Annotated in this window: 57 protein-coding genes (1 of these 57 cut by a window edge); 16 read left to right on the forward strand and 41 right to left on the reverse strand. The window is 61.5% G+C overall.

The features are described from left to right. Both ribD and nrdR read right to left on the reverse strand, forming a co-directional pair. Positions 1 to 738 carry the 5' portion of a bifunctional diaminohydroxyphosphoribosylaminopyrimidine deaminase/5-amino-6-(5-phosphoribosylamino)uracil reductase RibD gene (ribD, locus tag PVZ80_RS10905; protein ID WP_016702665.1) on the reverse strand. Its footprint begins 396 nt before the window's first position, so the window shows 738 of its 1134 coding nt (coding positions 1-738); it begins with the start codon at positions 736 to 738; the stop codon falls past the left edge of the window. After that, positions 735 to 1199 (reverse strand): transcriptional regulator NrdR, encoded by a 465-nt coding sequence (gene nrdR / locus PVZ80_RS10910; RefSeq protein ID WP_007924133.1) that lies wholly within the window; start codon positions 1197 to 1199, stop codon positions 735 to 737. The genes ribD and nrdR overlap by 4 nt, the downstream gene beginning before the upstream one ends. 129 nt (positions 1200 to 1328) lie before the next feature. Between nrdR and PVZ80_RS10915 the strand changes: the two genes are divergently transcribed. The 3 genes from PVZ80_RS10915 to trxA all read left to right on the forward strand — a co-directional run bounded on the left by PVZ80_RS10915 (position 1329) and on the right by trxA (position 3490). After that, positions 1329 to 1787 (forward strand): lipoprotein, encoded by a 459-nt coding sequence (locus PVZ80_RS10915; RefSeq protein ID WP_038635556.1) that lies wholly within the window; start codon positions 1329 to 1331, stop codon positions 1785 to 1787. Next, positions 1784 to 2440, forward strand: a complete 657-nt coding sequence (locus PVZ80_RS10920) for a class I SAM-dependent methyltransferase (RefSeq protein WP_038635559.1) — start codon at positions 1784 to 1786, stop codon at positions 2438 to 2440. Before PVZ80_RS10915 ends, PVZ80_RS10920 begins: the two co-directional genes overlap by 4 nt. Positions 2441 to 2617: 177 nt before the next feature. Continuing rightward, complete coding sequence (gene trxA, locus PVZ80_RS10925; RefSeq protein ID WP_016702662.1) at positions 2618 to 3490, forward strand: thioredoxin; 873 nt, start codon at positions 2618 to 2620, stop codon at positions 3488 to 3490. Positions 3491 to 3540: 50 nt separating this feature from the next. Here the strand turns inward: trxA and PVZ80_RS10930 are convergent, their stop codons facing one another. Continuing rightward, a complete protein-coding gene (locus PVZ80_RS10930) occupies positions 3541 to 3894 on the reverse strand; it encodes a hypothetical protein (RefSeq protein ID WP_016702661.1) in 354 nt (117 codons plus the stop codon). A 134-nt stretch (positions 3895 to 4028) separates the two neighbouring features. On the opposite strand from PVZ80_RS10930, the gene PVZ80_RS10935 reads away from it, so the two are divergent. From PVZ80_RS10935 to PVZ80_RS10955, 5 genes are all read left to right on the forward strand, one after another. Then, the gene (locus PVZ80_RS10935; protein WP_273863889.1) at positions 4029 to 4625 is read left to right on the forward strand and encodes a DUF2796 domain-containing protein; all 597 of its coding nucleotides are present in this window, start codon (positions 4029 to 4031) and stop codon (positions 4623 to 4625) included. 138 nt (positions 4626 to 4763) lie between these two features. Next, positions 4764 to 5474, forward strand: a complete 711-nt coding sequence (locus PVZ80_RS10940; RefSeq protein WP_273863890.1) for an ABC transporter ATP-binding protein — start codon at positions 4764 to 4766, stop codon at positions 5472 to 5474. Position 5475: 1 nt separating this feature from the next. Beyond that, entirely contained in the window at positions 5476 to 6741 is a 1266-nt protein-coding gene (locus PVZ80_RS10945; RefSeq protein ID WP_038635565.1) for an ABC transporter permease, read from the forward strand. Between the two features lie 26 nt (positions 6742 to 6767). Further along, complete coding sequence (locus PVZ80_RS10950; protein ID WP_273863891.1) at positions 6768 to 7286, forward strand: DUF3299 domain-containing protein; 519 nt, start codon at positions 6768 to 6770, stop codon at positions 7284 to 7286. Between the two features lie 237 nt (positions 7287 to 7523). Beyond that, complete coding sequence (locus tag PVZ80_RS10955; RefSeq protein WP_009051101.1) at positions 7524 to 8222, forward strand: OmpW/AlkL family protein; 699 nt, start codon at positions 7524 to 7526, stop codon at positions 8220 to 8222. 59 nt (positions 8223 to 8281) lie between these two features. Here PVZ80_RS10955 and PVZ80_RS10960 read toward each other — a convergent pair whose 3' ends face one another. Together PVZ80_RS10960 and PVZ80_RS10965 are read right to left on the reverse strand one after the other, a co-directional pair. Then, entirely contained in the window at positions 8282 to 9211 is a 930-nt protein-coding gene (locus PVZ80_RS10960) for an NAD-dependent epimerase/dehydratase family protein (protein WP_053270044.1), read from the reverse strand. Further along, the gene (locus PVZ80_RS10965; protein ID WP_273863892.1) at positions 9204 to 10088 is read right to left on the reverse strand and encodes a sugar nucleotide-binding protein; all 885 of its coding nucleotides are present in this window, start codon (positions 10086 to 10088) and stop codon (positions 9204 to 9206) included. The genes PVZ80_RS10960 and PVZ80_RS10965 overlap by 8 nt, the downstream gene beginning before the upstream one ends. A 382-nt stretch (positions 10089 to 10470) precedes the next feature. Between PVZ80_RS10965 and PVZ80_RS10970 the strand changes: the two genes are divergently transcribed. The 6 genes from PVZ80_RS10970 to PVZ80_RS10995 all read left to right on the forward strand — a co-directional run bounded on the left by PVZ80_RS10970 (position 10471) and on the right by PVZ80_RS10995 (position 20463). After that, positions 10471 to 14787 carry a DEAD/DEAH box helicase gene (locus PVZ80_RS10970; RefSeq protein WP_273863893.1) on the forward strand — a complete coding sequence of 1439 codons (4317 nt, stop codon included), beginning with the start codon at positions 10471 to 10473 and terminating at the stop codon, positions 14785 to 14787. Between the two features lie 184 nt (positions 14788 to 14971). Beyond that, positions 14972 to 16183, forward strand: coding sequence for an MFS transporter (locus tag PVZ80_RS10975; protein WP_038635571.1), 1212 nt, complete (start codon positions 14972 to 14974; stop codon positions 16181 to 16183). Between the two features lie 279 nt (positions 16184 to 16462). After that, a complete protein-coding gene (locus PVZ80_RS10980) occupies positions 16463 to 17389 on the forward strand; it encodes a DUF72 domain-containing protein (protein WP_124302198.1) in 927 nt (308 codons plus the stop codon). Continuing rightward, positions 17386 to 18183: an endonuclease/exonuclease/phosphatase family protein gene (locus PVZ80_RS10985; protein WP_273863894.1), complete on the forward strand. Its 798-nt coding sequence runs from the start codon at positions 17386 to 17388 to the stop codon at positions 18181 to 18183. The genes PVZ80_RS10980 and PVZ80_RS10985 overlap by 4 nt, the downstream gene beginning before the upstream one ends. Beyond that, positions 18180 to 19481, forward strand: coding sequence for a cardiolipin synthase ClsB (clsB, locus tag PVZ80_RS10990; RefSeq protein ID WP_053270048.1), 1302 nt, complete (start codon positions 18180 to 18182; stop codon positions 19479 to 19481). Before PVZ80_RS10985 ends, clsB begins: the two co-directional genes overlap by 4 nt. Next, positions 19468 to 20463, forward strand: coding sequence for a lysylphosphatidylglycerol synthase domain-containing protein (locus PVZ80_RS10995; protein WP_124302200.1), 996 nt, complete (start codon positions 19468 to 19470; stop codon positions 20461 to 20463). Before clsB ends, PVZ80_RS10995 begins: the two co-directional genes overlap by 14 nt. 72 nt (positions 20464 to 20535) lie before the next feature. Here the strand turns inward: PVZ80_RS10995 and PVZ80_RS11000 are convergent, their stop codons facing one another. The 3 genes from PVZ80_RS11000 to PVZ80_RS11010 form a co-directional block, all read right to left on the reverse strand. Further along, positions 20536 to 21291, reverse strand: a complete 756-nt coding sequence (locus PVZ80_RS11000) for an alpha/beta hydrolase family protein (protein ID WP_038575407.1) — start codon at positions 21289 to 21291, stop codon at positions 20536 to 20538. After that, positions 21281 to 22390, reverse strand: a complete 1110-nt coding sequence (locus PVZ80_RS11005) for a DUF3182 family protein (protein ID WP_273863895.1) — start codon at positions 22388 to 22390, stop codon at positions 21281 to 21283. Before PVZ80_RS11005 ends, PVZ80_RS11000 begins: the two co-directional genes overlap by 11 nt. A 180-nt stretch (positions 22391 to 22570) precedes the next feature. Next, entirely contained in the window at positions 22571 to 23578 is a 1008-nt protein-coding gene (locus PVZ80_RS11010; RefSeq protein ID WP_016702648.1) for a GlxA family transcriptional regulator, read from the reverse strand. A 103-nt stretch (positions 23579 to 23681) separates the two neighbouring features. On the opposite strand from PVZ80_RS11010, the gene PVZ80_RS11015 reads away from it, so the two are divergent. After that, the gene (locus PVZ80_RS11015; protein WP_009051113.1) at positions 23682 to 24236 is read left to right on the forward strand and encodes a cysteine hydrolase family protein; all 555 of its coding nucleotides are present in this window, start codon (positions 23682 to 23684) and stop codon (positions 24234 to 24236) included. A gap of 137 nt (positions 24237 to 24373) precedes the next feature. On the opposite strand, the gene PVZ80_RS11020 is transcribed toward PVZ80_RS11015, so the two are convergent. Then, complete coding sequence (locus tag PVZ80_RS11020; RefSeq protein ID WP_009045846.1) at positions 24374 to 24886, reverse strand: single-stranded DNA-binding protein; 513 nt, start codon at positions 24884 to 24886, stop codon at positions 24374 to 24376. A gap of 9 nt (positions 24887 to 24895) precedes the next feature. Further along, positions 24896 to 26290, reverse strand: a complete 1395-nt coding sequence (locus PVZ80_RS11025; RefSeq protein ID WP_009051114.1) for an MFS transporter — start codon at positions 26288 to 26290, stop codon at positions 24896 to 24898. Positions 26291 to 26470: 180 nt separating this feature from the next. On the opposite strand from PVZ80_RS11025, the gene uvrA reads away from it, so the two are divergent. After that, a complete protein-coding gene (gene uvrA, locus PVZ80_RS11030) occupies positions 26471 to 29305 on the forward strand; it encodes an excinuclease ABC subunit UvrA (RefSeq protein ID WP_009051115.1) in 2835 nt (944 codons plus the stop codon). A gap of 93 nt (positions 29306 to 29398) precedes the next feature. Here the strand turns inward: uvrA and bfr are convergent, their stop codons facing one another. The 31 genes from bfr to tuf all read right to left on the reverse strand — a co-directional run. Beyond that, positions 29399 to 29863, reverse strand: coding sequence for a bacterioferritin (gene bfr, locus PVZ80_RS11035; protein WP_007924173.1), 465 nt, complete (start codon positions 29861 to 29863; stop codon positions 29399 to 29401). A gap of 155 nt (positions 29864 to 30018) precedes the next feature. Beyond that, on the reverse strand, positions 30019 to 31467 hold the full coding sequence (locus PVZ80_RS11040) for a catalase (protein ID WP_016702645.1): 1449 nt from the start codon (positions 31465 to 31467) through the stop codon (positions 30019 to 30021). Positions 31468 to 31638: 171 nt separating this feature from the next. Beyond that, positions 31639 to 32025 (reverse strand): 50S ribosomal protein L17, encoded by a 387-nt coding sequence (gene rplQ / locus PVZ80_RS11045; RefSeq protein WP_007924175.1) that lies wholly within the window; start codon positions 32023 to 32025, stop codon positions 31639 to 31641. 42 nt (positions 32026 to 32067) lie between these two features. Continuing rightward, a complete protein-coding gene (locus PVZ80_RS11050) occupies positions 32068 to 33069 on the reverse strand; it encodes a DNA-directed RNA polymerase subunit alpha (RefSeq protein ID WP_007924176.1) in 1002 nt (333 codons plus the stop codon). Between the two features lie 22 nt (positions 33070 to 33091). Then, entirely contained in the window at positions 33092 to 33712 is a 621-nt protein-coding gene (gene rpsD / locus PVZ80_RS11055) for a 30S ribosomal protein S4 (protein ID WP_003176404.1), read from the reverse strand. Positions 33713 to 33730: 18 nt separating this feature from the next. Next, on the reverse strand, positions 33731 to 34120 hold the full coding sequence (rpsK, locus tag PVZ80_RS11060) for a 30S ribosomal protein S11 (RefSeq protein WP_007924177.1): 390 nt from the start codon (positions 34118 to 34120) through the stop codon (positions 33731 to 33733). 30 nt (positions 34121 to 34150) lie between these two features. Then, positions 34151 to 34507 (reverse strand): 30S ribosomal protein S13, encoded by a 357-nt coding sequence (gene rpsM / locus PVZ80_RS11065; RefSeq protein ID WP_009045849.1) that lies wholly within the window; start codon positions 34505 to 34507, stop codon positions 34151 to 34153. Between the two features lie 130 nt (positions 34508 to 34637). Continuing rightward, on the reverse strand, positions 34638 to 34754 hold the full coding sequence (gene rpmJ, locus PVZ80_RS11070) for a 50S ribosomal protein L36 (RefSeq protein WP_002555468.1): 117 nt from the start codon (positions 34752 to 34754) through the stop codon (positions 34638 to 34640). 24 nt (positions 34755 to 34778) lie between these two features. After that, positions 34779 to 36107: a preprotein translocase subunit SecY gene (gene secY, locus PVZ80_RS11075; protein ID WP_007924182.1), complete on the reverse strand. Its 1329-nt coding sequence runs from the start codon at positions 36105 to 36107 to the stop codon at positions 34779 to 34781. Next, positions 36108 to 36542 (reverse strand): 50S ribosomal protein L15, encoded by a 435-nt coding sequence (gene rplO / locus PVZ80_RS11080; protein WP_007924183.1) that lies wholly within the window; start codon positions 36540 to 36542, stop codon positions 36108 to 36110. Positions 36543 to 36545: 3 nt separating this feature from the next. Then, on the reverse strand, positions 36546 to 36722 hold the full coding sequence (rpmD, locus tag PVZ80_RS11085) for a 50S ribosomal protein L30 (protein ID WP_003176408.1): 177 nt from the start codon (positions 36720 to 36722) through the stop codon (positions 36546 to 36548). A 2-nt stretch (positions 36723 to 36724) separates the two neighbouring features. Further along, a complete protein-coding gene (gene rpsE / locus PVZ80_RS11090; protein WP_007924184.1) occupies positions 36725 to 37225 on the reverse strand; it encodes a 30S ribosomal protein S5 in 501 nt (166 codons plus the stop codon). Between the two features lie 3 nt (positions 37226 to 37228). Further along, on the reverse strand, positions 37229 to 37579 hold the full coding sequence (rplR, locus tag PVZ80_RS11095) for a 50S ribosomal protein L18 (protein ID WP_003186037.1): 351 nt from the start codon (positions 37577 to 37579) through the stop codon (positions 37229 to 37231). Between the two features lie 10 nt (positions 37580 to 37589). After that, positions 37590 to 38123: a 50S ribosomal protein L6 gene (rplF, locus tag PVZ80_RS11100; RefSeq protein ID WP_007924185.1), complete on the reverse strand. Its 534-nt coding sequence runs from the start codon at positions 38121 to 38123 to the stop codon at positions 37590 to 37592. A 12-nt stretch (positions 38124 to 38135) separates the two neighbouring features. After that, positions 38136 to 38528 carry a 30S ribosomal protein S8 gene (rpsH, locus tag PVZ80_RS11105; protein WP_003228724.1) on the reverse strand — a complete coding sequence of 131 codons (393 nt, stop codon included), beginning with the start codon at positions 38526 to 38528 and terminating at the stop codon, positions 38136 to 38138. A gap of 208 nt (positions 38529 to 38736) precedes the next feature. Next, positions 38737 to 39042 (reverse strand): 30S ribosomal protein S14, encoded by a 306-nt coding sequence (gene rpsN, locus PVZ80_RS11110; protein WP_003228726.1) that lies wholly within the window; start codon positions 39040 to 39042, stop codon positions 38737 to 38739. Positions 39043 to 39055: 13 nt separating this feature from the next. Further along, on the reverse strand, positions 39056 to 39595 hold the full coding sequence (gene rplE / locus PVZ80_RS11115; RefSeq protein ID WP_007924186.1) for a 50S ribosomal protein L5: 540 nt from the start codon (positions 39593 to 39595) through the stop codon (positions 39056 to 39058). A 20-nt stretch (positions 39596 to 39615) separates the two neighbouring features. Then, on the reverse strand, positions 39616 to 39930 hold the full coding sequence (gene rplX / locus PVZ80_RS11120; protein WP_003186046.1) for a 50S ribosomal protein L24: 315 nt from the start codon (positions 39928 to 39930) through the stop codon (positions 39616 to 39618). Between the two features lie 11 nt (positions 39931 to 39941). Next, on the reverse strand, positions 39942 to 40310 hold the full coding sequence (gene rplN / locus PVZ80_RS11125) for a 50S ribosomal protein L14 (RefSeq protein ID WP_002555479.1): 369 nt from the start codon (positions 40308 to 40310) through the stop codon (positions 39942 to 39944). 23 nt (positions 40311 to 40333) lie between these two features. Further along, positions 40334 to 40600: a 30S ribosomal protein S17 gene (gene rpsQ, locus PVZ80_RS11130; RefSeq protein ID WP_003194644.1), complete on the reverse strand. Its 267-nt coding sequence runs from the start codon at positions 40598 to 40600 to the stop codon at positions 40334 to 40336. Between the two features lie 2 nt (positions 40601 to 40602). Then, positions 40603 to 40794, reverse strand: a complete 192-nt coding sequence (rpmC, locus tag PVZ80_RS11135) for a 50S ribosomal protein L29 (RefSeq protein WP_002555481.1) — start codon at positions 40792 to 40794, stop codon at positions 40603 to 40605. Beyond that, positions 40794 to 41207 (reverse strand): 50S ribosomal protein L16, encoded by a 414-nt coding sequence (rplP, locus tag PVZ80_RS11140; protein ID WP_003228729.1) that lies wholly within the window; start codon positions 41205 to 41207, stop codon positions 40794 to 40796. Before rplP ends, rpmC begins: the two co-directional genes overlap by 1 nt. A 12-nt stretch (positions 41208 to 41219) precedes the next feature. After that, positions 41220 to 41906, reverse strand: coding sequence for a 30S ribosomal protein S3 (gene rpsC / locus PVZ80_RS11145; RefSeq protein ID WP_007924192.1), 687 nt, complete (start codon positions 41904 to 41906; stop codon positions 41220 to 41222). A 13-nt stretch (positions 41907 to 41919) separates the two neighbouring features. Next, positions 41920 to 42252 (reverse strand): 50S ribosomal protein L22, encoded by a 333-nt coding sequence (gene rplV, locus PVZ80_RS11150; RefSeq protein ID WP_003103908.1) that lies wholly within the window; start codon positions 42250 to 42252, stop codon positions 41920 to 41922. A 13-nt stretch (positions 42253 to 42265) separates the two neighbouring features. Next, positions 42266 to 42541: a 30S ribosomal protein S19 gene (gene rpsS, locus PVZ80_RS11155; protein ID WP_002555486.1), complete on the reverse strand. Its 276-nt coding sequence runs from the start codon at positions 42539 to 42541 to the stop codon at positions 42266 to 42268. Between the two features lie 16 nt (positions 42542 to 42557). Then, positions 42558 to 43382: a 50S ribosomal protein L2 gene (gene rplB / locus PVZ80_RS11160; protein WP_007924198.1), complete on the reverse strand. Its 825-nt coding sequence runs from the start codon at positions 43380 to 43382 to the stop codon at positions 42558 to 42560. Between the two features lie 14 nt (positions 43383 to 43396). Then, on the reverse strand, positions 43397 to 43696 hold the full coding sequence (rplW, locus tag PVZ80_RS11165) for a 50S ribosomal protein L23 (RefSeq protein ID WP_002555488.1): 300 nt from the start codon (positions 43694 to 43696) through the stop codon (positions 43397 to 43399). Next, positions 43693 to 44295 carry a 50S ribosomal protein L4 gene (gene rplD / locus PVZ80_RS11170; RefSeq protein ID WP_007924200.1) on the reverse strand — a complete coding sequence of 201 codons (603 nt, stop codon included), beginning with the start codon at positions 44293 to 44295 and terminating at the stop codon, positions 43693 to 43695. The genes rplW and rplD overlap by 4 nt, the downstream gene beginning before the upstream one ends. A 12-nt stretch (positions 44296 to 44307) precedes the next feature. Then, positions 44308 to 44943 carry a 50S ribosomal protein L3 gene (gene rplC / locus PVZ80_RS11175; protein WP_007924205.1) on the reverse strand — a complete coding sequence of 212 codons (636 nt, stop codon included), beginning with the start codon at positions 44941 to 44943 and terminating at the stop codon, positions 44308 to 44310. 80 nt (positions 44944 to 45023) lie between these two features. After that, positions 45024 to 45335: a 30S ribosomal protein S10 gene (rpsJ, locus tag PVZ80_RS11180; RefSeq protein ID WP_003186070.1), complete on the reverse strand. Its 312-nt coding sequence runs from the start codon at positions 45333 to 45335 to the stop codon at positions 45024 to 45026. Between the two features lie 140 nt (positions 45336 to 45475). Then, the coding region (gene tuf / locus PVZ80_RS11185) for an elongation factor Tu (RefSeq protein ID WP_273863630.1) at positions 45476 to 46564 on the reverse strand (1089 nt) is incomplete at its 5' end.

A 46564-nucleotide genomic window follows, 5' to 3' on the forward strand; every position in this document is an offset into this window, starting at 1 on the left:
CGGCACCCGCAGGCGGCCGTCGATCAATACGCGCAAGGGTGGACGGCTCATGGCCAGGGCGGTCTGCTCCGCATCCAGCCCCAGTTCCTCGGCACGCACGGTCAGTCGGGCGTTGTCCGCCAGCACCGTGTCGGCACCGGTCAACACCACGCTGGCCTCGGCCCGCAGGCGCTGCACCGCGGAACGCGCGGCGGGGCCGGTGATCCACTGGCTTTCGCCGCTGGCCATGGCGGTGCGCCCGTCCAGGCTCATGGCCAGCTTGACCCGCACGAACGGCAAGCCGTGTTCCATGCGCTTGAGGAAACCCCGGTTGAGCGCCCGCGCTTCCTGCTCCATCACCCCACTGTGGGTGGCGATGCCAGCCTGGGCCAGGCGCTGCAGGCCACGGCCGGCGACTTCCGGATTGGGGTCCTGCATCGCCGCCACGACCCGCGCCACGCCGGCGTCCACCAAAGCATCGGCGCACGGCGGCGTACGGCCGTGATGGCTGCAGGGCTCGAGGGTCACGTAAGCGGTGGCGCCACGGGCGTTGGCACCGGCGGCACGCAGGGCATGGACTTCGGCATGGGGCTCGCCGGCCCGTACATGCCAGCCTTCACCGACGACCTGGCCGTCGCGCACGATCACACAACCGACCCGCGGATTGGGGTGAGTGCTGAAGCGGCCCTTTGCGGCCAGCTCCAGGGCTCGCGCCATGTAGTGAGCGTCGAGTACCGCCTGTTCGCCGGAGATGTTCATTCTTTGCCCGGCTCGCGGGCGAGACGGTCGATCTCTTCGCGGAATTCGTTGAGATCCTGGAAGCGCCGGTAGACCGAGGCGAAGCGGATATAGGCCACTTCATCGAGCTTTTGCAGCTCGGCCATCACCAGTTCGCCGACGACCAGGGATTTGACCTCGCGCTCGCCGGTGGCGCGCAGCTTGTGCTTGATATGCACCAGCGCGGCTTCCAGGCGCTCGACGCTGACCGGGCGTTTTTCCAGGGCGCGCTGCATGCCAGCGCGGAGTTTTTCTTCGTCGAAGGGCTGACGGCTGCCGTCAGTCTTGATCAGGCGCGGCAACACCAGTTCGGCGGTTTCGAAAGTGGTGAAACGTTCACCGCAGGCCAGGCATTCACGCCGGCGGCGCACCTGTTCGCCTTCGGCGACCAGACGCGAGTCGATGACCTTGGTGTCGTTGGCACCGCAGAAGGGACAGTGCATGGTGGCAGGCAACAAAAAAAGGGAGGGCCATGGTAGCGCATCCCACTGGCAAGACAAGCCATAGCCTTTACGGTATACAGACCGACTATTATGTTTTGCACATGGAATTTCGCCTTGTTGGAGCTTCGCATGCCACTACGACCGCTCGTTCTGCTCAGCCTTTTCAGCCTGCTGGTGGCTTGCAGCAGCGACGCCCCGAAACCGGCCGCCTCCACCGTGCCGCCCCAACAGAGTGTGAAAAAAGCCCGGGAATCCACCGACCTCGGCCCGCTGCCGGCCTACCAGCGTGAACTGAGCGGCACCCTGCAAGGCGTACCGAGCGGTGCCGAAGTGGAACTGGCGCTGCTGGTGATCGACGAGCGCGGCCGGCCGCAACGTTTGCTGGCCAGCAGCAACCTGATCGGCAACAACAAGATCCTGCCGTTTCGCCTGCGCTTCAACCCCGACGTCTTCCCGGTGGGCGCCCGCGTCGAACTGCGCGGCCGCGCCAGCCAGTCCGGCCAGTTGATCCTGCACCTGCCGGCGCAACTCATCACCCAGCCGACCACCCAGGCCGTGGGCCAGCTGCAATTTGTCAAAGCACCATGACCCCACCGCTCGACCTGCAACGCGCCCTGAGCGAACTGCTGGGCGATGCCCAACTGGTGGCCTGCGAACTGCCGGAAACCGAGCTGAAGCTGTGGTTGATCGATGCCGACAACATGGACCGCGCCTTCACCCCGGAAGAAACCCGGCGAATTCTCCATGAACCGCCGTACTGGAGTTTCTGCTGGGCCAGCGGCCTGGCCCTGGCGCGCTACCTGGCCGAGCGGCCGCAGTGGGTGCAAGGCAAGCGGGTACTGGATTTCGGCGCCGGCTCCGGCGTGGCCGGCATCGCGGCGCTGAAGGCCGGCGCGCTGGAAGTGGTGGCCTGCGATCTCGACCCGCTGGCCATTGCCGCCTGCCGGGCGAATGCCGCGCTCAATGGGGTTGAACTGGGTTACTCCACGGACTTCTTCGCGGAAGCCGACCGCTTCGACCTGATCCTGGTGGCCGACGTGCTCTATGACCGTGCCAACCTGCCGCTGCTGGATGAATTCCTCAGCCGCGGACGCCAGGCGCTGGTGGCGGACTCCCGGGTCAAGGACTTCCAGCATCCGCTGTACCGACGCCTGGAAATGCTCCACGCCCTGACCCTGCCGGATCTGGCCGAGCCCTGGGAGTTCCGCGAGGTGAGCCTGTATCACGCGCAGCGTGATTGATAGAGGACGGGCCACGTTGTGGCCTATCGCGGGCAAGCCTCGCTCCTACAAAAGAAACGCCGCCTGTAGGAACGAGGCTTGCCCGCGAAACAATCTAGCGGTCACCCCATGCCCCGCTTTCAGCCGCCCCCCGCCAAGCCTTATAGTGGTTCCATTCACGTTTTTTCGAGATCCCCCATGAGTCAGGACACGCCGTACATTTTCGACGCCAGCACCGCCGACTTCGACCAGTCGGTGATCGAGAACTCGTTCCACAAGCCGGTATTGGTGGATTTCTGGGCCGAATGGTGCGCGCCCTGCAAGGCGCTGATGCCGATGCTGCAACAGATCGCCGAGAGCTATCAGGGCGAGCTGCTGCTGGCCAAGGTCAACTGCGATATCGAGCAGGACATCGTCGCCCGCTTCGGCATTCGCAGCCTGCCGACCGTGGTGCTGTTCAAGGACGGCCAGCCGGTGGACGGCTTTGCCGGGGCGCAACCGGAATCCGCGGTGCGCACCATGCTCGAACCCCATGTGCAGATGCCGCCGCCCAAGGCCGCCGATCCGCTGGAACTGGCTGAAGCGCTGTTCGCCGAAGGCCGCATCGCCGAGGCCGAGGCCACGCTGAAAGTGCTGCTGGGCGAAGATAACAGCAACGCCAAGGCGCTGATCCTCTACGCCCGCTGCCTGGCCGAACGCGGTGAATTGGGCGAAGCTCAGACCGTGCTCGACGCGGTTACCGGCGATGAGCACAAGGCTGCGCTGGCCGGGGCCAAGGCGCAGATCACCTTCCTCAAGCAGGCCGCCGACCTGCCGGACAGCGCCGACCTGAAAAGCCGCCTGGCGCAGAACCCGCAGGACGACGAGGCCGTGTATCAGCTGGCCATCCAGCAACTGGCGCGCCAGCAGTACGACGCGGCGCTGGATGCGCTGCTCAAGCTGTTCATCCGCAACCGCGGCTACAACGAAGGCCTGCCGCACAAGACCTTGCTGCAAGTGTTCGAGCTGCTGGGCAACGATCACCCGCTGGTGACCACCTACCGCCGCAAGCTGTTCGCCGCGCTGTACTGATTCATAGCTGATAACCGCGCCGGCTTATCGCAAGCCGGCTCAGCCCTTGCCTACTCGATCCAGCTGTAGAGCGGCGTATCGCCGCCGCTCACTACCTTGACCTGTGCGCTATGACGCAGGCGCACCAGCAGGCGCTTGCCCGCCGCGGCGCTGCCGGTCAGGCCTTCCAATTGCTCCAGCAGGTCCGGGCCACTCAATTGCCCGGCCTTGCGCAGCAAGTCCCTGGCGATCTGCCACAGCGCGTCGTCCTGGCTCGCCGGCTTGGCCACGGGCGCACCGCTTTCGGCTTTGGCCGCCTGCAACGGCGCCCCCAGCCGGGCACTCAACTGATCCCAGTCGGCCTCGTCCAGTTCCAGGGTCAAATCCACCGGCCATTCGCCGATGCTTCCACGAATCCGCACCATCGCTCTGCTCCCGATCTTTTCTGACGAGCATGCTCCCATGCGTCTTGCGCAACGCCAAGCAGGCGGTCAAACTCTCGCCACTCTTGTTATAAGATTACATAACATTTTTTTCATGTTCGCTCCGGAGACTTGCCATGCGTCGTCTGCTGCTCGCCCTGCCGTTCGCCCTATTGCCCCTGGCCATCGCTCACGCGGCCGAAAAACACGATCACGACCATGAGCACGGCAGCCTCGGCGCTCACGAGCATGGCGTGGCCCGCCTGAACGCCGCGCTGGACGGCCAGACCCTGGAGCTGGAACTGGAAAGCCCGGCGATGAACCTGGTGGGTTTCGAACACGCCGCCAGCACCGACGCGGACAAGGCCAAGGTCGCCGCCGTACGGGCCCAGCTGGAAAAACCGCTGGCACTGTTCAGCCTGCCGCCCTCCGCCGGTTGCGTGGTGGCGCAACAGGAACTGGAAAGCCCGCTGTTCGGCGACAAGCCCGAGGATCACGACGAAGACCATGACGAAGCGAAGGACGCCAACGGCCACGAGCATCACCACGAACACAGCGAGATCCATGCGCACTACCAGTTCACCTGTGCCACGCCGGGTGCGCTGAAAAGCCTGGACCTGGCCGGGGTGTTCAAGACCTTCCCCGCTACCCAGAAAATTCAGGTACAACTCATCTCGCCAAGTGGCCAGCAAGGCGTGGAAGCGACCTCCAAGGCCGCCAGCCTGAAGTTCTGACCGCGACTCCTGTAGCCGCTGCCACAGGCTGCGATCGAGCCCGAAGGGGTCGTTGCTCTTGAGGCCCCCGGAAGGTTCTGCGGACCTTATCGCAGCCTTCGGCAGCGGCTACAAAACTCACACCATGATCGGCCCAACATGACCCAAGCACTTATCCAATTGTCCGACCTGGGCTTCAGCTGGCCCGGCCATCCGCAGTTGCTGGATATACCGACATTTCGCCTGGAAGCAGGTGAAACGCTGTTCCTCAAGGGCCCCAGCGGCAGCGGCAAGACCACCCTGCTCGGCCTGCTCGGCGGCGTGCAGAAACCCGATTGCGGCAGCATCCGCCTGCTGGGCCAGGAGCTGACCGAACTCTCGGCCGGCGCCCGCGACCGCTTCCGGGTCGATCACACCGGCTACATCTTCCAGCAGTTCAACCTGCTGCCGTTTCTCTCGGTGCGCGAGAACGTCGAGCTGCCCTGCCACTTCTCCAAATTGCGCGCCGGCCGCGCCGTGCAGCGCCACGGCAGTGTCGACCAGGCAGCGGCCACCCTGCTCGCCCACCTGGGGTTGAAAGACCCCGACCTGCTCGAACGCCGCGCCGACTCGCTGTCCATCGGCCAGCAACAACGGGTCGCCGCCGCCCGCGCACTGATCGGCCAGCCGGAACTGGTGATCGCCGACGAGCCGACCTCGGCGCTGGACTACGACGCCCGCGAAGCCTTTATCCGCCTGTTGTTCGCCGAATGCCGCGAGGCCGGGGCCAGCCTGTTGTTCGTCAGCCACGACCAGAGCCTGGCGCCGCTGTTCGATCGTAACCTGTCGCTGGCCGAACTCAATCGCGCCGCCACGCCCGCAGAGGTCTGAGATGTATCTGTTCCGTCTAGCCATGGCCAGCCTGGCTAACCGCCGCTTCACCGCGATCCTCACCGCCTTCGCCATCGCCCTGTCGGTCTGCCTGCTGCTGGCGGTCGAGCGGGTGCGCACCGAAGCCCGCGCCAGTTTCGCCAGCACCATCAGCGGCACCGACCTGATCGTCGGCGCCCGCTCCGGTTCGGTGAACCTGCTGCTGTATTCGGTGTTCCGCATCGGCAACGCCACCAACAACATTCGCTGGGACAGCTTCGAGCATTTCGCCAATAGCCCGAAAGTGAAATGGGCGATCCCGATTTCCCTCGGTGACTCCCATCGTGGCTACCGGGTAATGGGCACCACCGAGGCCTACTTCGAGCATTACCAGTACGGCCACCAGCAGAACCTGCAACTGGCCAGCGGCCGCGAGTTCGCCAGCGATCCGTTCGAAGTGGTGCTCGGCGCCGAAGTCGCCGAGGCCCTGCATTACAAGCTCGGCGACAAGCTGGTGCTGGCCCACGGCGTGGCGGCCATCAGCCTGGTCAAGCACGACGACAAACCCTTCACCGTGGTCGGCATCCTCAAGCGCACCGGCACCCCGGTGGACCGCACGCTGCACATCAGCCTCGGCGGCATGGAGGCGATCCACATCGACTGGCACAACGGTGTGCCGGCCCAGGGTAACGGCCGCATCAGCGCCGACCAGGCACGCAACATGGACCTGACGCCGCAAGCGATCACCGCCTTCATGCTCGGCCTGAACAGCAAGATCGCCACCTTCGCCGTGCAGCGCGAGATCAACGAATACCGCGGCGAACCGATGCTGGCGATCCTGCCCGGGGTCGCCCTGCAAGAACTGTGGAGCCTGATGGGCACCGCGGAAAAAGCCTTGTTCGTGGTGTCGTTGTTCGTGGTGCTGACCGGCCTGATCGGCATGCTCACGGCGATCCTCACCAGCCTCAACGAGCGCCGCCGGGAGATGGCGATCCTGCGTTCGGTCGGCGCCCGCCCCTGGCATATCGCGACCTTGCTGGTGCTGGAAGCCTTCGCCCTGGCGCTGTTCGGCGTGCTCGCCGGGCTCGGCCTGCTGTACCTGGGCATCGCCCTGGCCCAGGGTTATGTGCAGTCGACCTACGGCCTGTACCTGCCGCTGGCCTGGCCGAGCGAGTATGAGTGGACGCTGCTCGGCGGTATCCTGATCGCCGCCCTGCTGATGGGCAGCGTGCCGGCCTGGCGCGCCTACCGACAATCGCTAGCCGATGGCCTGTCCATCCGTTTATGAGGTCTCTAGTCATGAGGAGCTCCGGCATGCCCCCTGCCCTGCTTGCGCTGTTGATGCTGGTCGCCCTGCCACTGTGGGCCGCCGAACCGCGGGACCTGGCCTGGTCGGAAATGATCCCGCCGGACGCCCCGGCGGAAGTGCCGAACATGAAGCCGCTGCACGACCTGTCGCAGATGAGCGACGCCCTGGCCGCCGAGTCCGCCCCGGCGGCCAAGCAGGAGATGCCCAACGCCCCGGTGGTGCAGAGCCTGGACGGCCTGTCGGTGCGCCTGCCTGGCTACATAGTGCCGCTGGAAGTCAGTGAGGAAGGCCGCACCACGGAGTTTCTGCTGGTGCCGTATTTCGGCGCCTGTATCCACGTACCGCCACCGCCCTCGAACCAGATCGTGCACGTGAAAAGCGAGGTCGGCGTGAAGCTCGACGAGCTGTATCAGCCGTACTGGATCGAGGGGCCGATGCAGGTCAAGGCGTCCACCAGCGACATCGCCGACGCGGGTTACCAGATGGAAGCGCAGAAGATCTACGTGTACGAATTGCAGGAGTGAACCGTCGGTTTTGCAGTGCCGTACATGACCTCATCGCGAGCAAGCTCGCTCCTACAGGGAACTGCATTGTTCATGTAGGAGCGAGCTTGCTCGCGATCGATTCCAAAAGCGCCCGGAGCGCCCCCCGAGCGTCTCGCTCCCACGCTGATCCGGTTTTCATTGAGCTGAGTCAAAGCCTGTTCCTTGACGATCCTTACCATTGGACCTAGCCAACTCGAATCGTCCTTTGGAGCTCCCATGCACAAGTCCCTGCTCAGCGCCTCCCTGTTCGCGCTCGCGCTCGCCGCCCCGCTCGCCCACGCCCACGAAGCGGGCGACATCATCGTTCGCGCCGGTGCCATCACCGTCAATCCGAAAGCCGACAGCGGCGACGTCAAGGTCGACCGCGGTCCGTTGGCCGGTGCCAACCTCGGCGGCAAGGCGACCATGAGCAGCGACACCCAGCTGGGCCTGAACTTCGCCTACATGCTGACCAACAACATCGGCATCGAACTGCTCGCGGCCACCCCGTTCGAGCATGACGTGAAGCTCAAGGGCACCGCGCTGGACGCCGCCAACGGCAAGCTCGGTACCCTCAAGCACCTGCCACCGACCCTGAGCGTCGTGTACTACCCGCTGGACCACAAGGCCGCTTTCCAGCCTTACGTGGGTGCCGGTATCAACTACACCTGGATCTATGACGAACACGTCGGCAGCCGCGCCAGCGCCGCCGGTTTCGACAACTTCCGGGCGAAGAACTCCTGGGGCCTGGCCTGGCAGGTCGGTGCCGACTACATGCTGACCGACAACGTGATGATCAACGCCCAGGTGCGTTACGTGGACATCGACACCACCGCCTACGTGAACAACAACGCGGTCGCCGGCGGCACCCGGGCCAAGGTCGACGTGGACGTCGATCCATGGGTCTACATGGTCGGCCTGGGCTACAAGTTCTAAATCGGCCAGATAAAAAAAGGCGCCTGCAAAGGCGCCTTTTTTCATCGCTGGGGGAAAGCTCAGAGGCCCAGCAAACGTGCCAGCCCGACGCTCATCGGGGTCGGCTCGGGGAACTTGAAGCGCTGCAACAGACGCTGGTTGTTCGCCCGCGAATGGCGAATATCCCCTGAACGCGCCGGGCCGTAGCTGATCGGTGGCAACTGCCCCACCACCTCGCCCAGGGCCTCGAGCAATTGCTTGAGGGTGGTGGCCTGGTTCAGGCCGACATTCACCGCGCCGACTTCCAGCTGCGGCATTTCCAGGGACTGCACCAGCACGTCCACCAGGTCTTCGACATACATGAAATCGCGGGTCTGCTCACCATCGCCGAATACGGTGATCGGCAGGCCTTTCTGCGCACGCTCGCAAAAGATGCTGATGACCCCGGAGTACGGCGAGGACGGATCCTGGCGCGGCCCGAAGATGTTGAAGAAGCGGAAGATCGCCGGCTCCAGGCCATGCTGGCGGCGATAGAAATCAAGGTAGTACTCGCTGGCCAGCTTGTCCGAGGCATAGGGCGTCAGTGGCGCCTTGGGCGTGTCTTCGTCGATCGATTCGCCCTCGCCATTGTTGCCATAGACCGCCGCGCTGGAGGCGAACAGCACGCGCTTGACGCCGGCCTGGCGCATGGCCTCGCAGACGTTGAGGGTGCCGATGAAGTTGCTCTGGTGGGTACGCACCGGGTCGTCCACCGAAGCCTGCACCGAGGCGACCGCCGCCAGGTGCGCGACCGCACGGCAGCCGCTCATCGCCCGTGCCACCAGGGCCGAATCGGCGACGTCGCCTTCGATCAGTTCGACCCGCGGGTTGTCCAGCGGCAGGTTGCTGGGTTTACCAGTGGACAGATCGTCGAGGATCCGCACCGAGTAACCCTTGGCGAGCAAAGCGTCGGTCAGGTGCGAACCGATGAAACCGGCACCGCCGGTGATCAGAATTGGGCCATCAGCCATGACGATAAAACCTATCCAGTAGAGTCGGGAGCGCCGCGCGCCAGGCGCGTGGCTTGATCCCGAAGGTGTGCAGGATTTTCTTGCAGGCCAGCACCGCGTGCTGCGGTTCTTCGGCGGCGTCCGGCCGGGCGGCGTGGGCCTGGGCGGTCGGCGCCTCGATAGCCAGCGGATGCAGGCTGCGGGCCTCGGTGAGGATCGCCTGGCCCAGCGCCAGCGGCGTGGTCGCCTCATGGCCGGCGTAGTGGTAGGTGCCCCACAGCGGCGCGGCGCAATCGAGTTGCTTGAGCACGGAAATGATCACCCGGGCGGCATCGTCCACCGGCGTCGGGTTGCCGCGGCGGTCGTCGGCCAGCAGCAGCTCTTCGGGCTGCTCGGCACGCGCCAGGAAACGCCCCAGGGTGCCTTCGGCGCTGTCGTCCAGCAGCCAGCCGAAACGCAGCAGCACATGCTGCGGGCAGGTGGCCCGCACATTCTGCTCGATCCGCCACAAGGCCTGGCCACGCAGGCCCAGCGGTACCGGTTCGTCCTTTTCGCTGTAGGCGGTGGCCCGCGAACCGTCGAACACGCGGTAGCTGGAAGGCTGCAGAAGAATGATGTTGTGATGCTGGCACAGCTCGGAAAGCCGCTCGACCGCCCGTTCCTGGCTGGCCAGGCGTGCCTCGGGGACACTCTCCGCCTGGAACCAGTCGAAGTAGTACGCAAGGTTGATCAAGGCATCCGGACGGGTGTCGTCGAGCAGTTGCGTCAGGCTCGCGGCATCCCAGCCGTCTTGCGGCGGACGGGGGGCAAGGAAACCGATGTCTTCCTCTGCACCGAGGCGAATCAGCGCCTGCCCAAGGGCATTTCCGCCGCCCAGTAACATAAGGCGCATTCGCATAGAGTCAGCAGGCCCAATCTGTTCGGAACGATGGTTTGAGTCGGCCAGACCCGCGGGTTTGGCCATGAATATTGCTCAGAATCGTTGCATTTTGCGGGTTTCCGGCGCAACCGTCACTGAGAAAGTGTAGCGCCGTCGGTCATACCGCCCCTCTGTAGCCGCTGCCGAGCCCCGCGAGGCTGCGATCGGCAACGCAGTTGCCGCAAACCCTGAGTCCGCGATCTGTCTGGAAAATCGCATTGGCTGGTTTTACGACCGCTACGTCGGAATGCCACCCAGCTCGATCGCAGCCTGCGGCAGCGGCTACAGAGCACGTGGTGTCCGTGTAGCCACTGACGAGACAGCCTTGCAACTTCGCCCCGGCGGTCGCATAACGTTGTGCATGAACCTTCCCCAGATCCCCGCCGACGCCCTGCCGGGTTTCCACCCCGCGGTCAGCGCCTGGTTCAACAGCTGCTTCCCGGCGGCGACCGCCGCCCAGGCCCGGGCCTGGCCGCTGATCCGCCAGCGCCGCTCGACCCTGATCGCCGCGCCCACCGGCTCGGGCAAGACCCTGACCGCCTTCCTCGCGGTGATCGACGAGCTGGTGCATCGTGGCCTGGAAAATGGTGGCACGCTGCCGGAGCAGACCCTGGTGGTGTACGTCTCGCCGCTCAAGGCCCTGAGCAACGATATCCAGATCAACCTGCAGGACCCGCTGGCCGGGATTACCCAACAGCTCGAACGCATGGGCCTGCCACAGTTGCGCATCAGCACCGCGGTGCGCACCGGCGACACCCCGCAAAAAGACCGCAGCGCCATGCGCAAGAGCGCGCCGCATATCCTGGTGACCACCCCCGAATCGCTGTATGTGCTGCTGGGCTCGGCCTCTGGCCGGCAGATGCTGGCCAGCACGCGCACGGTAATAGTCGACGAGATCCACGCCATCGCCGCCAGTAAGCGCGGCAGCCACCTGGTGTTGAGCCTGGAGCGCCTGCAAGCGCTGTGTGGCGAACCACTGACGCGCATCGGCTTGTCGGCCACGCAGAAGCCCATCGAAGCGGTGTCGCGTTTCCTGGTCGGTCATGAACGCCCCTGCGAGATCGTCGACATCGGACACGCCCGGCCCCGGGACCTGGCCATCGAAGTGCCGCCCGTGCCGCTGTCGGCGGTCATGGCCAACGACGTCTGGGAGCTGGTCTACGAACGCATCGCCGAGCTGGCGCGGGAACACCGCACCACCCTGGTGTTCGTCAACACCCGGCGCCTGGCCGAACGCCTGAGCCGTCACCTGAGCAAGCGCCTGGGCAAGGACGCGGTGGCCGCCCACCACGGCAGCCTGGCCAAGGAGTTTCGCCTGGACGCCGAACAACGCCTCAAGCGCGGCGATTTGCAGGTGCTGATCGCCACCGCCTCGCTGGAGCTGGGCATCGATATCGGCGATGTCGATCTGGTGTGCCAGGTCGGCTCGCCGCGCTCGATCTCGGCGTTCCTGCAAAGGGTCGGGCGCTCCGGGCACCAGGTCGGCGGCACGCCCAAGGGCCGCCTGTTCGCCCTGACCCGCGACGACCTGATCGAATGCGCCGCCCTGCTCGAATGCGTGCACCGCGGCGAGCTCGACACCCTGCAGATCCCCAGGGCGCCGCTGGATGTGCTGGCGCAGCAGATCGTCGCCGAAGTCAGCAACCAGGAATGGCAGGAACAGCCGCTGCTGGCAATGATCCGCCGCGCCTCGCCCTATAGCGACCTCGACGAAGGGCATTTCCAGGCGCTGCTGCGCATGCTCGCCGAGGGCTACAACGGGCGCCAGGGCATTCGCAGCGCCTACCTGCATCGCGACGCCGTCAACCGTAGCCTGCGCGGCCGGCGGGGCAGCCAACTGACGGCGGTGACCAGTGGCGGCACCATCCCCGACAACGCCGACTACGCCGTGCTGCTGGAGCCCCAGGCGCTGAATATCGGCAGCGTTAACGAAGACTTCGCGGTGGAAAGCATCGCCGGCGATGTGTTTCAGCTGGGCAACACCTCGTACCGTATCCTGCGGGTGGAAACCGGCCGGGTGCGGGTCGAGGACGCCCATGGCCAGCCGCCGACCATTCCGTTCTGGCTTGGCGAAGCCCCCGGGCGCAGCGCCGAACTGTCGTTTGCCGTGGCGCGCCTGCTGGCCCGGCTCGACGCACTGCTCGGTGCCACGCCCGGCCAGTTGCAGCCGGCCCTCGACTGGCTGGGCGACAGCCTTGGCCTGGACGCCGCCAGCGCCGAACAACTGGTCGACTACCTGGCCCGCGCCCGCCAGAGCCTGGGCGCGCTGCCGTCCCAGGACACGCTGATCATGGAGCGCTTTTTCGATGAGTCCGGCGGCACCCAACTGATCATCCACACGCCGTTCGGCAGCCGGATCAATCGCGCCTGGGGCCTGGCGCTGCGCAAGCGCTTCTGCCGCACCTTCAACTTCGAACTGCAGGCCGCCGCCAGCGAAGACGCCATCGTGCTGTCGCTGTCCACCAGCCACAGTTTCGAGCTCGACGAAGTCTGGCGTTACCTGCACAGCAACGGCGCCGAACACATCCTGGTCCAGGCGGTGCTGGACGCGCCGCTGTTCGGCGTGCGCTGGCGCTGGAATGCCGGGGTGGCCCTGGCGCTGCCGCGCTTTGTCGGCGGGCGCAAGGTGGCGCCGCAGATCCAGCGGATGAAAAGCGAAGACCTGATCGCCAGCGTGTTTCCCGACCAGATCGCTTGCCTGGAAAACCTCGCCGGCGAACGGCAGATTCCCGATCACCCGCTGGTGGAGCAGACCCTGGACGACTGCCTGCACGAAGCCATGGACAGCGAGGGCTGGCTGAAGCTGTTGCGGCGCATGGAACGCGGCGAGTTGCGCCTGATCAGCCGCGACCTGCCGGCGCCCTCGCCCCTGGCCGCGGAGATCCTCAGCGCCCGGCCTTACACCTTCCTCGACGATGCGCCTTTGGAAGAGCGGCGGACCCAGGCCGTGCTCAGCCGCCGCTGGAGCGACCCCGAATCCAGCGACGACCTTGGCGCCCTGGATGCCGAGGCCATCCAGTCGGTGCGCGAGGAAGCCTGGCCCGCCCCCGGCAACCCGGATGAAATGCATGAAGCACTGATGAGCCTGGCCTGTATCGGCGAGCAGGAGGCCCAGGCCAACCCGCAGTGGAGCGCTTGGCTGCAAGCCCTGGCGGACAGCGGGCGCGCCAGCCGGTTGCAGATCGACGACAAGCAGGCCCTGTGGCTGGCCGTCGAGCGCCTGGGTTGCCTGCGGGCGATTTATCCACAGGCGCCGCTGCAACCGGTCCTCGAGGCTCTGCCCGGCTTCGATGAGCAATGGCAGCGCGATGAAGCGCTGCTGGAGGTGATTCGAGCCCGGCTCAGCGGCTTCGGCCCCTTGCCGCTGGAGAACATCGCCGCGCCCCTGGGCCTGAGCGCCAGCGAGGTCGCCCAGGTCCTGGCGCAACTGGAAGGTGAAGGTTATGTGCTGCGCGGCCGCTTCAGCCCCGGCGAGACTCGGGAGGAGTGGTGCGAACGGCATCTGCTGGCGCGGATTCATCGCTACACCGTCAAACGCCTGCGCCGGGAGATCGAACCGGTGTCGCTGCAGGATCTGATGCGCTTTCTGTTCGACTGGCAGCACCTGTCCAGCGCCACCCAGGGCCAGGGCAGCGCCATGCTGGCGCAGACGGTCGCCCAGTTCGAGGGTTATGCCGCCGCGGCCGGTGCCTGGGACAGCGACCTGCTGCCGGCGCGGATCAAGGATTACTCCGCCACCTGGCTGGATGAGCTGTGCCGCAACGGCAAGGTGGTCTGGAGCCGCCTCAGCGCCCCGCACAAAGCCGCTGGTGCAACCTTGCGCAACACGCCGATCGTGTTGCTGCCCCGCAGCCAGGTCGCGCTGTGGAGCGGTTTGGGCGCGCAACCCGACAGCAGCGAGCTGTCGCCCAAGGCACAGAAGGTCCATGAAGCCTTGAGCCAGCACGGCGCCTTGTTCTTCGATGAGTTACAGCACGAAGCCCATGTCCTGCGCACCGAACTGGAGATCGCCCTGCAGGAACTGGTGGCCGCCGGGCTGGTAAATGCCGACAGTTTTGCCGGCCTGCGCGCCTTGATCACCCCGGCCAGCAAGCGCCAGGCCCGCAGCAGCCGACGCGGGCGCGGAGCGCTGGTCGGCGGCATGGACGATGCGGGGCGTTGGGCCCTGCTACGGCGCCCGTCGCAGGTGCTGGAGGGCGTCGGCAGCCATGCGCAGGCACTCCCACCGGACACCCTGGAACACATCGCCATGACCCTGTTGCGACGTTATGGCGTGGTGTTCTGGCGCCTGCTGGAGCGCGAGGCCGACTGGCTGCCGAGCTGGCGCGAACTGCTGCGCACTTTCCATCGGCTGGAGGCCCGCGGCGAAATCCGTGGCGGGCGTTTTGTCAGCGGCTTGGCCGGCGAGCAGTTCGCCCTGCCCGAGGCCATCGCCCTGTTGCGCGAAGTTCGCCGGCGCCCGCTGGATGGCAGCCTGATCGCGGTGTGTGGCGTCGACCCGCTGAACCTCGCCGGCACCTTGCTGCCCGGGCCGAAGGTCCCGGCCCTGGCCGGCAACCGGCTGGTGTACCGCGACGGCCTGCCCGCAGCCGCCGAGATCGCCGGCAAACAGCATTTCTGGCTGGACCTCGAGCCGCAGGCCAGCCTTGAGTTGCGGACTCGGTTGATTCGCCACTGACGCCTGAGCGCGATCAGGCTGGTACATCGCGCCGCGCCTATCGCGAGCAAGCTTCGCTCCTACAGAAGCCTGGCCATTCGATATTTGCTCGCAGGTCAAATATCAAATACCGAAACCGCTATTTTTCCGCACGAGTCGAATCCGGACACTGCGCTCCATTATCGAATCCACCGGAGTTGCAGCCATGCCCATTGCCTTGCTCGCGCTGACCCTCAGCGCCTTCGCCATCGGGACGACCGAGTTCGTCATCGTTGGCCTGTTACCCACCATCGGCGCCGACCTCGGCGTCAGCCTGCCGTCCGCCGGGCTGCTGGTCAGCCTGTACGCCCTGGGCGTCGCCGTCGGCGCGCCGGTGCTCACCGCGCTGACCGGCAAGGTCCCGCGCAAGTTGTTGCTGCTGTCGCTGATGGTGCTGTTCACCCTCGGCAACCTGCTGGCCTGGCAAGCGCCCAGCTATGAATCCCTGGTCCTGGCGCGCATCGTCACCGGCCTGGCCCATGGCGTGTTCTTCTCCATCGGCTCGACCATCGCCACCAGCCTGGTGCCCAAGGAGAAAGCCGCCAGCGCGATTGCCATCATGTTCACCGGCCTGACCGTGGCCCTGGTCACCGGCGTGCCGCTGGGGACCTTTATCGGCCAGCATTTCGGCTGGCGCGAAACCTTCCTCGCCGTGTCCGCGCTGGGTGTGATCGCCTTTATCGGCAGCCTGATCTACGTACCGAAAAACATCGCCCACAGCAAACCGGCGTCCTTGCTGCAACAACTGCAAGTGCTGAAACAACCGCGCCTGCTGCTGGTGTACGCCATGACCGCGGTGGGCTACGGCGGCTCGTTCATCGCCTTCACCTTCCTCGCGCCGATTCTCCAGGACATTTCCGGCTTCAGCGCCAGCTCCGTCAGCCTGGTGCTGCTGGTCTACGGGATCTCGGTCGCCGTGGGCAACATCTGGGGCGGCAAGCTGGCGGACAAGCGCGGCCCGATCAGCGCCCTGAAGATCATCTTCGCCCTGCTGGCCGGCGTGCTGTTGCTGCTCACCTTCACCGCCGACAACCCGTGGCTGGCACTGGCCACCGTGCTGGTGTGGGGCGCCGTGGCCTTCGGCAACGTACCGGGCCTGCAGGTCTACGTGGTGCGCCAGGCCGAACACCACACCCCGCAGGCGGTGGACGTGGCCTCGGGCCTGAACATCGCCGCCTTCAACCTCGGCATCGCCGGCGGCGCCTGGGGTGGCGGCCTGATCGTCGCCCACCTGGGGCTGATCCACACCGCCTGGATCGGTGGCCTGGTGGTGCTGGGCGCCCTGGCCCTGACCGCCTGGAGCGGGCGCCTGGATCGCCTCGGCCCGGTGTACGCCGGGCCGGCCGAGGGTTCGAGCCGGGTGGTGGCCGGGCACTGAGCCCGCCAGCAGGCCCCAAGCAGAAAAACGCAGCCCTGCCGGCTAGTGCCGATCAGTTAAGGACGATAGTGGCGCCACTGTAGGAGCGAGCTTGCTCGCGATGGACCTGAGAGCGCCGCGTTCATCCACTCAACACGCGTTATCGTTAACGTCCATCGCGAGCAAGCTCGCTCCTACAAAGGTGGAAAGTGCCGTCCGTAGGAAGGTCGAAACTTTCCCGCCAGCCGGGCAGTCATCAAAAGACAGAGGCGGTTCGAAGACCCTGAGACGGGAGCGAACATGGCGGCGATTCATATCGGTATTTCCGGCTGGCGCTACAAGCCCTGGCGTGGAGATTTCTACCCCGAGGGGCTGACGCACAAGCGCGAGCTGCAATTCGCTTCGCGCGCGGTCAACAGCATCGAAATCAACGGTTCGTTCTACGCGCTGCAGACCCCCGAGCGTTATGCCGACTGGTATGCCGATACCCCCAAGGGCTTCGTGTTCAGCGTCAAGGCGCCGCGCTACATCACCCATATCCTGCGGCTGCGGGACGTGCACAAGCCGATCGCCAACTTCTTCGCCTCGGGCGTGCTGGAGCTCAAGGACAAGCTCGGGCCGATCCTCTGGCAGTTTCCGCCGAGCTTTCAGTTCGACGCCGAGCTGTTCGGCGCCTTTCTTCAGCAATTGCCCGCCGATACCGAACAGGCCGCCGCCCTCGCCCGCCAGCACGAACCACGCCTGAACGGCCACGCCAGCACCAAGGCCTACGGCAAAAAAGCCATGCGCCATGCCGTGGAAATCCGCCATGCAAGCTTTGCCGTACCCGAATTCCCCCACCTGCTGCGCCAGCACGGTGTGGCGCTGGTGGTAGCCGACACCGCCGGCAAATGGCCCTGTTGCGAGGACCTGACCGGCGATTTCGTCTACCTGCGGCTGCATGGCGACAAGGAGCTGTATGCCAGCGGCTATACGCCCCAGGCCCTGAAGCGCTGGGGCGACCGGATCGAGGCCTGGCACAACGGCAAACAACCCGCCGATGCCCGGCTGATCGACGCCCGGCATACCCCCAGGGCGCGCAAGAGCCGGGAGGTGTTCTGCTATTTCGACAATGACCTCAAGGTCCGCGCACCCTTCGATGCCCGCCGGTTGCTGCAGCGCTTCGGGCTCGACAAGGCGCTGGCGACGACGCCCGGCGAGCCGGCCCCGCCAGGGGTGCTGCCATGAGCCATGACGAGTCGGCCAACAGCCCGATACCACCCGCGATCGGGCTTGCCGCCGCGCGCCGCTTCACGGTGCTGACGGTGAACACCCACAAGGGCTTCACCGCCCTGAACCGGCGCTTCATCCTGCCCGAGCTGCGCGAGGCGGTGCGCAGCGTGGAGGCCGACGTGGTGTTCCTGCAAGAGGTGCACGGCGCCCACGACCAGCACCCGCAGCGCTACAACAATTGGCCGAGCATGCCGCAATACGAGTTCCTCGCCGACAGCATCTGGCCGCAGTTCGCCTATGGGCGCAATGCGGTGTACCCGGCTGGCGACCACGGCAATGCACTGCTGTCGAAATTCCAGATCATTCGCTACGACAACCTCGACATCTCCCTGTCCGGGCACGAGAGCCGCGGCCTGCTGCATTGCGTGCTGCGCCTGCCCGGCGATGCCCTGGAAGTGCATGCCATTTGCGTGCACCTGGGGTTGCGCGAAAGCCATCGCCAGCAACAGCTGGATCTGCTGCTGCAACTGATCGCCGAGCTGCCCGCCGATGCGCCCTTGATCGTCGCCGGCGACTTCAACGACTGGCGGCTGCGCGCCGATGCACGGCTCGCCCCCAGCGGCTTGCGGGAGGCCTTTGTCAGCCAGCACGGCAAACCGGCGCGCAGCTTCCCCGCACGCCTGCCGCTGCTGCGGCTGGACCGGATCTACGTGCGTCATCTGAAGGTCCACCGGCCCCAGGTACTGGACACCCATCCCTGGTCCCATCTCTCCGATCACGCGCCGCTGTCGGTCGAGGTCGAGCTATGAACGACATGCCCCTGGAAAAAACCACGGTGGACAGCCTGCCCGATGCCGGGCTGGCCCACGAACCACCACGGATGGACCTCGAATATGGCTGGCACAGCAACAACCGGGTGGTGCTGCTGGAAAATGGCGAAGCCTATTTCCCCCGGGTGTTCGAAGTCCTGCGCCAGGCGCAGAGCGAGATCCTGCTGGAGACCTTCATTCTTTTCGAGGACAAGGTCGGCCAGGAGCTGCACGCTATCCTGATCGAGGCCGCACAGCGTGGCGTACGGGTCACCGTCAGCCTGGACGGCTTCGGTTGCGGCGAACTGAGCACCGAGTTCCTTGCCGCCATGAGCAACGCCGGGGTGCGCTTGCAGATATTCGACCCGGCGCAACCGATTTTCGGGGTGCGCACCAACTGGTTCCGCCGCCTGCATCGCAAGATAGTGGTGGTCGACGGCGCCATCGCCTTTGTCGGCGGGATCAACTTCTCCGCCGATCACCTGGCCGATTTCGGCCCCCAGGCCAAACAGGATTACTCGGTAGAGATCCAGGGGCCGGCGGTGGTGGATATCCACCATTTCGCCCTGCTGCAAGGCGACCGCCCGGCCCGCGCCCGCTACTGGTGGCAACGCCGCCGGCAGCGCCGCGCGCAGCTGGCCCTGACCGACCATGACGGCCAGGTACGCCTGGTCTATCGCGACAACCGCCTGCACCGCAGCGATATCGAAGAGGTCTACCGCCTGGTGCTGCGCGGGGCCCGGCAGCGGGTGGTAATCGCCAATGCCTACTTCTTCCCCGGCTATCGGCTGCTGCGCGAGATCCGCAACGCCGCGCGCCGTGGCGTCGAGGTACGGCTGATCCTGCAGGGCGAGCCGGACATGCTGGTGGCCAGGCTGGCGGCACGCATGCTCTATGACTACCTGCTCAAGGATGGCGTGACCATCTACGAATATTGCGAGCGGCCGCTGCACGGCAAGGTGGCGCTGGTGGACGACGACTGGAGCACCGTGGGCTCGAGCAATCTCGACCCGCTGAGCCTGTCACTGAACCTGGAAGCCAATGTGCTGATCCGCGACCGGGCGTTCAATCACGACCTGTTCGAGCGCCTCGACCGGCTCAGCCGCGACCACTGCCAGGCCATGCCGGCCAAGGGCTCCGGCCGCGGCCGCCTGTGGCGCCTGACCGTGGGCTTCCTGGTGTTTCACATCCTGCGTCACTTTCCGGCCTGGGCCGGCTGGCTGCCCGCCCACAAGCCGCTATTGAAGCCCTTCGGCCAGGCCGCCCCCCAGCGGGAGTCGCCCCATGAGCCGCACTGACGCCCATGGCTCGACGCCCGCCGCGTCGCATGCCCGGTCGCGCTGGCAACGCCTGAAGAAACCGCTGACCATCGCCTTCTTCCTGCTGTTGATCGTGCTGTTCACCCTGCTGGCCCGGCGTATCGACTGGAGCGAAGTGCTCGACACCCTGGCCGACTTCAAGGTGCGCACCCTGGTCATCGCCGCGAGCCTGACCCTGGCCAGTTTCCTGGTCTACGCCTGCTTCGACCTGATCGGGCGCACCTACATCCGGCAGAACCTCGGCTGGCGGCAGATCCTGCCGGTGGGGTTCATCAGCTATGCCTTCAACCTCAACCTCAGCGCCTGGGTCGGCGGGATCGCCATGCGCTACCGGCTGTACTCCAGGCTCGGGGTAAGCGCCGGCAACATCGCCAAGATCCTCGGCCTGAGCCTGGCCACCAACTGGTTCGGCTACATGGCCGTGGCCGGCACGGTGTTCGCCAGTGGCCTGATGAAGTTGCCGCCCGGCTGGCAGCTCAGTAACGGCGCGTTACAGGGGGTGGGCGTCCTGCTGCTGGTGCTGGGCGTGGGCTACCTGGCGGCCTGTCGGTTTTCCCGGCGGCGCGAGTGGTCGATACGCGGGGTCGAAATCAACCTGCCCTCGTTGCACATGGCCCTGTTGCAACTGGCCCTGGGCGCGCTCAACTGGTCGCTGATGGCAGCGGTGATCTTTACCCTGCTGCCCAGCAAGCTCGATTACCCGGTGGTGCTCGGGGTGCTGCTGATCAGCAGTATCGCCGGGGTCATCACCCATATTCCGGCGGGGCTCGGGGTGTTGGAGGCGGTGTTCATCGCCCTGCTGCAACATGAGGTGTCTCGCGGCAGCCTGCTGGCCGGGTTGATCGCCTACCGGGCGATCTACTTCATCCTGCCGCTGCTGATCGCGCTGCTGATGTACCTGCTGGTAGAGGCCAGGGCCAAGGCGTTGCGCGTGGAGAAAAAGCCGCGCAAAGGCGGCTGACGCTATCGCGACAAACGCGCGCGTTCCTCTCCGGGAGCGAGCTTGCGCACCTCATTCAACCAGCGCTCCCGACTATTGCGACTGAATGATGCTCAACCGTTCTCCCACCACCATTTCCGTGATCCAGTCCACCAGGATCGAGGTGTAGGCCTGCTGCGACACGGGATCGCTCAGGGCATGGTCGGCGCCGTCGATGATCCGGTGGGTCATGGAATGGGTCTGCTGGCAGGCCGCGCGGTAACTCATGATGGTGGCGTGTGGCACATGCTCGTCGGTCTCCGACTCCACCAGCAGCACATCCCCGGTGAACGCCGCGCAGGCATGCAGCGCCCGGTTGCTGTCCATGCGCACCAGGCTGCTGCGGTAATCCAGCAGGTCGGCCTTGTCCAGGTCGCGCTTGGGGCTGTTCCAGGCTTCGTCGCGGTACAGCGCCGGGACCCGCAGCGCCAGCCAGCGCACCGGTCGCAGCGAGGTCAGGATGCTCGCCAGGTAGCCACCGTAACTGGTGCCCACCACGGCGATCGCCGAGGTATCGAGGGCCGGGTGGGCCAGCAGGCGATCATAGGCCGCCAACAGGTCGCGCAGGTTGTCTTCGCGGCTCACGCGGTTCAGCGGGATACCGCTGCCGGCGTGGCCCCGCAGGTCGAAGGTCAGGCACACGCAACCCAGCCCGGCGATGCCCCGGGCGCGCTCCAGGTCGCGTTCCTGGCTACCGCCCCAGCCGTGGACAAACAGTACGCCGGGGACTTTCGACCTGGGAGTGAGGAAAGTCCCGCTCATCTGCTCGTCATCGATGTCGATTTGAATGCTTTCGCTTCTAGCCGTCATAGGATTGGACCGTTGCATATTTGAGAAGAAAGTCACTGTGCTCCGCGGGCCCGCGATAGACCTCGATGGCATCGGCCGGCAAAGGCTGGTCGACATAGGTTTCCACCGCGGACACACGAATCGCGCGCATGCCCGGATGGTCGATAAAGGCCTGCAAAGCCGCCACTTCGGCGCTGCTGGCACCGCCCATGCGCCACGATTGCTCGAGTACGCCGCTGCGCTGCCGGCCTTCGGCGTCCAGGCCCTGGGCGATGTCGTAATTGCGCCGGGAGGCGAAAAACCGCGGATAGGCCTCATCGGCGGCGGCGTCGAAAACCCGGGCCTGCTGCACCGCCTGGCGCACGTCCGGCGGCAGTGGCAGCGCCAGCAACTCAGGCTTGCCCCCCTGCACCACCAACAGCTCGGAGCCACCGTAGACCTGCTCGCCGTCGGCGTCCTCGGTCAGGTACTGCTGGCCGCAGTAGCTGAGGACATGGCCGGCGATAAAGGACTGGCCGGCGCTGTAGGTGACCACCTGTTGCAGATCCTGCTCCAGGACCACGCCTTCATTGAACTGCCGGGCGACCTCCGGTTGCGTCAGCAGCTCGTCGAAGTGCTCCAGGCTCTCGATCACCTGCTGGCCACGACCGGCGCAGGCATGGATCGGCTTCATGCGGATCGGTCCGCTGTAAAGCAAATGGCTGGCCGCTGGCCGGGCATCGTTCAGGGAAAACACGCTCAGGCCGTCCAGCACCACATTGCGCACCCGCTGGGAGAACAGCGGCGCCCAGCCCGGCGGGGCCACGGCGTTCTTGTTCAGCAGGCCATGGGTGATGGCCTTGGTGCAGATAAAATCATGCTCGACATACCCGCCCCACAGGTCGTCCGGCCCCGTGACCCGCAATTGCCGGGCCGCGGCAGGGCCGACGATGGTCTGCGTCGGCAACAGGTACAGCTCGTCCTGGCCATGCACGAGCGGGTCGTAGTCACCGGCGAATTCCAGCCCGAGGATTTGTGCCAGCCACCGGGCCAGCGCGCGATTGGTCTCCACGACATGCTGCGAGGCCCCAGGGTGGACCGAGTGGGCGACCACCCGTTTCTTGCGTTGCGTCGGGGTCATGCGTCCCCCTTCGTCATCGGTGTGATGAATGTGCAAGGAAGGGTGCAGGGATCACGCCAAGGCCCGGGGGGAGTCGAATCCCCCCTGGATAAGCGCTCTACGCCATCGTTGCTGGCATTGGGCCTGTCTTATTTTGCACGATCGGCCGGCGCCGCCCGGTATTTTGCACGACTCGCGGGCTCAGCCCTGTCCGGCCCGCGCCAGCGGTGTCGGCGGCGTCACGCCGAAACGCGCGCGATATTCGCTGGGTGCCAGCCCGGTGATCTTCTTGAAGGTGGCGCGGAACGCCCCCGGATCCTGGTAACCGACCGTCCAGGCGATATGGTCGATGGTGCCGTTGGTGAACTCGAGCATTTCCCGGGCCTTGCCCACCCGCAGGTGCTGGCAATATTCGGTGGGCTTGAGCCCGGTGGCGGCCCGAAAGCGCCGCAGGAAGGTGCGTTCCTCCAGCCCGGCCTGCTGCGCCATGACGGCGAGGGAAACGTCCACCGCGCCATTGGCCTGCAGCCAGTGCTGCACCTTGAGGATCGCCGCGTCACCGTGGCCGAGGATCGGCGCGAAGTTACTGCCGCACTGGCTGGCGCTGTCGCTGTGTTCGATCACCAGGAAACGCGCGGTGCCGCTGGCGATGCTCGGGCCTAGCAGGCGGTCGACCATGCGCAACCCCAGTTCGGACCAGGCCATCAGGCCGGCGGTGGTGATCAGGTCGCCATCGTCGACGATCGGCTTGTCGGCGTTCAGGCGGATGTTCGGGTAGCGCTCGGCAAACTGCTTCGCCGAGGTCCAGTGAGTGGTGGCACTGCGACCGTCGAGCAGGCCACTTTCGGCCAGCAGGATCGAGCCGACACAGACCCCGCCCAGGGTCGCGCCATTGGCATGCTGCTGGCGCAGCCATTGGGTCAGCGCCTGCGGTGCCTGCGCCCGGGAGAAGCCGGCCACCGAGGGTGGGATCAGCACCGCCAGCAATGGCCCCTCAACATCAGGGTGACTGTCGTATACCCGTATAGGCGCCTGGTCGGCCTGCGCCTGCCAGTGGCTGATGCGCAACAGCGGCAACTGCGTACTGCGTTGTTCGGCGGCGATACGGTTGGCGACCCCGAACAGGTCGGTCAAGCCATGCACCGCGGCCATCTGTGCCCCGGGATAGATCAGCACGCCCAGCTCGGCGACTGCGCTTTCCATACCCATTGTCAGTTTTCCCCCTGCTATTGTCGGTGCGGCCAATCCTCGACCGGCCCGCCGGAGCCAATACTGGACTCCACAGCCAGCCACTACTTCAGAGGACACACCCATGGCCAAGCAAGCGCTCATCGTAGTCGATATCCAGAACGACTACTTCCCCAACGGCAAGTGGCCCCTGGTGGGCGTCGAAGCCGCCGCCGACAACGCCGCGCGGCTGATCCAAGCCTTCCGTGACAGCGGCCAGCAGGTGGTGCACATCCGCCACGAATTCACTTCCGACAGCGCGCCGTTCTTCACCCCCGGCTCCAGCGGCGCACAACTGCATCCCAAGGTCAGCAACCGCGCCGACGAACCGGTGGTGCTCAAGCACTTCGTCAATTCGTTCCGCGAAACCGAGCTCGAAGCCATCCTCGACCAGCACGACATCGAGCAACTGGTGGTGGTCGGCAGCATGAGCCACATGTGCATCGACGGCGTCACACGCGCTGCCGCCGACCTGGGCTATGGCGTCACAGTGATCCATGACGCCTGCGCCACCCGCGACCTCGAATTCAATGGTGTGGTGGTGCCAGCGGCCCAGGTCCACGCTGCATTCATGTCGTCCCTGGGGTTCGCCTACGCCAGCGTGGTGTCCACCGATGAGTTTCTGGCGGGCAGCCGCTGATTCTGTCGGGCCCTTCCTTGCTGGAGGCTCTGGGACAACGGAGTCCCCTGCACCGAACTTGCGATAGATAGAAAGCAAAAAGCCCGTAGCGTTTGCGCGCTACGGGCCTTTTTCATGCCGTTGCCGAGAGGGCTCTCTTAGAACGGAATATCGTCATCGAAGCTGTCGTCGAAGTTCTGCGCCGGCTGTGGCGAGGACTGCTGAGGCGCTGGACGCGATTCGCGTTGTGGCGCCTGCGAAGGCTGTGGACGCGACTGCTGCGGACGTGGCGCGGAGTTGCCCATGCCCTGGCCCTGGTCGCCCTGTGGACGGCCGCCCAGCAGCTGCATGGTGCCCTGCATGTCGACGATGATTTCAGTGGTGTAGCGCTTGATGCCGTCTTTTTCCCACTCGCGGGTCTGCAGCTTGCCTTCGATGTAGACCTGCGAACCTTTGCGCAGGTATTCGCCGGCGATTTCCGCGACCTTGCCGAACATCGACACACGGTGCCACTCGGTCTTCTCGACCTTCTGACCGGTTTGCTTGTCGGTCCACTGTTCGCTGGTGGCCAGACTCAGGTTGGTCACGGCGTTACCGTTAGGCAGGTAGCGAACTTCAGGATCCTGGCCGCAAGTGCCGACCAATATGACTTTGTTAACCCCACGGGCCATAACGTTCTCCTAGGCTTCGCACGCCGATCGGGCTGGGTTGACCAGCTGCTCGAGGGTCGCGCGATCCAATAATTCGGTGTCCAATTTGATGTAAATGGCGGCTTCTTCGGCCACCATCACTGCATCTGTTACCCCAACAACGGCCTTCAGGCGCTCGACCAGACCGGCTTCGCGGATCGCTTCGGGCGATAACGGCAAGCGCAGGCTCGTCACGTAAGGAGGTTCGCGCATGGTAACAGCAAAGGCCAACCACAGGGCAGCAAGTCCTGCACACCCCAGGAACACAACCGACAAACCGCCATGCTGGAACAACCAGCCGCCGAGAATGCCACCCAGCGCCGAACCGAGGAACTGGCTGGTGGAATAGACCCCCATGGCCGTGCCCTTGCCGCCGGCCGGTGAAACCTTGCTGATCAGCGACGGCAGCGAAGCTTCCAGCAGGTTGAACGCGGTGAAGAACACCACCGTGCCGATCACCAGCGCCCGCAGGCTGTCGCCGAACTCCCAGAAGAATAGCTCGGTGAGCAGCAGCGTACTGACCGCGCCCAGCAGAACTCGTTTCATTTTGCGTTTTTTCTCGCCGTAGATGATGAACGGGATCATGGCGAAGAAGGAGATCAACAGCGCGGTGAGGTAGACCCACCAGTGCTGTTCCTTGGGCAGGCCGGCTTTTTCCACCAGGGCCAGCGGCAAGGCGACGAAGCTCGACATCAGCATCGCATGCAACACGAAGATACCAAGATCCAGGCGCAACAGGTCCGGATGCTTGAGCGTCGGCAACAGCGCCTGGCGCGCGACCCCGGACTCACGGTGCTGCAATGGGCCGGTCGAGTGCGGCACCATGAAGGCAACGATGAAAATGCCCAGCAGCGCCATGCCGCCGGTGGCGAAGAACAGCCCGGACAAACCGAAAGCGCGGGTCAGCAGCGGGCCGGCCACCATGGCCACGGCAAAGGACAGGCCGATGGTCATGCCGATCATGGCCATGGCCTTGGTGCGGTGCTGCTCGCGGGTCAGGTCCGACAACAGCGCCATGACCGCCGCGGAAATCGCCCCGGCACCCTGCAGGATGCGCCCGGCGATCACGCCCCAGATCGAGTCGGCGTTGGCCGCCAGCACACTGCCCAGGGCAAAGACGATCAGCCCCAGGTAAATCACCGGACGACGACCGATACGGTCGGAAATGATCCCGAACGGGATCTGGAAAATCGCCTGGGTCAGGCCGTAAGCGCCGATCGCCAACCCGATCAGGGCCGGGGTCGCTCCTGCCAGATCCATCCCATAGGTCGCCAGGACCGGCAACACCATGAACATGCCAAGCATACGGAAGGCGAACACCAGGGCCAGACCGCTTGCCGCGCGGGTCTCGGCGCCACTCATGCGCTCGCTGTGGGGATCATGCATGGAAAAACCTCGTGTGAACCGGCGGCGATTCTACCAGTCCGATCGATTGACGGGGTATATGGCGACGCTTTGCCGCGCAGGTTTCATCTACGGCTGCACAGACCTCATTTGATAGTGTGCATCCATCCAGTATTTGCCCTTATACTCCTACGTTTTCGACGCCCGCCGAGCGAGGCCACTTTGGACAAGATCCTGATTCGTGGGGCCCGAACCCACAACCTGAAGAACATCGACCTGACCCTGCCACGGGACAAACTGATCGTCATCACCGGCCTGTCCGGATCCGGCAAATCGTCTCTGGCGTTCGACACCTTGTACGCCGAAGGCCAGCGCCGTTATGTCGAGTCGCTGTCGGCCTATGCCCGGCAATTCCTGTCGATGATGGAAAAACCCGACGTCGACACCATCGAAGGTTTGTCGCCAGCGATTTCCATCGAACAGAAATCCACCTCGCACAACCCGCGCTCCACCGTTGGCACCATCACCGAGATCTACGACTACCTGCGCCTGCTGTATGCCCGCGTGGGTACGCCACGCTGCCCGGATCACGACATCCCGCTGGAAGCCCAGACCGTCAGCCAGATGGTCGACCTGGTGCTGGCCCAGCCGGAAGGCAGCAAGCTGATGCTGCTGGCGCCGGTGATTCGCGAGCGCAAGGGCGAGCACCTGTCGGTCTTCGAGGAACTGCGTGCCCAGGGCTTCGTTCGCGCCCGGGTCAATGGCAAGCTCTACGAGCTGGATGAGTTGCCGAAGCTGGATAAACAGAAAAAGCACTCGATCGATGTGGTGGTCGACCGCTTCAAGGTCCGCACCGACCTGCAGCAGCGTCTGGCCGAGTCGTTCGAGACCGCGCTGAAGCTGGCCGACGGTATCGCCCTGGTGGCGCCAATGGACGACGAACCCGGCGAAGAAATCATCTTCTCCGCGCGCTTCGCCTGCCCGATCTGCGGCCACGCCATCAGCGAACTGGAACCCAAGCTGTTCTCCTTCAACAACCCGGCCGGTGCCTGCCCGACCTGCGACGGCCTGGGGGTCAAGCAGTTCTTCGACATCAAGCGCCTGGTCAATGGCGAGCTGACCCTGGCCGAAGGGGCGATTCGCGGCTGGGACAGGCGCAACGTCTATTACTTCCAGATGCTCGGCTCGCTGGCGTCGCATTACGGCTTCAGCCTGGAAGTACCGTTCAACCAGCTGCCGGCCGACCAGCAGAAGGTCATCCTCAACGGCAGCGGCACGCAGAACGTCGACTTCAAGTACCTCAACGATCGTGGCGATATCGTCAAGCGCTCCCACCCGTTCGAAGGCATCGTGCCGAACCTGGAACGTCGCTACCGCGAGACCGAATCGGCCACCGTGCGCGAGGAGCTGGCCAAGTTCCTCAGCACCCAGCCGTGCCCGGACTGCCGTGGTACCCGCCTGCGTCGTGAAGCACGCCACGTGTGGGTCGGCGAGAAGACTTTGCCGGCCGTCACCAGCCTGCCGATCGGCGATGCCACCGATTACTTCGGCACCTTGTCTCTGACCGGACGCCGTGGCGAGATCGCCGACAAGATCCTCAAGGAGATCCGCGAGCGCCTGCAGTTCCTGGTCAACGTCGGCCTGGACTACCTGACCCTGGATCGCAGCGCCGACACCCTGTCCGGCGGCGAGGCGCAGCGGATCCGCCTGGCCAGCCAGATCGGCGCCGGCCTGGTAGGAGTGATGTACATCCTCGATGAACCCTCCATCGGTCTGCACCAGCGCGACAACGACCGTCTGCTGGGCACCCTGAAACACCTGCGGGATATCGGCAACACGGTGATCGTGGTCGAACACGACGAGGACGCCATTCGCCTGGCCGACTATGTGGTGGACATCGGCCCGGGCGCCGGCGTGCATGGCGGGCAGATCGTCGCCGAGGGCACTCCCGACGAGGTGATGTCCCATCCCGACTCGCTGACCGGCAAGTACCTCTCCGGTCGGGTGAAAATCGCCGTGCCGACCAAGCGTACGCCACGCAACAAGAAGCTTTCGCTGTCCCTCAAGGGGGCCCGCGGCAACAACTTGCGCAACGTCGACCTGGAGATTCCGATCGGCCTGCTGACCTGCGTGACCGGTGTCTCCGGCTCGGGCAAATCGACCCTGATCAACAACACCCTGTTCCCCCTCAGTGCCACGGCGCTGAACGGCGCGACCACGCTGGAAGCCGCTGCGCACGACAGCATCAACGGCCTGCAGCACCTGGACAAGGTGGTGGATATCGACCAGAGCCCGATCGGTCGTACACCGCGCTCCAACCCGGCGACCTACACCGGGCTGTTCACGCCGATTCGCGAACTGTTTGCCGGGGTTCCCGAATCGCGCTCGCGCGGCTACGGTCCGGGCCGCTTCTCCTTCAACGTCAAGGGCGGCCGCTGCGAAGCCTGCCAGGGCGACGGTCTGATCAAGGTGGAAATGCACTTCCTGCCGGACATCTACGTGCCGTGCGATGTGTGCAAGAGCAAGCGCTACAACCGCGAAACCCTTGAGATCAAATACAAGGGCAAGAGCATCCACGAGGTCCTGGAAATGACCATCGAGGAAGCGCGGGAGTTCTTCGACCCGGTGCCGGCGCTGGCGCGCAAGCTGCAGACGCTGATGGACGTGGGGCTGTCCTATATCAAGCTGGGACAGTCGGCGACGACCTTGTCCGGCGGTGAAGCGCAGCGGGTCAAGCTGTCTCGCGAGCTGTCCAAGCGCGATACAGGGAAGACCCTCTACATCCTCGACGAGCCAACCACCGGCCTGCACTTCGCCGACATCCAGCAGTTGCTGGACGTTCTGCATCGCCTGCGCGACCACGGCAACACTGTGGTGGTGATCGAGCACAACCTGGATGTGATCAAGACCGCCGACTGGCTGGTGGACCTGGGGCCGGAAGGCGGTTCCAAGGGCGGCCAGATCATTGCCGTGGGTACACCGGAGCAATTGGCAGAGATGCCGCAATCCCATACCGGTTACTACCTCAAGCCACTGCTGACCCGCGACCGGGCCTGAGCCCCATGAAAAAGCCCCTGCCATTAGGAAATGGCAGGGGCTTTTTTGTGCCCGTCAGAACCCTGCAGTTGCCTGCAGGAAAGGGCTAGCGCATCAGAACTGCGACTGCAGGTAGTTTTCCAGACCGATCGACTTGATCAGACCCAGCTGCTTTTCCAGCCAGTAGGTATGGTCTTCTTCGGTATCGGCCAACTGCACACGCAGGATGTCGCGGCTGACATAGTCCTTGTGCTTCTCGCACAGCTCGATGCCCTTGCACAGTGCTGCGCGGACCTTGTACTCCAGGCGCAGGTCAGCGGCGAACATATCCGGCACGGTGGTGCCGATATCCAGATCGTCAGGGCGCATGCGTGGGGTGCCTTCAAGCATCAGGATGCGGCGCATCAATGCATCGGCGTGTTGAGTCTCTTCTTCCATCTCGTGATTGATGCGCTCGTAGAGCTTGCTGAAGCCCCAGTCCTCGTACATACGCGAATGGATGAAATATTGGTCACGTGCTGCCAGCTCGCCCGTCAGCAACGTGTTGAGGTAATCGATTACGTCCGGGTGACCTTGCATCGCCCTACATCTCCCTGCTTGAAAGTCTGTATTTTGAACCAAGCTGACTTGCAGGTCACTGTAAAAACGCTAACAAAGTGAAGAATTCCGGAGAAAAGTAGCCGAAAAAACGCAAAAACCGCCCAAATGAGGGCGGTTCTGCTTATCGTTTAGACTTAGTTAAGCTGTACACCCAACGCCTTTGCGACACCTTCTCCATAAGCCGGGTCAGCCTTGAAGAAATGTTGCAGCTGACGCTGAACCACATCCGAGCTGACACCCGCCATCGCACCGGCGATGTTGTTGATCAACAGGGCTTGCTGCTGATCGTTCATCAGGCGGAACAGAGCGCCTGCATGGCTGTAGTAGTCGGTGTCTTCGCGGTGATCGTAACGATCCGCCGCACCGCTGAGTGCCAAGGCCGGCTCTGCGTAGCGAGGAGCCTGTTTCGGCGCGTCGGCGTAGCTGTTCGGCTCGTAGTTCGGTGCCGCGCCGCCATTGCTGCCAAAGGCCATGGCGCCGTCACGCTGGTAGCTGTTCACTGGGCTGCGTGGGGCGTTGACCGGCAGTTGCTGGTGGTTGGTGCCAACACGGTAGCGATGAGCGTCGGCGTAAGCGAATACGCGGCCTTGCAGCATGCGATCCGGCGACAGGCCGACACCCGGAACCATGTTGCTAGGACCAAAGGCAGCCTGCTCGACTTCCGCGAAGTAGTTCAGTGGATTGCGGTTCAACTCCAGCTCACCGACTTCGATCAGCGGGAACTCCTTCTGCGACCAGGTCTTGGTCACGTCGAACGGGTTCTCGTAATGAGCGGCAGCCTCAGCCTCGGTCATGATCTGAATGCACACGCTCCATTTCGGGAAGTCGCCGCGCTCGATCGCGTTGAACAGGTCACGCTGGGCGTAATCCGGGTCGGTACCCGCCAGGCGGGCAGCCTCGGCCGGCGCCAGGTTCTTGATGCCTTGCTTGGTCTTGTAGTGCCATTTCACCCAGTGACGCTCGCCTTTGGCGTTGATCAGGCTGTAGGTGTGGCTGCCAAAGCCGTGCATATGACGATAGCCGTCCGGAATCCCGCGATCCGAGAACAGGATGGTGACCTGGTGCAGCGCTTCAGGCGAGTGCGACCAGAAGTCCCACATTGCCTGGCCGCTCTTCAGGTTGCTCTGCGGCAGACGTTTCTGGGTGTGGATAAAGTCGGGAAACTTCAGCGGGTCGCGAATGAAGAACACAGGTGTGTTGTTGCCAACGATGTCCCAGTTACCTTCTTCGGTATAGAACTTCAGGGCAAAGCCGCGTGGGTCACGCTCGGTATCAGCCGAGCCACGTTCGCCACCTACGGTCGAGAAACGCAGGAACGTAGGGGTTTGCTTACCTACGGACTCGAAAAGCTTGGCGCTGGTGTATTCGGTGATGTCGCGGGTCACAGTGAAAGTACCGTAGGCACCCGAACCCTTGGCGTGCACGCGACGCTCAGGAATGTTTTCACGGTTGAAGTGGGCAAGCTTCTCGATCAGATGAAAATCATCGAGCAGCAGCGGGCCGCGAGGGCCAGCAGAACGGGAATTCTGGTTATCGGCGACTGGAGCGCCACTTGCGGTGGTAAGCGTTTTGTTTTGGCTCATGCTCAATCTTCCTCTGTCAGTCTTGGAACTGCCGGCTAATCGGCTGACGAGGAGTATCGACCATCAAGATGACAGCATCAAATGCATTAAATGATTACTATCGATAGTATTTTTCTAATACAACAGACACAAAAAACCGGGCACTAGGCCCGGTTCTTTGTATTTGACGTCTTACTCAGCGGATACAGCTTCACCGCCGACAGCACGATCAACCAACTCGACGTACGCCATAGGCGCGTTGTCGCCAGCGCGGAAACCGCACTTGAGGATGCGCAGGTAGCCACCCTCACGGGTAGCGTAACGCTTGCCCAGGTCGTTGAAGAGCTTACCAACGATAGCTTTCGAACGAGTACGGTCGAAAGCCAGGCGGCGGTTAGCCAGGCTGTCTGTCTTGGCCAAAGTGATCAGCGGCTCAGCAACGCGGCGCAGTTCTTTGGCTTTCGGCAGTGTAGTTTTGATCAGCTCGTGCTCGAACAGCGACACCGCCATGTTTTGGAACATGGCCTTGCGGTGCGAGCTGGTGCGGCTCAGGTGACGACCACTTTTACGATGACGCATGGTTCATTCCTTACCAAACACAACGTTCGGTGATTACGACGATCAGGCAGTCGCCTTGTCGTCCTTCTTAAGACTTGCAGGCGGCCAGTTGTCGAGGCGCATGCCGAGGGACAGACCGCGGGAGGCCAGAACGTCCTTGATTTCGGTCAAGGATTTCTTGCCAAGGTTCGGAGTCTTCAACAGTTCTACTTCGGTACGCTGAATCAGGTCGCCGATGTAGTAAATGTTTTCCGCCTTAAGGCAGTTAGCCGAACGTACAGTCAGTTCCAGATCGTCAACCGGGCGAAGCAGGATCGGATCGATCTCGTCTTCCTGCTCGATTACCACTGGCTCACTGTCACCCTTGAGGTCGACGAACGCAGCCAACTGCTGTTGCAGGATGGTTGCAGCACGACGGATAGCCTCTTCAGGATCCAGGGTACCGTTGGTTTCCAGATCAATAACCAGCTTGTCCAGGTTGGTACGCTGCTCGACACGGGCGTTTTCCACCACGTATGCGATACGGCGAACCGGGCTGAACGAAGAGTCAAGCTGCAAGCGACCGATGCTGCGGCTTTCATCTTCATCGCTCTGACGCGAGTCTGCCGGTTCATAACCACGACCACGAGCTACTACGAGCTTCATGTTCAGGGCGCCGTTAGACGCCAGGTTAGCGATTACGTGATCGGGGTTAACGATCTCGACATCATGATCCAGCTGAATATCGGCAGCGGTAACCACCCCCGAACCCTTCTTCGACAAGGTCAGCGTAACTTCGTCACGGCCGTGCAGCTTGATAGCCAGACCTTTAAGGTTCAACAGGATTTCAATTACGTCTTCCTGTACACCTTCGATGGCGCTGTACTCGTGGAGCACACCGTCAATCTCGGCCTCGACTACTGCACAGCCGGGCATTGAGGACAACAGGATGCGGCGCAGCGCGTTGCCCAGGGTGTGGCCAAAACCACGCTCGAGAGGCTCGAGGGTGATCTTGGCGCGGGTTGGACTGACAACCTGCACATCAATATGGCGGGGTGTCAGGAACTCATTTACCGAAATCTGCATGGATGCACCTATTTTCTAGCCCTTACTTGGAGTAGAGCTCGACAATCAGGCTTTCGTTGATGTCGGCGGACAGATCACTGCGAGCTGGAACGTTCTTGAAAACGCCCGACTTCTTCTCAGTGTCTACTTCTACCCATTCTACGCGGCCACGTTGGGCACACAGATCGAGAGCTTGGACAATGCGAAGTTGGTTTTTTGCTTTCTCGCGAACAGCAACCACGTCACCAGCACGAACCTGGTAGGACGGAACGTTAACGGTCTGACCGTTTACGCTGATCGACTTGTGCGATACCAGCTGACGGGATTCGGCACGAGTCGAACCGAAGCCCATACGGTATACAACGTTGTCCAGACGGCATTCGAGCAGTTGCAGCAGGTTCTCACCGGTTGCACCTTTCTTGCCAGCAGCTTCTTTGTAGTAGCCGCTGAATTGACGCTCGAGAACGCCGTAGATACGACGGACCTTCTGCTTTTCACGCAGTTGGGTGCCGTAGTCGGACTGGCGACCGCGGCGCTGGCCGTGGATACCAGGTGCTGCTTCGATGTTGCACTTGGATTCGATAGCGCGCACGCCGCTCTTCAGGAAGAGATCGGTGCCTTCGCGACGAGCCAGTTTGCATTTTGGACCAATGTAACGAGCCATTCTTTACAATCTCCTGGATTACACGCGGCGCTTCTTCGGCGGACGGCACCCGTTGTGCGGGATTGGCGTCACGTCGGTGATGCTGGCGATCTTGTAGCCACAGCCGTTCAAAGCGCGGACTGCGGATTCACGACCTGGACCTGGGCCCTTGACGTTAACGTCGAGGTTTTTCAGGCCATATTCCAGCGCAGCTTGACCAGCACGCTCAGCAGCTACTTGAGCAGCGAACGGGGTGGACTTGCGGGAACCGCGGAAACCCGAACCACCGGAGGTTGCCCAGGAAAGAGCGTTACCTTGACGGTCGGTGATGGTCACGATGGTGTTGTTGAAAGACGCGTGGATGTGGGCGATGCCATCAACCACTGTCTTTTTAATCTTTTTACGAGGACGAGCAGCAGGTTTTGCCATGACTAAATTCCTGTCGATTCGCTGGTGCGATTACTTGCGGATCGGCTTACGCGGACCTTTGCGAGTACGCGCGTTGGTCTTGGTACGCTGACCGCGTACTGGCAGACCACGACGATGGCGCAGACCGCGGTAGCAGCCCAGATCCATCAAGCGTTTGATTTTCATGTTGATTTCGCGACGCAGGTCACCTTCAGTGGTGAACTTCGCCACTTCGCCACGCAGCTGTTCAATTTGCTCGTCGCTCAGATCCTTGATCTTTGCGGCTGGGTTGACCCCAGTCTCTGCACAGATTTTCTGCGCAGTCGTGCGACCAACACCATAGATGTAGGTCAGCGAGATAACAGTATGCTTGTTATCTGGAATGTTAACGCCTGCAATACGGGCCATTCAGTGGGACTCCAATTGACAGCTACCTACGCCCCGGAAGCCAAGAAATAGGGCGCGAGATAATATCGCTGTAATAACAAATAATCAACCCAGCAGCGCACTAGCTGCTGGGCTTGAAGCACAATCACACTCAGCCTTGGCGCTGTTTGTGACGCGGTTCCGCGCTGCAAATTACTCGAACAACACCTTCGCGGCGAATAATCTTGCAGTTACGGCACAGCTTTTTCACCGATGCACGAACTTTCATCACCAACTCCTCGAACCTTATGGGTCAGCGCAGCATGCCGCTGCCGTAACCCTTCAGGTTGGCTTTCTTCATCAGGGATTCGTACTGGTGCGAAACGAGGTGCGATTGTACTTGCGACATAAAGTCCATAACAACCACGACCACGATCAGCAACGAGGTCCCGCCAAGGTAGAACGGAACGTTTGCTGCAACCACCAGGAACTGGGGCAACAGGCAGACGGCCGTCATATATAGAGCACCGAACATGGTCAAGCGGGTCAGAACGCCATCAATGTAGCGCGCCGACTGCTCACCTGGACGGATGCCCGGAATAAAGGCACCGGACTTCTTCAGGTTTTCCGCTACGTCTTTCGGATTGAACATCAACGCCGTATAGAAGAAGCAGAAGAAAATAATCCCTGCACTAAACAGCAGAATATTCAACGGCTGACCAGGAGCGATCGACTGCGAGATGTCCTGCAACCAGCCCATACCTTCAGACTGACCGAACCAGGCACCCAACGAAGCCGGGAACAGCAAAATGCTGCTCGCGAAAATAGCAGGAATAACGCCTGCCATATTCACTTTCAGCGGCAAGTGGCTAGTCTGCGCAGCAAACACCTTGCGGCCCTGCTGACGCTTGGCATAGTGAACAGCAATACGACGCTGGCCACGCTCAATGAACACCACAAAACCGATAATCGCTACTGCCAGCAAACCGATGGCAACCAGGGCAAAAATGTTGATATCACCCTGACGCGCAGACTCGAAAGACTGCCCGATCGCTCTCGGAAGACCGGCGACGATACCTGCGAAAATCAACATCGAGATACCGTTGCCAACACCACGCTCAGTAATCTGCTCACCCAGCCACATCATGAACATCGCACCAGCCACAAAAGTGGATACCGCGACGAAATGGAAGCCAAAGTCACCAGTGAACGCAACGCCCTGCCCTGCCAGGCCAACGGACATGCCGATGGCCTGAACAAGAGCTAGGACGACAGTGCCGTAGCGGGTGTACTGGCTGATCTTGCGACGGCCAGCTTCACCTTCCTTCTTCAACTGCTCCAGCTGCGGACTGACGGCGGTCATCAGCTGCATGATGATCGATGCCGAGATGTACGGCATGATCCCCAGTGCAAAGATGCTCATCCGCTCCAGCGCGCCGCCGGAAAACATGTTGAACAAGCTAAGAATGGTCCCCTCATTCTGTCGAAACAGGTCTGCGAGTCGGTCAGGGTTGATACCTGGAACCGGGATGTGTGCGCCTATTCGGTAGACGATAATCGCCAAGAACAGAAAACGCAGACGAGCCCAGAGTTCAGACATACCGCCTTTGCCGAGCGCAGAGAGAGCACCTTGCTTAGCCATTTATTCCTCGAACTTGCCGCCAGCTGCTTCGATAGCCGCACGCGCACCTTTGGTGGCTGCGATGCCCTTGATAGTCACAGCGCGAGTAACTTCGCCGGACAGCATGATTTTCACACGCTGTACGTTTTGGTTAATCACGTTGGCATCTTTCAGGGACTGCACGGTGACGATGTCGCCTTCCACTTTAGCCAGCTCGGACAGACGCACTTCTGCGCGGTCCATGGCTTTCAGGGATACGAAACCGAACTTCGGCAGGCGACGATGCAGCGGCTGTTGACCGCCTTCAAAGCCTGGAGCAATGGTGCCACCGGAGCGGGAAGTCTGACCTTTGTGACCACGGCCACCAGTCTTACCCAAACCACTACCGATACCACGGCCCGGACGATGCTTTTCGCGACGGGAACCCGGCGCTGGACTCAGATCATTGAGTTTCATCGATTAACCCTCGACACGCAGCATGTAGTAAGCCTTGTTGATCATCCCGCGGTTCTCGGGAGTATCCTGGACTTCTACAGTGTGACCGATGCGACGCAGACCCAGACCCTTAACGCACAGTTTGTGGTTAGGGATACGGCCGGTCATGCTTTTGATCAGCGTTACTTTAACGGTAGCCATGATCAGATGATCTCCTGGACGCTTTTGCCACGCTTGGCGGCAATGGATTCAGGGGACTGCATTGCTTTCAAACCCTTGAAAGTGGCGTGAACCACGTTTACTGGGTTAGTCGAGCCGTAGCACTTGGCCAGAACGTTCTGAACGCCAGCAACTTCGAGGACAGCACGCATAGCGCCGCCAGCGATGATACCGGTACCTTCAGAAGCAGGCTGCATGTACACCTTCGAAGCGCCGTGAGCGGACTTCATTGCGTACTGCAGAGTGGTGCCGTTCAGATCAACCTGGATCATGTTGCGGCGAGCAGCTTCCATTGCCTTCTGGATCGCAGCAGGCACTTCACGCGACTTGCCACGGCCGAAGCCAACGCGACCTTTACCATCACCAACCACGGTCAACGCGGTGAAAGTGAAGATACGGCCGCCTTTTACGGTTTTGGCTACGCGGTTAACTTGAACCAGCTTCTCGATGTAGCCTTCGTCGCGCTTTTGGTCGTTATTTGACATAACTTAGAACTCCAGCCCAGCTTCACGAGCAGCATCAGCCAGCGCCTTGACGCGGCCGTGGTACTTGAAGCCAGAGCGGTCGAAAGCCACCTGCGAGACGCCAGCGGCTTTTGCACGCGTAGCGACCAGCTGGCCAACCTTAGTGGCCGCGTCGATGTTGCCAGTGGCGCCATCACGCAGTTCTTTATCCAAAGTCGAGGCGCTTGCCAGGACTTTGTTGCCGTCGGCCGAAATGACCTGGGCGTAGATGTGCTGCGAAGAGCGGAACACGCAGAGACGCACGACTTCGAGTTCGTGCATTTTCAGGCGTGCTTTGCGAGCGCGACGCAGTCGAGTAACTTTTTTGTCGGTCATTTGCTATGCCCTACTTCTTCTTGGCTTCTTTACGACGGACGACTTCGTCCGCGTAGCGCACACCTTTACCTTTGTAAGGCTCTGGTGGACGGAAGTCGCGGATCTCAGCGGCCACTTGACCTACCAGCTGCTTGTCGATGCCCTTGATCAGGATATCGGTCTGGCTAGGAGTCTCAGCGGTGATGCCTTCCGGCAGCTCGTAGTCCACTGGATGCGAGAAGCCAAGGGCCAGGTTCAGCACTGTGCCTTTTGCTTGCGCTTTGTAACCAACACCGACCAGCTGGAGCTTGCGCTCGAAGCCTTGGCTTACGCCTTGGACCATGTTGTTTACCAACGCACGAGTGGTACCGGCCATTGCGCGAGTTTGTTGGTCGCCATTGCGAGCAGCGAAACGCAGCTCACCAGCTTCCTGAACAATTTCAACGGACGAGTGTACGTTCAGTTCGAGAGTGCCCTTGGCACCCTTCACCGAAAGCTGTTGGCCGGCGAATTTAACTTCAACACCAGCTGGCAGCTTAACGGGGTTCTTAGCGACGCGAGACATGCTTATCCCCCCTTAGAACACAGTGCAAAGAACTTCGCCGCCGACACCGGCAGCGCGCGCAGCACGATCAGTCATCACACCTTTGTTGGTGGAGACGATAGACACGCCGAGACCGCCACGAACTTTCGGCAGATCTTCAACGGACTTGTACTGACGCAGGCCTGGACGGCTAACGCGCTTCACTTCTTCGATGACCGGACGGCCTTCGAAGTATTTCAGCTCGATGGACAGCAGTGGCTTGGTTTCGCTGCTGATCTGATAACCCGCGATGTAACCTTCGTCCTTCAGGACTTTTGCTACAGCCACCTTCAGCGTGGAAGACGGCATGCTTACGACGGACTTTTCAGCCATCTGGGCATTACGGATTCGAGTTAGCATGTCCGCTAACGGGTCCTGCATACTCATGGGCTAGACGCTCCTGATACAAAAAAAATGAGCCTTGCGGCTACAGCTTGTCGCCGAGAAATTCCGGGCAAAAAACACGGGCTCAGGCGAGCCGGTCATTCTAGACACACCACAGAAATGAATCAAGCCCCAAAAGGGGCTTGATTCATGTTCAAGGTCACCGGTGGTCAGGATCTTGCGACCCCGAACACCGCGACTTTGATAGCTATTACCAGCTGGCTTTAACCAGACCTGGTACGTCACCACGCATTGCAGCTTCACGCAGCTTGTTACGGCCGAGGCCGAACTTGCGGTAAACGCCGTGCGGACGACCAGTCAGGCGGCAGCGGTTACGCATGCGCGAAGCGCTCGCGTCACGTGGCTGCTTCTGCAGAGCTACGGTAGCTTCCCAACGCGCTTCTGGACTTGCGTTCAGATCGACGATGATAGCTTTCAGCGCTGCACGCTTGGTGGCGTACTTGGCAACGGTGAGCTGACGCTTCAGCTCACGGTTTTTCATGCTCTTCTTGGCCATTTTCCTACTCCAATCAGTTGCGGAACGGGAATTTGAAAGCACGCAGCAGAGCGCGGCCTTCATCATCGTTCTTGGCAGTGGTGGTCAGGGTAATGTCCAGACCGCGGAGAGCATCGATCTTGTCGTAGTCGATTTCCGGGAAGATGATCTGCTCTTTCACGCCCATGCTGTAGTTGCCACGACCATCGAAGGACTTGGCATTCAGGCCGCGGAAGTCGCGAACCCGAGGCAGGGAGATCGACAGCAGACGATCCAGGAACTCGTACATACGCTCACGGCGCAGGGTCACTTTGACGCCGATCGGCCAACCTTCACGGACTTTGAAGCCAGCGATGGATTTCCGAGCGTAGGTCACAACGACTTTCTGGCCGGTGATCTTTTCCAGGTCAGCAACAGCGTGCTCGATGACTTTTTTGTCGCCGATCGCTTCGCCCAGACCCATGTTCAGGGTGATTTTGGTAACGCGCGGAACTTCCATCACGTTCGAAAGCTTAAGTTCATCCTTAAGTTTCGGAGCGATTTCCTTCCGGTAAATCTCTTGTAGTCGTGCCATGGTCTTCTACCTAGCAGTGTTCAAGCATCAACCGCTTTTTGGGTCGACTTGAAGACACGAATTTTTTTGCCGTCTTCTACTTTGAAACCAACGCGGTCAGCCTTGTTGGTTTCGCCGTTGAAAATGGCGACGTTGGAAGCGTGCAGTGGCGCTTCTTTCTCGACGATACCGCCCTGTACGCCCGACATCGGGTTAGGCTTGGTATGACGCTTGACCAGGTTCAGACCACCAACAACCAGACGGTTATCAGCGAGAACCTTAAGCACCTTACCGCGCTTACCCTTGTCTTTGCCGGCGATCACGATGATCTCGTCGTCACGACGAATCTTTTGCATGTCGGATCTCCTTACAGCACTTCTGGGGCGAGCGAGACGATCTTCATGAACTTCTCAGTACGAAGTTCACGGGTCACTGGCCCAAAGATACGGGTGCCGATCGGCTCTTGCTTGTTGTTCAACAGAACAGCAGCGTTGCCATCAAAGCGGATGATGGAGCCGTCAGCACGACGGACACCATGGCGAGTGCGGACTACAACAGCAGTCATCACTTGACCTTTCTTCACCTTACCGCGAGGAATTGCTTCCTTGACGGTAACTTTGATGATGTCACCGATACCAGCGTAACGACGATGGGAGCCACCCAGCACCTTGATGCACATAACGCGGCGAGCGCCGCTGTTATCGGCCACATCGAGCATGGATTGAGTCTGAATCATATAATTTCTCCGACCCTTAGCCCTTAGACTTCCACAGCGCGTTCGAGAACATCAACCAGAGCCCAAGACTTGGTCTTGGCCATCGGACGAGTTTCACGAATAGTGACTTTGTCGCCGATGTGGCACTGGTTGGTTTCGTCGTGCGCGTGCAGCTTAGTCGAACGCTTAACGTATTTACCGTAGATAGGGTGCTTAACGCGACGCTCGATCAGAACGGTGATGGTCTTGTCCATCTTGTCGCTGACAACACGGCCAGTCAGCGTACGGACAGTTTTTTCGGCTTCAGCCATGATTACTTACCTGCCTGCTGGTTGAGCACAGTCTTCACGCGAGCGATGTCACGTTTAACTTGCGAGAGCAGATGAGACTGCCCCAACTGGCCAGTTGCCTTCTGCATACGCAGATTGAACTGGTCGCGCAGCAGGCCGAGCAGTTGCTCGTTCAGCTGCTGTGCGGATTTTTCACGAAGTTCATTCGCTTTCATCACATCACCGTCCGTTTAACAAAGGAGGTGGCGAGCGGCAGCTTTGCAGCAGCCAGGGCGAAAGCCTCACGCGCCAGCTCTTCAGAAACACCCTCGATTTCATACAGGACTTTGCCTGGCTGAATCTGGGCAACCCAGTATTCGACGTTACCCTTACCTTTACCCATCCGAACTTCGAGTGGCTTCTTGGAAATAGGCTTGTCCGGGAACACACGGATCCAGATCTTGCCGCCACGTTTTACGTGACGGGTCAGAGCGCGTCGCGCTGACTCGATCTGACGAGCGGTGAGACGACCACGAGCAACAGACTTCAGCGCGAACTCGCCGAAGCTGACTTTGCTACCGCGCAATGCCAGACCACGGTTGTGGCCGGTCATTTGCTTGCGGAACTTCGTACGCTTTGGTTGCAACATTTGGCGTACCCCTTACTTAGCAGCTTTTTTACGAGGCGCTGGTGCTTGTGGCTTCAGCTCTTCTTGGCGACCACCAATTACTTCGCCTTTGAAGATCCAAACCTTCACACCGATCACACCGTAAGTGGTGTGAGCTTCGTAGGTGGCATAGTCGATATCGGCACGCAGGGTGTGCAGTGGCACACGACCTTCGCGATACCATTCAGTACGTGCGATTTCAGCACCGCCGAGACGACCGCTCACTTGGATTTTGATGCCTTTGGCACCAATGCGCATGGCGTTCTGTACTGCGCGCTTCATAGCGCGACGGAACATTACACGACGCTCCAGCTGCTGAGCTACGCTCTGGGCAACCAGCATACCGTCGAGCTCCGGCTTGCGGATCTCTTCGATATTGATGTGCACAGGCACACCCATTTGCTTGGTCAGGTCCTGACGCAGTTTCTCAACATCTTCACCTTTCTTGCCGATCACGATGCCGGGACGAGCGGTGTGGATGGTGATGCGTGCAGTTTGAGCCGGACGATGGATATCGATACGGCTTACGGACGCGCTTTTTAGTTTGTCTTGGAGGTACTCACGCACATTCAGATCTGCGAGCAAATAGTCCGCATAAGTCCGACCGTCTGCGTACCAGACGGAGGTGTGCTCCTTGACGATTCCCAGGCGAATGCCAATGGGATGTACTTTCTGACCCATCTCTTCGACTCCGTTACTTGTCAGCAACCTTGACAGTGATATGGCAAGACCGCTTGACGATGCGATCAGCACGGCCTTTGGCACGTGGCATGATGCGCTTCAGCGAACGCCCTTCGTTGACGAAAACGGTGGAGACCTTCAGGTCATCAACGTCTGCGCCTTCGTTATGCTCGGCGTTGGCTACGGCCGACTCCAGCACTTTCTTCATGATCTCGGCGGCTTTCTTACTGCTGAAAGCCAACAGGTTGAGCGCTTCGCCCACCTTCTTCCCGCGGATCTGGTCGGCGACCAAGCGGGCTTTCTGGGCGGAGATTCGAGCGCCCGACAACTTAGCGGCTACTTCCATCGTTCCTTACCCCTTAACGCTTGGCTTTCTTGTCAGCCACGTGCCCGCGATATGTACGGGTACCGGCGAACTCGCCCAGTTTGTGGCCGACCATGTCTTCGTTCACGAGAACTGGAACATGTTGACGACCGTTATGCACAGCAATGGTCAGACCGACCATTTGTGGCAGGATCATGGAACGGCGCGACCAGGTCTTAACTGGTTTGCGATCGTTCTTTTCCGCCGCCACTTCGATCTTCTTCAGTAGGTGAAGATCAATAAAAGGACCTTTTTTCAGAGAACGTGGCACTGTCGTATCCCTCTATTTACTTGCGACGACGGACGATCATTTTGTCGGTACGCTTATTACCACGAGTCTTCGCGCCCTTAGTCGGGAAGCCCCATGGCGATACCGGATGACGACCACCAGAGGTACGACCTTCACCACCACCATGTGGGTGGTCAACCGGGTTCATGGCAACACCACGAACGGTTGGGCGAACGCCACGCCAGCGTTTGGCACCAGCTTTACCCAGCGAACGCAGGCTGTGCTCGGAGTTCGAGACCTCGCCCAGGGTCGCACGGCATTCAGCCAGGACTTTACGCATCTCACCAGAACGCAGACGCAGGGTCACATAGACACCTTCACGAGCGATCAGCTGAGCCGAAGCACCAGCGGAACGAGCGATTTGCGCGCCTTTACCTGGCTTCAGTTCGATGCCGTGTACGGTGCTACCAACTGGAATGTTACGCAGTTGCAGAGCGTTGCCCGGCTTGATCGGTGCCAGAGCACCTGCGATCAGCTGGTCGCCAGCGCTCACGCCTTTAGGGGCGATGATGTAGCGACGCTCGCCGTCTGCGTACAGCAGCAAAGCGATGTGAGCAGTACGGTTTGGATCGTATTCGATACGCTCGACAGTGGCAGCGATGCCATCTTTGTCGTTGCGACGGAAGTCGACCAGACGATAGTGCTGCTTATGACCACCACCAACGTGACGAGTGGTAATACGGCCATTGTTGTTACGACCACCAGACTTCGATTTCTTCTCGAGCAGCGGTGCGTGAGGAGCGCCTTTATGCAGCTCCTGATTGACCACCTTGACCACAAAACGGCGGCCAGGGGAAGTCGGTTTGCATTTAACGATTGCCATGATGCACCCCTTCCTTACTCAGCACTGCTGCTGAAATCGAGATCTTGGCCTGGCTGAAGGGAGATAACTGCCTTCTTCCAGTCATTACGCTTGCCCAGACCGCGAGCGGTACGCTTGCTCTTACCCAGAACATTCAGGGTAGTAACGCGCTCCACTTTCACGCTGAACAGGCTTTCGACGGCCTTCTTGATTTCCAGCTTGGTTGCATCAGTAGCAACCTTGAAAACGAACTGGCCTTTCTTGTCTGCCAGAACCGTAGCCTTCTCGGAAACGTGCGGGCCAAGCAGAACTTTAAATACGCGTTCCTGGTTCATCCCAGCAGCTCCTCGAATTTCTTCACGGCCGACACAGTGATCAACACTTTGTCGTATGCGATCAGACTAACTGGATCGGAACCTTGCACGTCACGTACATCAACGTGTGGCAGGTTACGAGCAGCCAGGTACAGGTTCTGATCAACAGCGTCAGACACGATCAGAACGTCGGTCAGACTCATGTTGTTCAGTTTGCCCAGCAGATCTTTGGTTTTCGGAGTTTCAACAGCGAAATCCTGAACCACGACCAGACGATCAGTACGCACCAGCTCAGCAAGGATGGAACGCATTGCTGCGCGATACATCTTCTTGTTCAGCTTCTGGGAGTGATCCTGTGGACGAGCTGCGAAAGTGGTACCGCCGCCACGCCAGATTGGGCTACGGATAGTACCGGCACGAGCACGGCCAGTACCTTTCTGACGCCACGGGCGCTTGCCGCCACCGGAAACGTCGGAACGGGTCTTTTGCTGCTTGCTACCTTGACGGCCGCCGGCCATGTAGGCCACGACTGCTTGGTGAACCAGCGTCTCGTTGAATTCGCCGCCAAATGTCAGTTCGGAAACTTCGATCGCTTGAGCGTCATTTACATTTAATTGCATGTCAGCTTCCCCTTAACCGCGAGCCTTGGCCGCCGGACGTACAACCAGGTTGCCGCCAGTAGCGCCAGGAACAGCACCCTTGACCAACAACAGATTGCGTTCAGCGTCGACGCGCACTACTTCCAGGGACTGCACGGTCACGCGCTCAGCGCCCATATGACCGGACATTTTTTTGCCCTTGAATACACGACCAGGAGTCTGGCACTGGCCAATAGAGCCCGGGACGCGGTGGGAAACGGAGTTACCGTGGGTGTTATCTTGACCGCGGAAATTCCAACGCTTGATGGTACCGGCGAAGCCTTTACCTTTCGACTGACCGGTAACATCTACCAGTTGGCCAGCTGCGAAGATTTCTGCATTGATCAGATCGCCAGCTTGGTACTCGCCTTCTTCAAGACGGAATTCCCAAACGCCACGACCGGCAGCAACGTTCGCTTTAGCGAAGTGACCTGCTTGAGCAGCAGTCACGCGCGAAGCACGACGCTCACCTACAGTGACTTGCACTGCACGATAGCCATCGGTTTCTTCAGTTTTGAACTGGGTGACGCGATTCGGCTCGATCTCAATGACCGTGACCGGAATGGAGACACCTTCTTCGGTGAAAATACGGGTCATACCGCATTTACGACCGACTACACCAATAGTCATGTTGTAAACCTCATGAGTGTACGGGGCTTTCACCCGCTATGGCCGCCCATTTCAGAGCGTTACACGACTAAGACCGAGTCTTAGCCGAGGCTGATCTGCACTTCCACACCTGCCGCAAGATCAAGCTTCATAAGTGCATCAACGGTTTTATCCGTTGGCTGGACGATGTCCAGTACGCGCTTATGAGTACGGATCTCGTACTGGTCACGCGCGTCCTTGTTGACGTGCGGGGAGACCAGAACGGTGAACCGCTCTTTACGGGTAGGCAGTGGAATAGGACCACGCACTTGAGCACCAGTACGTTTCGCGGTTTCCACGATTTCCTGGGTGGATTGGTCGATCAGGCGATGGTCGAAAGCCTTCAACCTGATACGGATTTGCTGATTTTGCATTGGATTTCAGACTCCAGGCTGCTATTCCCACCGGGCGCAATACGCCCGTTAAAAGGAGGCGCAATTCTATAGACGGTCCCACAGAGTGTCAACCCAATAAAAAAGCCCCCGCAAGCGGGGGCTTTTTCATGAGTCGTCGATTACTCGATGACTTTAGCTACGACGCCAGCGCCGACGGTACGACCGCCTTCACGGATAGCGAAACGCAGACCATCTTCCATCGCGATGGTTTTGATCAGAGTGACAGTCATCTGGATGTTGTCACCTGGCATTACCATTTCAACGCCTTCTGGCAGCTCGCAGTTACCAGTCACGTCAGTAGTACGGAAGTAGAACTGTGGACGGTAGCCTTTGAAGAACGGAGTATGACGGCCGCCTTCTTCTTTGCTCAGAACGTACACTTCAGCGGCAAACTTGGTGTGCGGCTTAACGGTACCTGGCTTAACCAGAACCTGGCCACGCTCAACGTCGTCACGCTTGGTGCCACGCAGCAGAACGCCGCAGTTCTCGCCAGCACGACCTTCGTCGAGCAGCTTGCGGAACATTTCAACGCCGGTGCAGGTGGTTTTCTGAGTTTCGCGCAGACCAACGATCTCAACTTCTTCCTGGATGCGAACGATACCACGCTCAACACGACCAGTTACCACGGTGCCACGACCGGAGATCGAGAACACGTCTTCGATAGGCATCAGGAACGGCTTGTCGATAGCACGCTCTGGCTCTGGGATGTAGGTATCCAGAGTTTCTACCAGCTTCTTAACAGCGGTAGTGCCCATTTCGTTGTCGTCTTGGCCGTTCAGAGCCATCAGAGCCGAACCGATGATGATTGGAGTGTCATCACCTGGGAAGTCGTAAGTGCTCAGCAGATCGCGCACTTCCATCTCAACCAGCTCCAGCAGCTCAGCGTCGTCAACCATGTCAGCCTTGTTCAGGAAGACAACGATGTACGGAACGCCTACCTGACGGGACAGCAGGATGTGCTCACGAGTTTGTGGCATCGGACCATCGGCAGCCGAGCAAACCAGGATCGCGCCGTCCATCTGGGCAGCACCAGTGATCATGTTTTTGACGTAGTCGGCGTGACCTGGGCAGTCAACGTGCGCGTAGTGACGAATGTTCGAGTCGTACTCTACGTGCGCGGTGTTGATGGTGATACCACGAGCTTTTTCTTCTGGGGCGCTGTCGATCTTGTCGAAGTCAACACGAGCCGAACCGAAAACCTCGGAGCA

Source organism: Pseudomonas sp. B3G-3 (assembly GCF_028640915.1).
Classification (GTDB): domain Bacteria; phylum Pseudomonadota; class Gammaproteobacteria; order Pseudomonadales; family Pseudomonadaceae; genus Aquipseudomonas; species Aquipseudomonas chlororaphis_I.

Coding starts and splice junctions, on each gene's coding strand:
- rpmJ (WP_002555468.1), bottom strand. CDS start 34,754: ATGAAAGTTCGTGCATCGGTGAAAAAGCTGTGCCGTAACTGCAAGATT.
- rplE (WP_007924186.1), bottom strand. CDS start 39,595: ATGGCACGACTACAAGAGATTTACCGGAAGGAAATCGCTCCGAAACTT.
- PVZ80_RS10945 (WP_038635565.1), top strand. CDS start 5,476: ATGTATCTGTTCCGTCTAGCCATGGCCAGCCTGGCTAACCGCCGCTTC.
- bfr (WP_007924173.1), bottom strand. CDS start 29,863: ATGCAAGGTCACCCGGACGTAATCGATTACCTCAACACGTTGCTGACG.
- rplX (WP_003186046.1), bottom strand. CDS start 39,930: ATGCAAAAGATTCGTCGTGACGACGAGATCATCGTGATCGCCGGCAAA.
- rpmC (WP_002555481.1), bottom strand. CDS start 40,794: ATGAAAGCGAATGAACTTCGTGAAAAATCCGCACAGCAGCTGAACGAG.
- rplQ (WP_007924175.1), bottom strand. CDS start 32,025: ATGCGTCATCGTAAAAGTGGTCGTCACCTGAGCCGCACCAGCTCGCAC.
- PVZ80_RS11050 (WP_007924176.1), bottom strand. CDS start 33,069: ATGCAGATTTCGGTAAATGAGTTCCTGACACCCCGCCATATTGATGTG.
- PVZ80_RS11015 (WP_009051113.1), top strand. CDS start 23,682: ATGGCCAAGCAAGCGCTCATCGTAGTCGATATCCAGAACGACTACTTC.
- rplB (WP_007924198.1), bottom strand. CDS start 43,382: ATGGCAATCGTTAAATGCAAACCGACTTCCCCTGGCCGCCGTTTTGTG.
- PVZ80_RS11010 (WP_016702648.1), bottom strand. CDS start 23,578: ATGGGTATGGAAAGCGCAGTCGCCGAGCTGGGCGTGCTGATCTATCCC.
- PVZ80_RS10915 (WP_038635556.1), top strand. CDS start 1,329: ATGCCACTACGACCGCTCGTTCTGCTCAGCCTTTTCAGCCTGCTGGTG.
- PVZ80_RS11040 (WP_016702645.1), bottom strand. CDS start 31,467: ATGAGCCAAAACAAAACGCTTACCACCGCAAGTGGCGCTCCAGTCGCC.
- rplR (WP_003186037.1), bottom strand. CDS start 37,579: ATGACCGACAAAAAAGTTACTCGACTGCGTCGCGCTCGCAAAGCACGC.
- PVZ80_RS11005 (WP_273863895.1), bottom strand. CDS start 22,390: ATGACCCCGACGCAACGCAAGAAACGGGTGGTCGCCCACTCGGTCCAC.
- rplF (WP_007924185.1), bottom strand. CDS start 38,123: ATGTCTCGCGTCGCTAAGAACCCCGTTAAGCTGCCAGCTGGTGTTGAA.
- rpsE (WP_007924184.1), bottom strand. CDS start 37,225: ATGTCAAATAACGACCAAAAGCGCGACGAAGGCTACATCGAGAAGCTG.
- PVZ80_RS10965 (WP_273863892.1), bottom strand. CDS start 10,088: ATGCGAATGCGCCTTATGTTACTGGGCGGCGGAAATGCCCTTGGGCAG.
- rpsC (WP_007924192.1), bottom strand. CDS start 41,906: ATGGGTCAGAAAGTACATCCCATTGGCATTCGCCTGGGAATCGTCAAG.
- trxA (WP_016702662.1), top strand. CDS start 2,618: ATGAGTCAGGACACGCCGTACATTTTCGACGCCAGCACCGCCGACTTC.
- PVZ80_RS10950 (WP_273863891.1), top strand. CDS start 6,768: ATGCCCCCTGCCCTGCTTGCGCTGTTGATGCTGGTCGCCCTGCCACTG.
- rpsM (WP_009045849.1), bottom strand. CDS start 34,507: ATGGCCCGTATTGCAGGCGTTAACATTCCAGATAACAAGCATACTGTT.
- rplD (WP_007924200.1), bottom strand. CDS start 44,295: ATGCAATTAAATGTAAATGACGCTCAAGCGATCGAAGTTTCCGAACTG.
- rplO (WP_007924183.1), bottom strand. CDS start 36,542: ATGAAACTCAATGATCTGAGTCCAGCGCCGGGTTCCCGTCGCGAAAAG.
- clsB (WP_053270048.1), top strand. CDS start 18,180: ATGAACGACATGCCCCTGGAAAAAACCACGGTGGACAGCCTGCCCGAT.
- PVZ80_RS10975 (WP_038635571.1), top strand. CDS start 14,972: ATGCCCATTGCCTTGCTCGCGCTGACCCTCAGCGCCTTCGCCATCGGG.
- rpsJ (WP_003186070.1), bottom strand. CDS start 45,335: ATGCAAAATCAGCAAATCCGTATCAGGTTGAAGGCTTTCGACCATCGC.
- PVZ80_RS10940 (WP_273863890.1), top strand. CDS start 4,764: ATGACCCAAGCACTTATCCAATTGTCCGACCTGGGCTTCAGCTGGCCC.
- PVZ80_RS10935 (WP_273863889.1), top strand. CDS start 4,029: ATGCGTCGTCTGCTGCTCGCCCTGCCGTTCGCCCTATTGCCCCTGGCC.
- PVZ80_RS11000 (WP_038575407.1), bottom strand. CDS start 21,291: ATGACGGCTAGAAGCGAAAGCATTCAAATCGACATCGATGACGAGCAG.
- PVZ80_RS10955 (WP_009051101.1), top strand. CDS start 7,524: ATGCACAAGTCCCTGCTCAGCGCCTCCCTGTTCGCGCTCGCGCTCGCC.
- PVZ80_RS10970 (WP_273863893.1), top strand. CDS start 10,471: ATGAACCTTCCCCAGATCCCCGCCGACGCCCTGCCGGGTTTCCACCCC.
- secY (WP_007924182.1), bottom strand. CDS start 36,107: ATGGCTAAGCAAGGTGCTCTCTCTGCGCTCGGCAAAGGCGGTATGTCT.
- rplP (WP_003228729.1), bottom strand. CDS start 41,207: ATGTTGCAACCAAAGCGTACGAAGTTCCGCAAGCAAATGACCGGCCAC.
- PVZ80_RS10985 (WP_273863894.1), top strand. CDS start 17,386: ATGAGCCATGACGAGTCGGCCAACAGCCCGATACCACCCGCGATCGGG.
- PVZ80_RS10960 (WP_053270044.1), bottom strand. CDS start 9,211: ATGGCTGATGGCCCAATTCTGATCACCGGCGGTGCCGGTTTCATCGGT.
- PVZ80_RS10930 (WP_016702661.1), bottom strand. CDS start 3,894: ATGGTGCGGATTCGTGGAAGCATCGGCGAATGGCCGGTGGATTTGACC.
- PVZ80_RS11025 (WP_009051114.1), bottom strand. CDS start 26,290: ATGCATGATCCCCACAGCGAGCGCATGAGTGGCGCCGAGACCCGCGCG.
- rplC (WP_007924205.1), bottom strand. CDS start 44,943: ATGACTATTGGTGTAGTCGGTCGTAAATGCGGTATGACCCGTATTTTC.
- rplN (WP_002555479.1), bottom strand. CDS start 40,310: ATGATTCAGACTCAATCCATGCTCGATGTGGCCGATAACAGCGGCGCT.
- rpsN (WP_003228726.1), bottom strand. CDS start 39,042: ATGGCCAAGAAGAGCATGAAAAACCGTGAGCTGAAGCGTCAGCTCACC.
- rplW (WP_002555488.1), bottom strand. CDS start 43,696: ATGAACCAGGAACGCGTATTTAAAGTTCTGCTTGGCCCGCACGTTTCC.
- rplV (WP_003103908.1), bottom strand. CDS start 42,252: ATGGAAGTAGCCGCTAAGTTGTCGGGCGCTCGAATCTCCGCCCAGAAA.
- rpsK (WP_007924177.1), bottom strand. CDS start 34,120: ATGGCAAAACCTGCTGCTCGTCCTCGTAAAAAGATTAAAAAGACAGTG.
- PVZ80_RS10995 (WP_124302200.1), top strand. CDS start 19,468: ATGAGCCGCACTGACGCCCATGGCTCGACGCCCGCCGCGTCGCATGCC.
- rpsH (WP_003228724.1), bottom strand. CDS start 38,528: ATGAGTATGCAGGACCCGTTAGCGGACATGCTAACTCGAATCCGTAAT.
- rpsQ (WP_003194644.1), bottom strand. CDS start 40,600: ATGGCTGAAGCCGAAAAAACTGTCCGTACGCTGACTGGCCGTGTTGTC.
- PVZ80_RS10980 (WP_124302198.1), top strand. CDS start 16,463: ATGGCGGCGATTCATATCGGTATTTCCGGCTGGCGCTACAAGCCCTGG.
- rpmD (WP_003176408.1), bottom strand. CDS start 36,722: ATGGCTACCGTTAAAGTAACGCTGATCAAAAGCATGACCGGCCGTATC.
- rpsD (WP_003176404.1), bottom strand. CDS start 33,712: ATGGCTCGTTACATTGGTCCAAAATGCAAACTGGCTCGTCGCGAAGGC.
- PVZ80_RS10920 (WP_038635559.1), top strand. CDS start 1,784: ATGACCCCACCGCTCGACCTGCAACGCGCCCTGAGCGAACTGCTGGGC.
- nrdR (WP_007924133.1), bottom strand. CDS start 1,199: ATGCACTGTCCCTTCTGCGGTGCCAACGACACCAAGGTCATCGACTCG.
- PVZ80_RS11020 (WP_009045846.1), bottom strand. CDS start 24,886: ATGGCCCGTGGGGTTAACAAAGTCATATTGGTCGGCACTTGCGGCCAG.